The organism is Streptomyces pinistramenti, assembly GCF_020564935.1.
GTDB lineage: Bacteria > Actinomycetota > Actinomycetes > Streptomycetales > Streptomycetaceae > Streptomyces > Streptomyces pinistramenti.
The window spans coordinates 57,672-115,342 of sequence record NZ_JAJCXB010000021.1; the positions used below are offsets into that span (position 1 = coordinate 57,672).

General features: G+C 72.2%; 41 protein-coding genes and 4 pseudogenes (2 of these 45 cut by a window edge). 20 read left to right on the plus strand and 25 right to left on the minus strand.

Annotation, left to right across the window (positions count from 1 at the left end):
- From LIU39_RS16925 to LIU39_RS16980, 11 genes are all read left to right on the plus strand, one after another.
- Positions 1-2,828, plus strand: partial view of a WD40 domain-containing protein gene (locus LIU39_RS16925; RefSeq protein ID WP_264482881.1) — the 3' end only. 3,007 nt of this gene lie to the left of the window's left edge; only the last 2,828 of its 5,835 coding nucleotides appear in the window; the start codon falls outside the window, past its left edge; the stop codon is at positions 2,826-2,828.
- A 185-nt stretch (positions 2,829-3,013) separates the two neighbouring features.
- Positions 3,014-4,870 (plus strand): gamma-glutamyltransferase family protein, encoded by a 1,857-nt coding sequence (locus LIU39_RS16935; protein ID WP_227047556.1) that lies wholly within the window; start codon positions 3,014-3,016, stop codon positions 4,868-4,870.
- A 126-nt stretch (positions 4,871-4,996) separates the two neighbouring features.
- Positions 4,997-5,923: an inositol monophosphatase family protein gene (locus LIU39_RS16940; RefSeq protein WP_227047557.1), complete on the plus strand. Its 927-nt coding sequence runs from the start codon at positions 4,997-4,999 to the stop codon at positions 5,921-5,923.
- Between the two features lie 40 nt (positions 5,924-5,963).
- The gene (locus tag LIU39_RS16945; RefSeq protein ID WP_227047558.1) at positions 5,964-7,385 is read left to right on the plus strand and encodes a phytoene desaturase family protein; all 1,422 of its coding nucleotides are present in this window, start codon (positions 5,964-5,966) and stop codon (positions 7,383-7,385) included.
- A gap of 43 nt (positions 7,386-7,428) precedes the next feature.
- On the plus strand, positions 7,429-7,965 hold the full coding sequence (locus LIU39_RS16950) for an O-acetyl-ADP-ribose deacetylase (RefSeq protein WP_227047559.1): 537 nt from the start codon (positions 7,429-7,431) through the stop codon (positions 7,963-7,965).
- Positions 7,966-8,206: 241 nt separating this feature from the next.
- Positions 8,207-9,271 carry a molecular chaperone DnaJ gene (locus LIU39_RS16955; protein WP_227047560.1) on the plus strand — a complete coding sequence of 355 codons (1,065 nt, stop codon included), beginning with the start codon at positions 8,207-8,209 and terminating at the stop codon, positions 9,269-9,271.
- 91 nt (positions 9,272-9,362) lie between these two features.
- Positions 9,363-9,743 carry a 5-carboxymethyl-2-hydroxymuconate Delta-isomerase gene (locus LIU39_RS16960; RefSeq protein WP_227047561.1) on the plus strand — a complete coding sequence of 127 codons (381 nt, stop codon included), beginning with the start codon at positions 9,363-9,365 and terminating at the stop codon, positions 9,741-9,743.
- Positions 9,744-9,924: 181 nt separating this feature from the next.
- Positions 9,925-10,896: a prolyl aminopeptidase gene (pip, locus tag LIU39_RS16965; protein ID WP_227047562.1), complete on the plus strand. Its 972-nt coding sequence runs from the start codon at positions 9,925-9,927 to the stop codon at positions 10,894-10,896.
- A 134-nt stretch (positions 10,897-11,030) separates the two neighbouring features.
- The gene (locus LIU39_RS16970; RefSeq protein ID WP_227047563.1) at positions 11,031-12,503 is read left to right on the plus strand and encodes a DNA-3-methyladenine glycosylase 2; all 1,473 of its coding nucleotides are present in this window, start codon (positions 11,031-11,033) and stop codon (positions 12,501-12,503) included.
- Between the two features lie 10 nt (positions 12,504-12,513).
- A complete protein-coding gene (locus tag LIU39_RS16975; RefSeq protein ID WP_227047564.1) occupies positions 12,514-13,056 on the plus strand; it encodes a methylated-DNA--[protein]-cysteine S-methyltransferase in 543 nt (180 codons plus the stop codon).
- A gap of 132 nt (positions 13,057-13,188) precedes the next feature.
- Entirely contained in the window at positions 13,189-13,650 is a 462-nt protein-coding gene (locus LIU39_RS16980; protein ID WP_227047565.1) for an NAD(P)H-binding protein, read from the plus strand.
- A gap of 66 nt (positions 13,651-13,716) precedes the next feature.
- On the opposite strand, the gene LIU39_RS16985 is transcribed toward LIU39_RS16980, so the two are convergent.
- From LIU39_RS16985 to LIU39_RS16995, 3 genes are all read right to left on the minus strand, one after another.
- On the minus strand, positions 13,717-14,526 hold the full coding sequence (locus LIU39_RS16985; RefSeq protein ID WP_227047566.1) for a nucleotidyltransferase domain-containing protein: 810 nt from the start codon (positions 14,524-14,526) through the stop codon (positions 13,717-13,719).
- A gap of 49 nt (positions 14,527-14,575) precedes the next feature.
- Positions 14,576-15,058: a GNAT family N-acetyltransferase gene (locus tag LIU39_RS16990; protein WP_227047567.1), complete on the minus strand. Its 483-nt coding sequence runs from the start codon at positions 15,056-15,058 to the stop codon at positions 14,576-14,578.
- Positions 15,059-15,142: 84 nt separating this feature from the next.
- Positions 15,143-15,655 (minus strand): NUDIX domain-containing protein, encoded by a 513-nt coding sequence (locus LIU39_RS16995; protein ID WP_227047568.1) that lies wholly within the window; start codon positions 15,653-15,655, stop codon positions 15,143-15,145.
- A 316-nt stretch (positions 15,656-15,971) separates the two neighbouring features.
- Between LIU39_RS16995 and LIU39_RS17000 the strand changes: the two genes are divergently transcribed.
- Positions 15,972-17,096, plus strand: coding sequence for a glycerate kinase (locus LIU39_RS17000; protein WP_227047596.1), 1,125 nt, complete (start codon positions 15,972-15,974; stop codon positions 17,094-17,096).
- A gap of 100 nt (positions 17,097-17,196) precedes the next feature.
- On the opposite strand, the gene pssA is transcribed toward LIU39_RS17000, so the two are convergent.
- The 9 genes and pseudogenes from pssA to LIU39_RS17045 all read right to left on the minus strand — a co-directional run bounded on the left by pssA (position 17,197) and on the right by LIU39_RS17045 (position 27,880).
- Complete coding sequence (gene pssA / locus LIU39_RS17005) at positions 17,197-18,045, minus strand: CDP-diacylglycerol--serine O-phosphatidyltransferase (RefSeq protein ID WP_227047569.1); 849 nt, start codon at positions 18,043-18,045, stop codon at positions 17,197-17,199.
- Positions 18,032-18,679 (minus strand): phosphatidylserine decarboxylase, encoded by a 648-nt coding sequence (locus LIU39_RS17010; RefSeq protein WP_227047570.1) that lies wholly within the window; start codon positions 18,677-18,679, stop codon positions 18,032-18,034. The genes pssA and LIU39_RS17010 overlap by 14 nt, the downstream gene beginning before the upstream one ends.
- A gap of 170 nt (positions 18,680-18,849) precedes the next feature.
- A complete protein-coding gene (locus LIU39_RS17015) occupies positions 18,850-20,055 on the minus strand; it encodes an acyl-CoA dehydrogenase family protein (protein WP_227047571.1) in 1,206 nt (401 codons plus the stop codon).
- A gap of 4 nt (positions 20,056-20,059) precedes the next feature.
- A complete protein-coding gene (locus LIU39_RS17020; RefSeq protein ID WP_227047597.1) occupies positions 20,060-20,584 on the minus strand; it encodes a MaoC family dehydratase in 525 nt (174 codons plus the stop codon).
- Positions 20,585-20,589: 5 nt separating this feature from the next.
- Positions 20,590-21,282 (minus strand): HpcH/HpaI aldolase/citrate lyase family protein, encoded by a 693-nt coding sequence (locus tag LIU39_RS17025; RefSeq protein ID WP_227047572.1) that lies wholly within the window; start codon positions 21,280-21,282, stop codon positions 20,590-20,592.
- Positions 21,279-23,324, minus strand: a pseudogene (locus tag LIU39_RS17030) (ethylmalonyl-CoA mutase); the annotation flags it as partial. The gene LIU39_RS17025 and the pseudogene LIU39_RS17030, both read right to left, overlap by 4 nt.
- Before the next feature lie 10 nt (positions 23,325-23,334).
- Positions 23,335-24,672 carry a crotonyl-CoA carboxylase/reductase gene (gene ccrA, locus LIU39_RS17035; RefSeq protein WP_227047574.1) on the minus strand — a complete coding sequence of 446 codons (1,338 nt, stop codon included), beginning with the start codon at positions 24,670-24,672 and terminating at the stop codon, positions 23,335-23,337.
- Positions 24,673-25,143: 471 nt separating this feature from the next.
- Positions 25,144-25,944, minus strand: a complete 801-nt coding sequence (locus LIU39_RS17040) for a TetR family transcriptional regulator (RefSeq protein ID WP_227047575.1) — start codon at positions 25,942-25,944, stop codon at positions 25,144-25,146.
- A gap of 115 nt (positions 25,945-26,059) precedes the next feature.
- The gene (locus LIU39_RS17045) at positions 26,060-27,880 is read right to left on the minus strand and encodes a 3-hydroxyacyl-CoA dehydrogenase family protein (protein ID WP_227047576.1); all 1,821 of its coding nucleotides are present in this window, start codon (positions 27,878-27,880) and stop codon (positions 26,060-26,062) included.
- Between the two features lie 388 nt (positions 27,881-28,268).
- Here LIU39_RS17045 and LIU39_RS17050 point away from each other — a divergent pair, with 388 nt between their 5' ends.
- Positions 28,269-28,880, plus strand: coding sequence for a HEAT repeat domain-containing protein (locus LIU39_RS17050; RefSeq protein ID WP_227047577.1), 612 nt, complete (start codon positions 28,269-28,271; stop codon positions 28,878-28,880).
- A 37-nt stretch (positions 28,881-28,917) separates the two neighbouring features.
- Here the strand turns inward: LIU39_RS17050 and LIU39_RS17055 are convergent, their stop codons facing one another.
- On the minus strand, positions 28,918-29,481 hold the full coding sequence (locus tag LIU39_RS17055) for a GNAT family N-acetyltransferase (RefSeq protein ID WP_227047578.1): 564 nt from the start codon (positions 29,479-29,481) through the stop codon (positions 28,918-28,920).
- 159 nt (positions 29,482-29,640) lie between these two features.
- On the minus strand, positions 29,641-29,817 hold the full coding sequence (locus tag LIU39_RS17060; protein ID WP_227047579.1) for a hypothetical protein: 177 nt from the start codon (positions 29,815-29,817) through the stop codon (positions 29,641-29,643).
- Positions 29,818-30,219: 402 nt separating this feature from the next.
- Here LIU39_RS17060 and LIU39_RS17065 point away from each other — a divergent pair, with 402 nt between their 5' ends.
- From LIU39_RS17065 to LIU39_RS34950, 3 genes are all read left to right on the plus strand, one after another.
- Positions 30,220-30,525, plus strand: coding sequence for an ATP-grasp domain-containing protein (locus LIU39_RS17065; RefSeq protein WP_227047580.1), 306 nt, complete (start codon positions 30,220-30,222; stop codon positions 30,523-30,525).
- A 236-nt stretch (positions 30,526-30,761) separates the two neighbouring features.
- Complete coding sequence (locus tag LIU39_RS34945; RefSeq protein ID WP_308409390.1) at positions 30,762-31,034, plus strand: dihydrofolate reductase family protein; 273 nt, start codon at positions 30,762-30,764, stop codon at positions 31,032-31,034.
- A complete protein-coding gene (locus tag LIU39_RS34950; protein ID WP_308409391.1) occupies positions 31,009-31,287 on the plus strand; it encodes a dihydrofolate reductase family protein in 279 nt (92 codons plus the stop codon). The genes LIU39_RS34945 and LIU39_RS34950 overlap by 26 nt, the downstream gene beginning before the upstream one ends.
- A 115-nt stretch (positions 31,288-31,402) precedes the next feature.
- On the opposite strand, the gene LIU39_RS17075 is transcribed toward LIU39_RS34950, so the two are convergent.
- The 5 genes and pseudogenes from LIU39_RS17075 to LIU39_RS17095 all read right to left on the minus strand — a co-directional run bounded on the left by LIU39_RS17075 (position 31,403) and on the right by LIU39_RS17095 (position 35,163).
- Complete coding sequence (locus LIU39_RS17075) at positions 31,403-32,929, minus strand: M1 family metallopeptidase (protein WP_227047581.1); 1,527 nt, start codon at positions 32,927-32,929, stop codon at positions 31,403-31,405.
- 279 nt (positions 32,930-33,208) lie between these two features.
- On the minus strand, positions 33,209-33,976 hold the full coding sequence (locus LIU39_RS17080; RefSeq protein WP_227047582.1) for a S1 family peptidase: 768 nt from the start codon (positions 33,974-33,976) through the stop codon (positions 33,209-33,211).
- 146 nt (positions 33,977-34,122) lie between these two features.
- Positions 34,123-34,242, minus strand: a pseudogene (locus tag LIU39_RS35285) (SDR family oxidoreductase); the annotation flags it as partial.
- Positions 34,243-34,276: 34 nt separating this feature from the next.
- A pseudogene (locus LIU39_RS17090) lies at positions 34,277-34,531 on the minus strand (transposase); the annotation flags it as partial.
- 68 nt (positions 34,532-34,599) lie between these two features.
- Positions 34,600-35,163: a DUF4352 domain-containing protein gene (locus tag LIU39_RS17095; protein ID WP_227047583.1), complete on the minus strand. Its 564-nt coding sequence runs from the start codon at positions 35,161-35,163 to the stop codon at positions 34,600-34,602.
- Positions 35,164-35,442: 279 nt separating this feature from the next.
- Between LIU39_RS17095 and LIU39_RS17100 the strand changes: the two genes are divergently transcribed.
- Complete coding sequence (locus tag LIU39_RS17100; protein WP_227047584.1) at positions 35,443-35,886, plus strand: SRPBCC family protein; 444 nt, start codon at positions 35,443-35,445, stop codon at positions 35,884-35,886.
- A gap of 149 nt (positions 35,887-36,035) precedes the next feature.
- Here LIU39_RS17100 and LIU39_RS17105 read toward each other — a convergent pair.
- From LIU39_RS17105 to LIU39_RS17125, 5 genes and pseudogenes are all read right to left on the minus strand, one after another.
- Positions 36,036-36,695: pseudogene (locus tag LIU39_RS17105) on the minus strand (dioxygenase family protein); the annotation flags it as partial.
- 117 nt (positions 36,696-36,812) lie between these two features.
- Positions 36,813-37,838 (minus strand): helix-turn-helix transcriptional regulator, encoded by a 1,026-nt coding sequence (locus tag LIU39_RS17110; RefSeq protein ID WP_227047586.1) that lies wholly within the window; start codon positions 37,836-37,838, stop codon positions 36,813-36,815.
- Positions 37,839-37,945: 107 nt separating this feature from the next.
- Positions 37,946-38,812, minus strand: a complete 867-nt coding sequence (locus LIU39_RS17115; protein WP_227047587.1) for an RICIN domain-containing protein — start codon at positions 38,810-38,812, stop codon at positions 37,946-37,948.
- A gap of 88 nt (positions 38,813-38,900) precedes the next feature.
- A complete protein-coding gene (locus LIU39_RS17120) occupies positions 38,901-41,585 on the minus strand; it encodes a right-handed parallel beta-helix repeat-containing protein (RefSeq protein WP_227047588.1) in 2,685 nt (894 codons plus the stop codon).
- A complete protein-coding gene (locus LIU39_RS17125; RefSeq protein WP_227047589.1) occupies positions 41,582-52,849 on the minus strand; it encodes a hypothetical protein in 11,268 nt (3,755 codons plus the stop codon). Before LIU39_RS17125 ends, LIU39_RS17120 begins: the two co-directional genes overlap by 4 nt.
- Positions 52,850-53,135: 286 nt before the next feature.
- Between LIU39_RS17125 and LIU39_RS17130 the strand changes: the two genes are divergently transcribed.
- The 3 genes from LIU39_RS17130 (at position 53,136) to LIU39_RS17140 (ending at position 54,823) form a co-directional block, all read left to right on the plus strand.
- Complete coding sequence (locus tag LIU39_RS17130; RefSeq protein WP_227047590.1) at positions 53,136-54,071, plus strand: serine/arginine repetitive matrix protein 2; 936 nt, start codon at positions 53,136-53,138, stop codon at positions 54,069-54,071.
- A gap of 78 nt (positions 54,072-54,149) precedes the next feature.
- Positions 54,150-54,458 carry a hypothetical protein gene (locus tag LIU39_RS17135; protein ID WP_227047591.1) on the plus strand — a complete coding sequence of 103 codons (309 nt, stop codon included), beginning with the start codon at positions 54,150-54,152 and terminating at the stop codon, positions 54,456-54,458.
- A 53-nt stretch (positions 54,459-54,511) separates the two neighbouring features.
- A complete protein-coding gene (locus LIU39_RS17140) occupies positions 54,512-54,823 on the plus strand; it encodes a hypothetical protein (RefSeq protein WP_227047592.1) in 312 nt (103 codons plus the stop codon).
- An 82-nt stretch (positions 54,824-54,905) separates the two neighbouring features.
- Here the strand turns inward: LIU39_RS17140 and LIU39_RS17145 are convergent, their stop codons facing one another.
- Positions 54,906-57,671, minus strand: the 3' portion of a protein-coding gene (locus tag LIU39_RS17145; RefSeq protein ID WP_227047593.1) for an FtsK/SpoIIIE domain-containing protein. The gene runs 1,878 nt beyond the window's last position; the window shows 2,766 of its 4,644 coding nt (coding positions 1,879-4,644); its start codon lies off the right edge, out of view — the gene reads right to left on this strand; it ends in the stop codon at positions 54,906-54,908.

Here is a 57,671-nt window from a genome sequence, read left to right on the forward strand (position 1 = left end):
AACGCGCCCAGGCCGTCGGCGCGGGCAGCCTGCTGGTCCGCACCGACGACGGACTCTTCCAGTTCATCCACGGCTCCGTCATCGAATGGCTCGTCGCCCGCGAGGCCGCGGACCGACTCGCCCACGGGGACGGCACCCTGCTGTCCGCCCGCCCCTTCAGCCCGCTCGCCGTCGAGTTCTTCTGCGACCTCGCCGACCACGGCCTGTGCACCGAATGGGTCCGCACGGTCCTCAACACCCCGGGGCCCGGCACCAGCGACGCGGCCCGCGCCAACGCCGTCCGGATCATCGACCGGCTGCGGGTGCCCGCCAACGCCGACCTGCGCGCCGCCCGGCTCTGTGGCGAGGACCTCTCCGGGCGGGACTTCTCCGGCGTGGACCTCACCGGCGCCGACCTCACCGACACCCGGCTGATCGGCGCCAACCTCTCCGGCGCCGTCCTCAAGGACGCCCGGCTGAACGGCGCCCGGCTCGACCTCGCCGACCTGACCGGCGCCGACTTCACCGGCGCCGACCTGCGCGGCGCCCGCCTCACCCGCGCCGACCTGCGCGGCGCCCGCCTCACCGGCAGCCGCTGGCACCGCGCCGCGCTCATCGACCCGGTCCTCGACGCACAGGTACGCGCCGCCCCCGAACTGGGCACCGCCGCCCTCGCCCCCGGCATGCCCGTGGAGGCCGGCTTCCGCCCGGCGGCCGTCGGCGTCCCGTACGGCTTCGACATGCGCACCAGCCGGCTGCCCGAGCCCATCTCGTACAGCCCCGAGGGCGAACTCCTCGCGGTGGGCAGCGAGGACGGCGGGGTCCTGGTCTGCGCTGCGGACACCGGCCGGGCACTGCGCACCCTCCACGGACACGAAGGGCGGGTCTACGCCGTCAAGTTCCGCTCCCGGGTCCTCGCGACCGGCGGCGCCGACGGCACCGTACGCCTGTGGGATCCGGTGTCCGGCAGCTGTCTGCACCGCATCGACGTCCACCCCGGCGGCGTCTGGCCGGTATCGCTCGACGAGGACGGCACGATCGTCGCCACCGGCGACGCCGACGGCATGGTGACCCTCTGGGACACGGCGAGCGGCGCACCGCTGCACCACCTGCCAGGCCACACCGCCCCCGTCTACACCGCCGTGTTCAGCCCCGACGGCCGCACCCTGGTCACCGGTGACGCGGCCGCCGGTCTGCGCATCTGGGACACCCGCAGCGGAGCGTGCACCGGCCACCTGCCGGGCCACCAAGGGGCCGTCTACCGCGCCCGGTTCAGCCCCGACGGCACGCTGCTCGCCACCGGCGACCAGGGCGCCGAAGGGCACGGCACGGTCCGCGTCTGGCGGCTCTCGGACGCCCGCCTGCTGCACGAGTTCACCGGCCACACCGGACGCGTCTACACCCTCGACTTCCACCCCGACGGCACGCTGCTGGTCAGCGGCGACACCGACGGCCAGGTCCGGCTGTGGGATCCGGTCGTCGGCGCACCGGCCGGGGCCCTGGAGCGCTGCACCGGCGCGGTCTACCAGGTGATGTTCGGCAACGAAGGCAGGCTGCTCGCCGCCTGCGACAGCGACGGCACGGTCCGGCTGTGGCGGGTCGCGTCCGGAACCGGCCACCGCAGCGTGACCCTGTTGCGCCAGCAGCCGGTCGAACACCGCGGCTCCGCCTGGGCCTGCCGCTTCCGCCCGCAGGACAGCCAGCTCGTCACCGTCGGCAACGACGGCGGCGCCCAGATCTGGGATGCCGACACGGGCCAGGGCAAGCGGATCCTGCGCGGCCACGGCCGCCGGGTCAACACCGTCGCCTTCAACTCCGACGGCAGCCGCCTCGCCAGCAGCGGCAACGACGGCATCGTCCGGCTGTGGGACGCCCGCACCGGCCGCCGGACCGCCGAACTCTCCGGCCGCGGCGACCGCCTGATCTCCGCCGTCTTCAGCCCGGCGGGACCGATCCTGGGCACGGCCAGCAACGACGGCGACGTCTACCTCTGGAACGCCGCGAACGGCGAGTACCTCCGCGAGATCGACGTGGAGACCGACCACACCTGGGCCGAGGCGTTCAGCGCGAACGGCGAACTGCTCGCCACCGCCAACGACGACGACTCGGTCCGCCTGTGGTGGCGCAGCACCGGCGCCCATGTCGCCACCCTGAGCGAGCACCGCGGCCGGGTGCGCTCCATCGCCTTCCGCGGCGACGGCGCACTCCTCGCCACCGGCTGCGACGACGGCCGCGTCCGCCTCTGGAACGTCGAGGGCGGCCGCCTGGTCACCGAACTCGAAGGCCACACCGACCGGGTGTACGCGGTCACCGTTGGCGCCGACAGCGACTGGGTCGGCAGTGCTTCCTGGGACGGCACGGCCGTCGTCTGGCAGGACGGTGTGCTCCGGCACGTCCTGCGCGGCCACCACGGCCGGCTGTGGGCGGCCGTCGCCCACCCGCGCCGCCCGCTCCTGGCGACCGCGGGCGACGACCGCACCGTCTGCCTCTGGGACACCGTCACCGGCACCCGCACCGCTCGCCTCACCGGACACACCGGGCGCATCTTCTCCCTCGCCTTCCACCCCGACGGCTCCCGCCTCGCCAGCTGCGGTGAGGACGGCACGATCCGCCTGTGGAACATCCCCGCACCGGACGGCACGGGCCCCGCGCCCGAACCGTCCCTGCGCGCCACGCTGATCGGCGTGCCGGACGGCTGGGCGGCGCTCACCCCCGAGGGCGGCTACAAGTACGAGGGCGCTGTGGCGGGCGAGTTCTGGCACGTCGTCGGCATGGCCCGCTTCGCCCCGGGAGAACTGGACGACTATCTCCCCGGCGTCCACCGGCTGTCCCTGGACGCGGAGTTGTAGCGGCGGGGGAGGCGTCCACCGGGCCGCGCGCCCGTCCCGTGTTCCGGACGGCCCCTTGCCGCCGGGTGTGCCATGAGGTCTGCTGGGTGCCTTGAGAGCCTGTGTCCGAACCCCGGCCGGGCGCCCGCCGTGATTCAGACACAGGCTCTGACCGGTCCTGTCCGCACCGCACAAGGAGCCCGCCCGTGTTCACCACCCGCCCGACCCTCCACGGCACCTTCGGGATGGCCTCCACCACGCACTGGCTGGCGTCCCAGTCCGCGATGGCGGTCCTGGAGGACGGCGGCAACGCCTACGACGCGGCCGTCGCCGCCGGCTTCGTGCTGCATGTCGTCGAGCCGCATCTGAACGGCCCGGCGGGTGAGGTCCCGATCATCCTGGCGCCCGCGGGCGGCCCCGTACGGGTGCTGTGCGGGCAGGGGCCCGCACCGGCCGGGGCGAGCGTGGCGCACTACACCGGGCTCGGCCTCGACCTGGTGCCCGGCACAGGACCGCTGGCCGCCGCCGTGCCCGGCGCCTTCGACGCCTGGATGCTGCTGCTGCGCGACCACGGCACCAGGACTCTGGCCCAGGTGCTGCGGTACGCGATCGGCTATGCGGAACACGGGCATCCGGCCGTCGAGCGGATCGGCGAGACGATCGAGACGGTCCGGGAACTCTTCACGAAGGAATGGACCTCATCGGCCGAGATCTACCTGCCGGGCGGCAGGTCCGTCACCCCGGGCGGGCTGCTCCGCAACCGCCCGCTGGCCGCCACCTGGCGCCGGCTCACCGCCGAGGCACAGGCCGCTTCCGCCTCCCGGGAGGGACAGATCGACGCGGCCCGCAGGATCTGGCGCGAGGGCTTCATCGGCACCGCACTCGCCGACGCCGCCGCCCGCCCGGCCATGGACACCTCGGGCGAGCGGCACGCCGGCACCCTCACAGGCGACGACCTCGCGGGCTACTCGGCGTCGTACGAGGCCCCCGTCACGTACGACTGGAACGGCTGGACCGTCGCCAAGCCCGGCGGCTGGTCCCAGGGCCCGGCCTTTCTCCAGCAACTCGCCCTGCTTCCCGAGGAGTTGCCCGCCTATGGCAGTCCGGAATACGTGCACACCCTCATCGAGGGCTGCAAACTCGCGATGGCCGACCGCGAGGCGTGGTACGGCGACGCGGACGAGGTCCCGCTCGGCACGCTGCTCGGCGAGGCGTACAACACCGAGCGCCGGAAGCTGATCGGCGCGCGCGCTTCATACGCGCTGCGGCCCGGCACTCCCGACGGCCGGACCCCGCGGCTGAGCCGGCACGCGCTGGCCGCCGCCGCGGGGCGGGCGGGGGCCGCGGGCGGCGGGCGGGCCGCGGGCATCGGCGAGCCGACCGTCGCGCCCAGCCCTGCCGATGCGGACGAAGCGCTCGCGCAGAGCGTCGCGCCCGAGGTCGACCGCAGCGGCGCCACCCGAGGCGACACCTGCCACATCGACATCGTGGACCGCTGGGGCAACCTCGTCTCCGCCACCCCGTCCGGCGGCTGGCTCCAGTCCAACCCCGTCGTGCCGGGCCTGGGCTTCCCGCTCGGCAGCCGGCTCCAGATGGCCTGGCTGGAGGAGGGGCTGCCCAACTCGCTGACCCCCGGCCGCCGTCCGCGCACCACCCTGACCCCGTCGCTCGCGCTGCGCGACGGCGTCCCGGTGATGGCGTTCGGCACACCGGGCGGCGACCAGCAGGACCAGTGGCAGCTCCACTTCTTCCTCGCCGTCACGCTGCGCCCCGAGGTCCGCGGCGGCCTCGACCTCCAGGGCGCGATCGACGCACCGAACTGGCACAACGAATCGTTCCCCAGCTCCTTCTTCCCCCGCGCGATGCAGCCGGGCGCCGTCACCGTCGAATCGCGGATCGGCACCGGGACCGTCGTAGAGCTGCGCCGCCGCGGGCACCACGTCACGGTCGGCGGGCCCTGGTCGGAGGGGCGGCTGTGCGCCGTGGCCCGCGACCCGGAGACCGGAGTGCTCTCGTCGGCCGCGAACCCGCGCGGCATGCAGGGCTACGCGGTAGGTCGCTGACCTGCGACGGTGCCGGGCGCGCCGGAGACGTCGGGCGGCGGTCGGCACCCGCGCTTACCCTCCGGGGCGTCCGGAATTCACCTTTGGTCAAGCCGCCGTGTCAGTGGGGCGTGGTTCGATGGATGCATGATCGAAGCACTCAGCACTCATCAGGGAGACCTCGCGAACAGCACCGAAGCCGCGCCGGGCACCCCGCGCGCGGCGAGCGCCGCCGCCCCTGCCATCCCCGCGCCCGACCTGTCCGCGCTGGACCTCGCCGCCGTGGAGGAGGCCGTCCGCCGGGCGGCCGCCGAGGAGATCCTGCCGCGGTTCCGGCAGCTCGCGGCGGAGGACATCGTCGAGAAGAACGGCCCGCACGACCTCGTCACGGTCGCCGACCGGCGCGCCGAGGAACACCTCACCGCCGCGCTCACCGCCCTGCTGCCCGGCTCCGTGGTGGTCGGCGAGGAAGCCGTGCACGCCGACCCCGCGATCCTCGACGCGCTGCGCGGCGACGCCCCGGTCTGGATAGTCGACCCGGTCGACGGCACCCGTCAGTTCGTCCACGGCGACCCCGGCTTCGCGACCCTGGTCACCCTCGCCCACCGCGGCGACCTGCTGGCCTCCTGGACGTACGCGCCCGCGCTCGGCCTGATGGCCGTCGCCCGCCGCGGCGCCGGTGCCACACTGAACGGCGAACCGCTGGCGCCGGGCCCCGCCGCGTCCACCACGGGCATCGACGTCGCCATCTCGCACTTCGACTTCACCACCGACGAGCAGAAGCGGGTGCTCGGCGCCCTGGACACCGACGGCATCGCCCCGCGCCCCTGCGGCTCGGCGGGCCTTGAGTACCTGTACATCGCCCGGGGCGAGATCGACGCCGTCGCCTTCAGCTGGGAGAACGCCTGGGACCACGCGGCCGGGCTGCTGCTGGTGCAGGAGACCGGCGGCGCGAGCGGCACGGTCGCGGGCGAGCCGTTCCGCATAGCGGGTGGCAATGCACTGCCCTTCACCGCGGCGCGGGACGCCGACACCGCGCGGCGTATCCTCGGACTGCTGGCAGCCGCCAACTGATCCTCAGCGACGAGGACCGGACACGAGGGGAGTGGCGCAGGTGCCGAGGATGCTCGATGCCGTGGTGATCGGGGCGGGGCCCAACGGCCTGACGGCCGCCGTCGAACTGGCCCGCCGCGGAATGTCCGTGGAGGTCTTCGAGGCCCGCGGCACCATCGGCGGCGGTGCCCGCACCGAAGAGCTGACCCTCCCCGGCTTCCGGCACGACCCCTGTTCGGCCGTGCACCCCTTCGGCATCGGCTCACCCGCCTTCGCCACGATGCCGCTCGCCCGGCACGGCCTGGAGTGGCTGCACCCCGAGATCCCGATGGCGCACCCCTTCCCCGACGGCACCGCCGCCGTCCTCTCCCGATGCGTCGGCGAGACCGCGATGTCCTTCGGCCCGCGTGACGCGGGGACGTACCGCAGGCTCGTCGCGCCGTTCCTCGGCAAGTGGGACAGCATGGCCCACGACTTCCTGCGTACCCAGTGGCTCGGCCTGCCGCAGGATCCGGTGACGTACGCGCGCTTCGGGCTCTCCGCGATGCAGCCGGTCACCTTCGTCAACCGCCGCTTCCACGGCGAGAAGGCCCGCGGGCTGCTGGCCGGGCTCGCGGCGCACGCCATCGCCCCGCTCGGCGGCTTCGGCACCACCGGGCTTGCCCTGATGTTCGCGCTGGCCGCGCACGAGGTCGGCTGGCCGGTGCCCCGCGGTGGCTCGCAGTCCATCAGCGACGCGCTGGCGGGCCTGCTGCGTGCCCACGGCGGCGCGCTGCACACCGACTTCGAGGTCAAGCGGCTCGACGACCTGCCGCCCGCCCGCGCCTACGTCTTCGACACCTCGCCGACCGCGCTCGCCCGGATCGCGGGCCTGGGCAACGCCTACCGCAACGTCACGTACGGCCCCAGCGTCTTCAAGATCGACTACGCGATGTCGGCCCCGGTGCCGTGGACCGCCCCGGAGGCCCGGCAGGCCGGCACCGTCCACATCGGCCCCACCAGCGGCGAGATCGGCGCCGCGCTGGACGCCGCCGTGCACGGCCAGGACCCGTCCGTACCGTTCCTGATCACCTCCCAGCCCAGTCTGATCGACCCCACCCGCGCCCCCGAAGGCCGGCACACGTTCTGGGCGTACGGCCACGTCCCCAACGGCTGGGAGGGCGACGCGACGGACGTCGTCGAGCGGCAGATCGAGCGCTTCGCCCCCGGCTTCCGCGACCTCGTCCTGGCTCGCGCGGTCGCAGGCCCGCCCGAAATCGCTGCCCGTAACGCCAACTACGTCGGCGGCGACACCGCCACCGGCTCCGTGGCCGGCCTGCGCCTGCTCATCCGCCCCAAGCTCGCCCGCGTCCCCTACACCACCGCCCACCCCGCCGTCTTCCTCTGCTCCCAGGCCACCCCGCCGGGCCCCGGGGTGCACGGCATGTCGGGCCACTACGCCGCGAAGCACGTATGGCGCAGGCTGCGCGCCGGCGCACGCTGACGGCACCCCGACGCACCCGGCGCGCTCCTCTAGGCTCCGGCCCATGAGCCCCACACGCCCCACACCCTCCCCGCCCGGCCCGGCCCTGACGTTCGTCCGCGGCGACATCACCGAGCAGGCCGTGGACGCCGTCGTCAACGCCGCCAACTCCTCGCTGCTCGGCGGCGGGGGCGTGGACGGCGCCATCCACCGCCGCGGCGGCCCGGAGATCCTGGCCGCCTGCCGCGAGCTGCGCGCCTCGCACTACGGCCGTGGCCTGCCCACCGGCAAGGCCGTCGCGACCCCGGCGGGCCGCCTGCCGGCCCGCTGGGTGATCCACACCGTCGGCCCGGTCTTCGCCTCCGGCGACGCGGCCCTCCTCGCCTCCTGCTACCGCGAGTCGCTGCGCGTCGCCGACGAACTCGGGGCGCGGACGGTGGCCTTCCCCGCCCTCTCCACCGGCGCCTACGGCTGGCCCGTGGACGACGCCGCGCGGATCGCCGTCGAGACGGTGCGCGAGACGGAAACGGCAGTCGAAGAGGTGCGGTTCGTCCTCTTCGACGCAGACACGTACGCGGCCTTCGCGGCGCAGGCCCGGTAGCGGACGGCGGTCCGCAGCCCACGCGCCACCGCCGCGGCGATCTCGGCCCCTCCCGCCAAGTCGGCTCTTTCGCAAGGTCCTTGTCCCCCTCCGCGGTGTCCGCCCCGTTCCGCCTCCCCATCGGATGGCCGGAAGCCGTCGGAGTTATCCACCAACGGGCCTATGAGAGCGCAGATTTGAGGTGTGATACTCGGCCGCCGGGGCGGCGGTGCGAGAACGCCGGCGGAGCCAAGGAGCGGGCATGGCAAGTCAGCAGGACCAGGAGAGTCTTCTCGACGCGGTGGCCGGCCGGCTGACCGCGGGCAAGGTGCTGACGGACCTGCGGGCGCCGGGTGCGGTCCGGGTCACGTGGCGGTCCATGCTCGAATGCCAGGTCACCCGGTGCATCGAGACCCGCGGGGAAGACGACAGGCGGCAGCACGGGCAGGTCGACCTGGCCCGGCACGCCACGTACCGGGACCTGTGGACCCACCCGGTTCCCGAACCGTCCGACGCGAAGGCCCAGCAGGAGTGGACGCTGGTGCGGCAGGACTCGGTACGCGAGCACCACTGCGAATGCGGCAACGGCCGCGTGCCCTGCGACCGGTGCACGGGGCGCGGTGACCTGGTCTGCGAGCCGCTGCGGGCCTGCCCGAGCTGCGGCGGCGCCGACTCCTGCGCCACGTGCGGCGGTACCGGAAAACGCGGCCACCGCAGCGCCTCGGCCCCCGCGCACGGCGAGCGGGAGACCTGCGTCAAGTGCGGTGCGGAGGAAGCCGCCTGTCACGCCTGCCGTGGCGCGGGACGCGTCCGGTGCACCGACTGCGGGGGGAGCGGGAAGGTGGACTGCCCGGGATGCGGGGGCGAGGGCAGCGTCGACCACACGGCGTGCGGCGGTGCCGGCCGGACCACCACGTGGACCGAGGGCACCATCAAGCACCGCAGTGTGGCGGACAAGGTGCCGATGCCGACCAAGCCGCCACCCGTCCTCGTCCGGCTGATGGCGCAGGGAGCAGGGGAGTGGCGCACCGCGGACTGCGGCTACGGTGACCCGCTGCCCGATGACCTGTCCGATGCACATCGGGACGCCGTCGAACGGGGGCTCGCCAAGCGGTCGGGGGAACTGAAGAGGCGGGCCGGCCTCCGCTATCTGCCGATAGCGCGCGTGGTCGTCGCCGGAGAAGCGGGGCGGGTGTTCTACGCCTTCCCCGAGGCCGCCGGCACCAAGGTCATGGTGCTGCCTTCGGCACGCCGCGTCGCGCTGATCGCCGCGGCGGCCGTCGGCCTCGCGGCCGCGGTCAAGGCGGTCTTCCTGCTGCTGGGCTGAGCGCTGCCGGACGGCCCGGGGCCCGCGCACTGCGCCCGCGCCATCCGGTGCGAGAGTGTGGGGCGGAGCCCGTCCGGATCAGGAGTACGCCATGCCGCATATCCTCGTTTCCTACGACACGTCCCTGCACGACGTCCTCGACCGCCGCCGCTTCGCCCGCGACCTGCACGCGCTGGCCGCGCAGACGGTCGACGGCGTCACCGTCGAGAGCTGCAAGACCCGCTTCCAGCGCGTCGAGGAGACCGTCATCGCGGACGACGAGCCCGGACAGGCCCTGATCCACCTGGAGTTCGCGCTCCTCCCGGGCCGCACGGCGCAGGTCAAGACCGCACTGAGCCGGGCGACGCTGGAACTCCTCCGGCAGCACACGGCCGCCGCGCCGGACACCCTGGTGGTGCACGCGTCCGTGGACGTGACCGACCTCGACGCGGCCTACACCAAGCACGTGGAGCGGGGCGGCATCGGCACGTGATGCAGCGGTCCTCGCGGGCCGGCAACTGCCGTGACCGGCCGGGTAGTTGACGCGGCGCCAGCGGCATGACCGCCAAGGTGCCGCGGTACGTGCCGGGCCCGGGGCGAAAAGGGCGGGCGGGGGCGCGCGGCCCGGTGCGAGAATGCGCGCTCCGCCGCCGCACGACCCCGAGGAGCCGACGATGACCGGCCTGTACCCGCCCATCGAGCCGTACGACCAGGGGATGCTGGACGTGGGCGAGGGCAACCTCGTGTACTGGGAGGTGTGCGGCAATCCGCGCGGCAAGCCCGCGGTGGTCGTGCACGGCGGCCCGGGGTCGGGGTGCGGCCCCTGGAGGCGGCGGTTCTTCGATCCGGAGCGCTACCGCGTCGTCCTGTTCGACCAGCGCGGATGCGGCCGGAGCACCCCGCACGCCGGCGACCCGGCGACCGACATGCGGCACAACACCACCGACCGTCTGCTCGCCGACATGGAGCAGTTGCGGGAACACCTGGGCATCGACCGCTGGCTGCTGTTCGGCGGTTCCTGGGGCTCGACGCTGATCCTCGCGTACGCCGAGCGCCATCCGCAGCGGGTCTCGGAGATCGTCATCCCGAGCGTCACCACGACCAGGCGCCGCGAGATCGACTGGCTCTACCGCGGCGTCGGCAGGTTCTTCCCCGAGCAGTGGGAACGTTTCCGGGATGGTGCCCGCGCGGCCGAAGGGGACGGCAGCCTCATCGGGGCGTACGCGGAGCTGACCGGGCACCCGGATCCGGCGGTGCGGGAGCGGGCCACGGCGGACTGGTGCGCCTGGGAGGACACCGTGCTGTCCATGGAGCCGAACGGCTCGCCCGATCCGTACGCGGGCCGTCCCTCCGCCGCCCGGCTCGCCCTCGTCCGCATCTGCGCGCACTACTTCGCGCACGGCGGCTGGCTGGAGGAGGGCGCCCTGCTGCGCGACGCGGGCCGGCTGGCCGGGATCCCGGGGGTCCTCATCCACGGCAGGATGGACCTCAGCTCGCCGCTGGAGACCGCCTGGGAACTCTCCCGCGCCTGGCCGGACGCCCGGCTGATCGTCATCGACGACGCCGGGCACAAGGGCAGCGAGGCGATGCGGGAGGCGGAGATCGGCGCCCTGGACCGGTTCGCGGCGGCCGACGGCCGGGCCTGAGCCCGTACCGCTCCCGCACGGGCGTCACCGTCGTCGAAGGCGTGCCGGGGAGGGAATCGCGCCCGCCCCGGCAGGCGCACGTTGATGTCGGATTTCCGCCAGCGGGGGAGTGGTGGCTGCGGAATCCTGGAGGCATGCACACCGACACCGAGCGTTGCCTGCGGGCCGTGCAGTCCAAGGATGCCCGTTTCGACGGCTGGTTCTACACCGCCGTCGTCACCACCCGCATCTACTGCCGTCCCAGCTGCCCCGTGGTGCCGCCCAAGCCCCAGAACATGCGGTTCTACCCCAGTGCGGCCGCCGCCCAGCAGGCCGGGTTCCGCGCCTGCAAACGCTGCCGGCCCGACGCCAGCCCCGGCTCACCGCAGTGGGACGAACGGGCCGACCTCACCGCCCGCGCGATGCGGCTGATCGCCGACGGCGTCGTGGACCGCGACGGCGTCCCCGGACTCGCCCGAAGGCTCGGCTACAGCACCCGGCAGGTCGAACGCCAGCTGCTGGCCGAACTGGGCGCCGGGCCGCTCGCCCTGGCCCGCGCCCAACGCGCCCAGACCGCACGGCTCTTGATCGAGACGACCGCCCTGCCGATGGCCGAAGTCGCCTTCGCCGCCGGGTTCGCCAGCATCCGCACCTTCAACGAAACGGTGCGGGAGGTCTTCGCACTCGCGCCGGGCGAGCTGCGGCAGCGGGCCCGCCCCGGCCCGCGCGCCGCCCTGCCCGGCGCGCTCACCCTGCGCCTCCCGTTCCGCCGCCCGCTGTGCCCCGACAACCTCTTCGGGCATCTCGCCGCCACCGCGGTCCCCGGTGTCGAGGAATGGCGCGACGGCGCCTACCGCCGCACCCTGCGCCTCCCCTACGGGCACGCCATCGTCGCGCTGTCACCCCGCCCCGAGCACATCGAATGCCGGCTTGCGCTGACGGACCTGCGGGACCTCGCGGGCGCCATCGCACGGTGCCGCCGGATGCTCGACCTGGATGCCGACCCGGAGGCGGTGGACGCGCAGCTCCGCACCGACCCGCTGCTGGCCCCGCTGGTCGACAAGGCGCCCGGCCGCCGCGTCCCGCGCACCGCCGACGCCGACGAGTTCGCCGTCCGCGCGGTACTCGGCCAGCAGGTCTCCACCGCCGCCGCCAGGACCCATGCCGGCCGTCTCGTCACCGCGCACGGCGAGCCCGTCGACGACCCGGAGGGCGGCCTCACCCATCTCTTCCCGGCCCCGCAGGCCCTGGCCGGCCTCGACCCCGAGACGCTGGCGATGCCCAGGACCCGGCGCGCCACCCTCACCGGCCTGATCGCCGCGCTCGCGTCCGGCGCGCTTGGGCTGGGGGTCGGCGACGACCGGGACGAGGCCCGCGCCCGCCTCGCCGCGCTGCCCGGCATCGGCCCCTGGACCGTCGAATGCATCGCCATGCGGGCACTCGGCGACCCCGACGCCTTCACCCCCACCGACCTCGGCCTGCGCCGCGCCGCCACCCGGCTCGGCCTGCCCGGCACCCCGGCCGCCCTCATCCGCCACTCCACCGCCTGGCGCCCCTGGCGCGCCTACGCCGTCCAGTACCTCTGGGCGACCGACGACCACCCCATCAACCTCCTTCCCACGAACTGAGCCCGGAGCCATGACCCCGCACGCATCCGCAGCCACCGGCCGCACCCACACCGTCCTCGACGGCACCCCGGTGGGCCCGCTCACCTTCGTCGCCACGGACGGCGCCCTGGCCGGCCTCTACATGACCGACCACCGCCACCGTCCGCCACTGGAGACCTTCGGACGCCCCGTGGGCACCGACGCCGCGCCCTTCGCCACGGCCATCGAGCAGCTGCACGCCTATTTCCGGGGCGAGTTGACCGTCTTCGACGTACCGCTCGACCTGCGCGGCACCCCCTTCCAGTGCCGCGTCTGGGCGGCCCTGCGCACCATCCCGTACGGGCAGACCCTGAGCTACGGACAGCTCGCCGCGCAGCTGGGTGCGCCGTCGGCGGCCCGCGCCGTCGGCCTCGCCAACGGACGCAACCCGGTCAGCATCATCGTGCCGTGCCACCGCGTCGTCGGTGCCGACGGCAGCCTGACGGGGTACGGCGGCGGCCTCGACCGCAAGCGCCGGCTGCTCGCCTTCGAGAGCGTCGACGCGGCCCTCTTCCCGGCGTCCGAAGCCGGCTGACCGCGGCGGGGGAGTCCAGCAGTGCCTGGACGGGTACGGGCGGCGAACTCCTCGTCGCCGTCCGGCAGGCCGCCGTCGGGGGTCTCGTCGCCGAAGAAGAGGCCGAGGAACGCCCGGTGGAAGCAGGCGCCGATGAGCAGCGTGGCGGCCGTGTCCGGGTCGATGCCGGGCGTGATCCGGCCGCGCCGCTGCTCGGCCAGGTACGCGGACAGCCGCCGTGTCGCGTTCTGCGGCCCGTCCGTGCCCGGTTCGCGAAGCGTGCGCCGGTGCGTCGCCAGCGGCTCGGGGCCGGCGAACAGCGACGCGGCCATCGGGAACGCCCGGCGGTGGAAGCGGACGGCGGTGAGCGCCACCTCTTCGAGACGTCCGGCAGACCTGGAGCGGATGGAGGCGGCGCTGCGCGAAAGCGGCCTGGACCGGACGGCCGCCCGCCCGCCGCGGCTTCGCGACAAGCCGGGGGAGGGCCGCTACCGGCACGCCATCGAGGGCGACCCGGCAGGCAGCACGATCGCCCGCGCGGACGTCGCCCGCGCGATGCTGGATTTCGTCACGGACGGCGCGACCTACGGCCATGCGGTGGGGACGAGCCGGTGACGCGGCCTGCGTCCGTGAAGCGGTGACGCGCCGTACGCCCGCGAACCGGTGGGCGGGCGCGGCGTCCTACCCGCCCACCACGGCGCGCACGTCCGCCACGAGCCGCCCCGCCAGCTTCAGGGCGTGCCCCAACTCCGCACCCGTGCGGCCGAGTTCACCCAGCAGGGCGGTGGCGTCCGCGCCGAAACCCGGTGGGGTGTCCGGCAGGGCGGCGGCCGCCGCGAGCGCACCCTTCTCGTTGAGGCACCAGACACGGTGATGTGCGTGCAGCGCCTGCACGAGATCCCCGACGGACCGGGACAGGCACAGGGCCGCGTGCAGCACGTCGCCGGTGGTCCGCGACGCGCCCGCCATCGCCGCCGAGAACTCCGCGTCCCAGACCGCCCGGCCGGTCAGCGCGGTCCGCAGCGCCTCCGGATAGTGCCGGGTCTCGTCCTTGAGGCGGCCCAACTCCCCGCCCGGGTCGGCCATCACCCGCCCCAGCGCCACCTCGCCCGGGTAGGCGGGGGACCAGAAGCCGAGCGGATGGCCGGCCTGGGCGCCGATCTCGAAACGCCCCTCCCGGCACTCCTCCCACACCCGCCGCACCCGGTCGACGTCCCGCAGGATCCAGTCCACACGGCTGCCGTCCGGCATCACCAGCCAGGCACCGCCGTTGACCCACTCGCCCCAGGCACCCGGCACACACACCTCGACCGGACCGCCGGTGACCTCGGCCGCCAGCCGCTCCAGCTCGCGCAGCCCCGGTGTGCCGCGGTAGTACACCCCCAGATCCCAGTCCGAGTCCGGCCGGTGCGTGCCACGCGCCCGGCTCCCGCCGAGCATCACTCCGGTCACACCGGTTACCCGTGCGATCCGTGCGGCGATCTCTTCCATGTTCTGTACTCCGTGGACGTAGCTGCGGGGGCGCTGGCGGGGCGGTCGGTCAGGATCCGGCGGGCGCCAACTCCCGCTCGCCGACGGTCTGATCGCCGCTCAGCTCGCCGGTGGGCCGGAAGCCGAGCCGCAGATAGAACTGCTCGGGGCCGTGCTCCCCCACGCCCCAGGTCACCGTGGCGCGCGTTCCGCCGCGCCGCCGGATCTCCGCGCACACGGACTCCACGGCGAACCGGCCGTAGCCCAGGCCCTGCCGGCCGACGGCGATGTTCAGCCGCCACAGGCCGCTGCGCAGCCGGTCGTCAGGATCGGCGGGGTCGAAGCACACGTCGAAGAAGGCCATCACGAAGCCCACGAGCTGCGTACCGTCGAAGATCAGCCGCGGCCAGGCGGTCGTGGGGTGCACGTATGCCTCGGCCAGCGACCGGGCGACCGGCTCGACGAACTCCTGCTGCTCGGGCCTGACCGTCAGCCGGCACGCGGCCTCCACGGTGTCCGGCGTGATCTCTTCGAGGCGGAGTGACGGCGGCATGGCGGCACCCTACCGGCGGATCCCGGCGAACTCGACGGAATAAAACGGCGGCCCGGCACCGCACGCCGGCCGGCCGCGGCAGTCTCAAGCAGGCGTGCCGCCACGGCTGTTCGGCGGCAGCCCGTCCTCCAGCTCGGCCGGGCCCGTGCCCCGCGCCAGGGCATCCAGCGCGGCCCGCAGCCGCAGCGCCAACCGGCGGTCGACAAGGCGCTCGGCCTCGTCCCACGTCACCAGCCGCCAGGACAGCAGCTCTTCCTCCTGCAACCGGACCGCGCCGAGCTGCGCCGCGTCCAGCACCCCGCCGTCGAAGAGGTACGAGACCAGCGGCGGCCGCTGCTCGCTGCGCACCCAGTCGACGGCGAGCAGCGCGCCCGGCGCGAGGTTCAGGCCGATCTCCTCCGCGGTCTCGCGGCGGGCGGCCTGCCGGGGCGACTCGCCGCGGTCCGACTCGACGGTGCCGCCCGGGAGGAGCCAGGTGTCGCGGTAGTTGGGCTCCACGAGCAGGATCCGTCCGTCCGTGGCACGGAAGACGGTGCCGGCCCCGGCGAGCACGCGGGGCAGGCTCGCGATGTATGCGGCGTAGTCCATGGTCGTCATTGCGGAAGTCTAGGGCGGTTCTGACGGATCTCCGCGGCGTCGCGGCGCCTGGCACGCACGCTCGCGGCGTTGCCGAAATGTCCCCATAGCTCCGCTATGAAGACGTCCCGGCGCCTGGTGATCGCACGCACCAGGTGCCGCTCCCTCCTCCACGGGGATCCGTCAGAACTGTCCAGGGGTCGCGGCCCCGGACGGCCCGCTCCTCGGGGCTCTGTTCGCCGGGCCCCTCGCCGGATAGGGTCACAGCGGCGCGACTGCCAGTTCGAAAGCAAGGGGTAACACGGTGGCGGACGCAGCAAGGACACAGTCGGCACGGGTGCTGATCGCCGCGGACAAGTTCAAGGGTTCGCTCACGGCCGTCGAGGTCGCCGAGCACGTCACGGCCGGTCTGCACCGCGTCGTCCCGGAGCTGGACGTCACGGCCCTCCCGGTCGCGGACGGCGGCGACGGCACGGTCGCCGCGGCGTTGGCGGCCGGATTCACCCGCCACGAGGCCCGCGTCAGCGGACCCACCGGCACGCCCGTGACCGCCACCTTCGCCCTGCGCGGTGACGGCACGGCAGTGGTCGAGATGGCGGAGGCATCGGGACTCCAGCACCTCCCGGACGGCGTTTTCGCACCGCTGACGGCCAGTACGTACGGCACCGGCGAGCTGCTGCTGGCCGCACTGGACGCGGGGGCGACCTCGATCGTCTTCGGCGTCGGCGGCAGCGCCACGACCGACGGCGGCGCCGGGATGCTCGCGGCGCTCGGCGCCCGCTTCCTCGACGCGGACGGCGTGCCGGTGGCGCCGGGCGGCGGACCGCTGCGCGCCCTCGCCACCGCCGACCTGTCGGGCCTCGACCCCCGGCTGGCGCGCACCGGCATCGTGCTGGCAAGCGACGTCGACAATCCGCTGACGGGCCCCAAGGGCGCCCCGGCCGTCTACGGCCCGCAGAAGGGCGCGAGCGAAACGGACGTGGCCGCCCTGGACGCGGCGCTCGCGCACTACGCCGAGGTGCTGGAGCGGGCCGTCGGCACACGGGCCGCCGCGCACGCGTCGGCGCCCGGCGCGGGTGCGGCGGGCGGGATCGGCTACGGCGCGCTGGTCGGCCTGGACGCCGCCTTCCGGCCCGGCATCGACGTGATGCTGGACGTGCTGGGCTTCGCGCCCGCGCTGGCCAGGGCCACCTTCGTCATCACCGGCGAGGGCTCGCTCGACCGGCAGACGCTGCACGGCAAGGCGCCCGCAGGTGTCGCGGCCGCCGCCCGCGCGGCGGGCATCGACGTGGTCGCGGTCTGCGGGCGGCTCCAGCTCACCCCGGAGGCGCTGGGCGCGGCCGGCATCCGGCGGGCGTACGCGCTGACGGACCTGGAGAGCGACCCGGCGCGCTGCATGACCCTGGCGGGTCCGCTGCTGGAACGGGCGGCCGAGCAGCTGGCCCGCGACTTCCTGGCCTGAGCCGGATCCGGGCGGCCCGCACGCCGGGCCGCCCGGCAGCGGAATGCCGAGAGCCCCGGGCGCATCGTGCACCAGGGGCTCTCGGCGGATCGTACGGGCGTTACGGAAGCTGGGCGGCGCGGGCCTCGCGGCGGTTGTCTCGGAAGGTGTTGACCCTCCGGGCCGTCGCGAACAGCGGGATCATCGCGCCGAGCACCACCTGGAGCGCGCAGCCGGTCTGCAGCAGCCGCTGGCCTCCGGGGGCGTCCAGCGCCCAGGCGGCGAGCATGCCCATGCTGAGCACGATCCAGCTGAGCATCGCCACGGCCAGCCGGCCGCGCGGCTTCGGGTACTCGACCCGGCTCACCATCAGCCAGGCGACGCCGATGATCGCCAGCAGCGTCGGCAGGAACGGCAGCTCCAGCAGCACGATGGCGACGACGGTCAGCGCACCGAAGGGGCCCGGCATGCCCTGGAACATGCCGTCGCGCATCGGCACGCACGAGAACCGCGCGAGCCGCAGCACCACGGCCAGCAGCACCACGACCGCGGCCACCACCGACACCCGCTGGTTCGCGTCCTGGGCGACCATGCCCCAGGTCACGACGAAGTAGGCGGGGGCCAGGCCGAAGCTGATCAGGTCCGAGAGGTTGTCCAGCTCGGCGCCCATCGCCGAGGCCCGCAGCTTGCGGGCCACCAGGCCGTCGAAGAGGTCGAAGACCGAGGCGAGCAGCATCAGGATCACGGCCATCGCCGCGCTGTGCCGGGCCATCCCGCCGTCGTCCATGCCCGTCAGGTGCGGGATGAGGACGCCGGTGGTGGTGAAGTACACGGCCATGAAGCCGCAGATCGCGTTACCGAGCGTGAGGGTGTCCGCTATCGACAGCCGCGTGGACAGCGGCATGTCGTCGACGTCCTCGTCGGTCTCGGGCGCCCAGCTCGCCTGGGTCTCGGGATCAATCACGGTCAAGACGAGTCACCCCCGCGGTGGTGGCCTGGCCGACCTCGACCGCTGCCTCGACGCCCTCCGGAAGGTAGACGTCGACGCGCGAGCCGAAGCGGATCAGACCGATGCGTTCGCCCTGCTCGACCTTGGTGCCCTCGGGCACGTAGGGAACGATGCGGCGGGCCACCGCACCGGCGATCTGGATCATCTCGACGTCACCGATCTCGGTGTCGAAATGCCAGACGACCCGCTCGTTGTTCTCGCTCTCCTTGTTGAACGCCGGGACGAATCCGCCGGGGATGTGCTCCACGGACGTCACCGTGCCGGCCAGCGGCGCGCGGTTGACGTGGACGTTCAACGGGCTCATGAAGATCGCGACGCGGGTGCGCCCGTCCTTCCACGGCATGATGCTCTGCACCACACCGTCGGCCGGAGAGATGACGCGGCCCTGGGTGATGTCGCGCTCGGGGTCGCGGAAAAACCACAGCATGCCCGCCGCGAGTGCGGTGGTGGGCACGGCGACGGCAGCCCAGCGTCCCGAGCGACGGGAACGGGCCAGGCTGACCGCTGCCGTTGCCACGGTCGGGAGGAGCCACGGCGACGCTCCGCGCGCGAGGCGGACGCGACCGCGTGGTGCAGAGGATTGGCTGTGGGGCATGGATGACCTTCGTAGCGGAGGATGCCGCGTAGGGATACGGGGGACGGCGGCTTTCCGGGGATGCTATCGGTTGCGAGCGGCAACTGGCCAAGAGCCAGCGCCAATCCATGGCCGAAGAACGATGACGCGGTGTGATCTTCGTCTAGGTGAAATCGGCCTAAAGGGGATTTTCACCCCTGGATTCGGTACTCCTCAAGTAGCCGCCGGCCGATGATCATTTTCTGGATCTCGGCGGTACCTTCACCGATCAGCAGCATCGGGGCCTCACGGTAGAGGCGCTCGATCTCGTACTCCTTGGAGAAGCCGTAGCCGCCGTGGATGCGGAACGCGTCCTCGACCACCTCCTTGCAGTATTCGGAGGCCAGGTACTTCGCCATGCCCGCCTCCAGGTCGTTTCGCTGACCCGAATCCTTTTTGCGAGCGGCGTTCACCATCATTGCATGGGCTGCTTCGACCTTTGTAGCCATTTCGGCCAATTTGAACTGGATGGCCTGGTGCTGGGCGATGGGCTTCCCGAAGGTGTGGCGCTGCTGCGCGTAGTCCACCCCCAGTTCGAACGCGCGCTGGGCGACGCCGCAGCCGCGTGCGGCGACGTTGACGCGGCCCACCTCGACGCCGTCCATCATGTGATAGAAGCCACGTCCGGTCTCGCCGCCGAGCACCCGGTCGGCCGGGATCCGCAGGCCGTCCATGATCAGCTCGGTGGTGTCCACCCCCTTGTAGCCCATCTTGTCGATCTTGCCGGGGATGGTGAGTCCGGGCCGGACCTCGCCGAAGCCGGTCTCCTTCTCCACCAGGAAGGTCGTCATCGACTTGTGCGGCGCGGTGCCCTCGGGGTGGCCCTCGTCGGTCCGGCACAACACCGCGACCAGCGTCGACGAACCGCCGTTGGTCAGCCACATCTTCTGGCCGTTGAGGACGTACGCCTCGCCGTCCCGCACGCCCTTGGAGGAGATGGCCGACACGTCCGAGCCCAGCGCGGGCTCCGACATCGAGAAGGCGCCGCGGATCTCACCGGCCGCCATCTTCGGCAGGAAGTAGTCCTTCTGTTCCTGGGTGCCGTGTTGTTTGAGCATGTACGCCACGATGAAGTGGGTGTTGATGATGCCCGACACGCTCATCCAGCCGCGGGCGATCTCCTCGACGGTCAGCGCGTAGGTGAGAAGGGATTCGCCGAGGCCGCCGTACTCCTCGGGAATCATCAGTCCGAAGACGCCGAGTTCCTTCAGGCCCTCGACGATCTGCGTGGGGTATTCGTCCTTGTGTTCCAGCTCGGTGGCGACCGGGAGGATTTCCTTGTCCACGAATCCGCGGACGGTGGAGAGGATTTCCCGCTGGATGTCGGTCAGGCCCTCGGTCTGCGCAAGACGGGTCATGGGACTACTTCTCCTTCTTGGCCGCGGGGGCCTTCGGCTCCGGGCGGCCCGGCTGTTCGCCGCCGCGTTCCTCGATGTACGTCGCGGTGGGCACCATGACCTTGCGCCGGAAGACGCAGACGAGGGTGCCGTCCTGCTTGTAGCCCTTGGTCTCGACGTGGACGATGCCGCGGTCCGTCTTGGAACGGGACGGCGTCTTGTCGAGCACCGTCGTCTCGCCGTAGAGCGTGTCGCCGTGGAAGGTCGGCGCCACGTGTTTGAGGGATTCCACCTCCAGATTGGCGATGGCCTTTCCGGAGACGTCCGGTACCGACATGCCCAGCAGCAGCGAGTAGATGTAATTTCCGACGACGACGTTCTTTCCGAAGTCGGTGGTCCGCTCCGCGTAGTTGCTGTCCATGTGCAGCGGGTGGTGATTCATCGTGAGCAGGCAGAAGAGGTGGTCGTCGTATTCGGTGACGGTTTTTCCGGGCCAGTGCTTGTAGACGTCGCCGACGGTGAATTGTTCGTAGGTACGGCCGAACTGCATGGTGCTCACGCCTCCGGGGCTTCGAACGTGGACGTACGGGTCAGGCCGGCCGCCCGGCCTTTTCCTGCGATGACCAGCGCCATCTTGCGGCCGGCCGCGTCGATCATCTCCTCGCCGAGCATCGCCGAGCCCTTTGTGCCGCCGGCTTCCGACGTGCACCACTCGTAGGCGTCGAGGATCAGCTCGGCGTGGTCGTAGTCGTCCTGTGAGGGCGAGAAGACCTCGTTGGCGGCCGCCACCCGGCCGGGGTGCAGCCCCCACTTGCCGTCGAAGCCCAAGGTCTTCTCGATCTGCGTCAGCGGCAGGTCCGGCGCGACGACCTGCTGGGCATCCTGGACCTTCGGCAGCATGAGGCGGTCGAGGCGGTGGCCCGCGCCCTCGACGACCGTGCTGACGCCCCGGTAAGTCCACTGCGTGGTCCAGTCGTTGACCCGGACGACGCGGGTCCTGCCTGTCCGGTCGCCCTTGTTGAGCGCGTCCACGACGGTGCGCCGTGCGCCCTCCTCGGCGAGCGGCGCGCAGGCGCCCTCCAGGTCGAGGAAGACCTGGTCCGCCGGCAGGCCCTGGGCCTTCTCCAGGAAGCGCGGGTTGCTGCCGGGGACCGCGGGACGGGAGTGGCGCGGCCGCAGTCGGCGCGTAGCTTCAGGAGCGCAGCGACTTCCACCGGGGGCGGTGGCGGGAGACCGGCGGGCGGTCATGCGGTGACCTCCAGAGGGCCGAGCTTGTTCGCCTTGCGGATCTCGTCGACGATCCGGCCGATGATTTCCGTGATGCCGAAGTCCTTCGGGGTGAACACGGCGGCGACCCCGGCTTCCCGGAGCGCGGCCGCGTCGGCGGAGGGGATGATGCCGCCGACGATGACGGGCAGGTCGTCGACGCCGGTGCGGCGCAGCCGGTCCAGCACGTCAGGGACGAGTTCGGCGTGCGAACCGGACAGGATCGACAGGCCCACGCAGTGCACGTCCTCGGCGACGGCGGCCGAGACGATCTGCTCGGGGGTGAGCCGGATGCCCTGGTAGACCACCTCGAACCCGGCGTCCCTGGCCCGTACGGCGATCTGCTCGGCACCGTTGCTGTGGCCGTCGAGGCCGGGCTTGCCGACCAGCAGCCGCAGTTTGCCGCTGCCGAGGTCGGCCGCGGTCTTGGCGACCTTGTCGCGGACCCGGGCGAGCGGGGTGCCGGCCTCGGCGGTGACGGCCAGCGGCGCGCCGGAAACGCCCGTGGGCGCCCGGAACTCGCCGAAGACGTCGCGCAGCGCCCAGGCCCACTCGCCGGTCGTCACGCCGGCGCGGGCGCACTCCAGGGTGGCGGCGAAGAGGTTGCCGTCCCCTGCCGCGGTCTTCTTCAGGACGGACAGGGCTTCCTGGGCGCGGGTCTCGTCGCGGTTGTCGCGCCACTCGTGCAACGCCCGTACCACGCGCGCCTCGTTGGCCGGGTCGACCGTCATGATCGCGGTGTCGAGATCGGCGGTCAGCGGGTTCGGCTCGGTGCCCTCGAAGCAGTTGACGCCGACGATCTTCTCCTCGCCCGCCTCGATCCTGGCCCGCCGCTCGGCGTGCGAGGACACCAGCTGTGACTTGAGGTAGCCGGACTCGACGGCCGCCATCGCGCCGCCCATCTCCTGGATGCGGTCGATCTCGGCCAGGCACTCCGTGACCAGCGCGTCCACCTTGGCCTCGATGACGTGCGAGCCGGCGAAGATGTCCTCGTACTCCAGCAGGTCCGACTCGTGGGCCAGCACCTGCTGGATGCGCAGCGACCACTGCTGGTCCCAGGGCCTGGGCAGGCCCAGCGCCTCGTTCCAGGCGGGCAGCTGCACGGCCCGCGCGCGGGCGTCCTTGGAGAGCGTCACGGCCAGCATCTCCAGCACGATGCGCTGGACGTTGTTCTCCGGCTGCGCCTCGGTCAGCCCGAGCGAGTTGACCTGGACGCCGTAGCGGAAGCGGCGCTGCTTGGCGTTCTCGATGCCGTAGCGCTCGCGGGTGATCCGGTCCCAGATGCGGGAGAACGCCCGCATCTTGCACATCTCCTCGACGAACCGGACACCGGCGTTCACGAAGAACGAGATGCGGGCGACCACCTCGCCCTTGCGGTCGTCGGGCACCTGGCCGGACGCGAACACCGCGTCGAGCACGGCAATCGCGGTGGACATCGCGTACGAGATCTCCTGGACCGGAGTGGCCCCCGCCTCCTGGAGGTGGTAGCTGCAGATGTTGATCGGGTTCCACTTCGGGATGCGGTTGACCGTGTACGTGATCATGTCGGTGGTCAGGCGCAGGGAAGGGCCGGGCGGGAAGACGTGCGTCCCGCGCGAGAGGTACTCCTTGACGATGTCGTTCTGCGTCGTCCCCGACAACTCGGTGATGTCGGCGCCCTGTTCCTCGGCCACCACCTGGTACATCGCCAGCAGCCACATGGCCGTCGCGTTGATGGTCATCGAGGTGTTCATCCGGTCCAGCGGGATGTCCTGGAACAGCCGCCGCATGTCACCGAGGTGGGAGACCGGCACCCCGACCCGGCCGACCTCGCCGCGGGCGAGGATGTGGTCGGGGTCGTAACCGGTCTGCGTCGGCAGGTCGAACGCGACCGACAGGCCGGTCTGGCCCTTGGCGAGGTTGCGCCGGTACAGCTCGTTGGACGCCTCGGCCGTGGAGTGCCCGGCGTACGTCCGCATCAGCCACGGACGATCCTTCTGACGCTCAGTCATGTATGACCCGTATCCTCGTGATTCAGGTGTCCGACGGGGCTGCTCAGATGTCCCTGAACCGGTTGATGGCGTCGAGGTGCCGCGCGCGCATCTCCTCGTCGCGCACCCCCATCCCCTCCTCGGGCGCCAGCGCCAGCACGCCGACCTTGCCCTGGTGGAGGTTGCGGTGCACGTCGTACGCCGCCTGGCCGGTCTCGTCGAGGGTGTAGGTCTTCGACAGGGTCGGGTGGATCCTGCCCTTGGCGACCAGGCGGTTGGCCTCCCACGCCTCGCGGTAGTTGGCGAAGTGCGAGCCGACGATCCGCTTCAGCGACATCCACAGGTAGCGGTTGTCGTACTCGTGCGTGTAGCCCGAGGTCGAGGCGCAGGTGACGATGGTGCCGCCCTTGCGCGTGACGTACACGGACGCGCCGAAGGTCTCGCGGCCCGGGTGCTCGAAGACGATGTCCACGTCCTCGCCGCCGGTCAGTTCGCGGATCCGCTTGCCGAAGCGCTTCCACTCGCGCGGGTCCTGGTGGTGCTCGTCCTTCCAGAACCTGTAGCCCTCGGCGTTGCGGTCGATGATCGCCTCGGCGCCCATCCTGCGGCAGATCTCCGCCTTCTGGTCGCTGGAGACCACGCAGATCGGGTTGGCGCCGCCGGCCAGCGCGAACTGGGTGGCGTAGCTGCCGAGTCCGCCGCTCGCGCCCCAGATCAGGACGTTGTCGCCCTGCTTCATCCCGGCGCCGTTACGGGAGACGAGCTGGCGGTACGCGGTCGAGTTGACCAGTCCTGGCGCTGCCGCCTCCTCCCAGCTCAGATGCTGCGGCTTGGGCATCAGCTGGTTGGACTTGACCAGGGCGATCTCGGCGAGGCCGCCGAAGTTGGTCTCGAAGCCCCAGATCCGCTGCTCGGGGTCGAGCATCGTGTCGTTGTGTCCGTCGGACGACTCCAGCTCGACGGAGAGGCAGTGCGCGACGACCTCGTCGCCCGGGCCCCAGGCGTTGACGCCGGGGCCGGTGCGCAGCACGACGCCGGAGAGGTCGGAGCCGATGACGTGGTACGGCAGGTCGTGCCGCTTGGCGAGCGGGGAGAGCTTGCCGTAGCGCTCCAGGAAGCCGAAGGTCGGCATCGGCTCGAAGATCGACGTCCACACGGAGTTGTAGTTGACCGAGGAGGCCATGACGGCGACCAGCGCCTCGCCGGGCCCCAGTTCGGGCACCGCCACGTCGTCGACGTGCAGGGACTTGCGGGGGTCCTTGTCCTTGGTGGCGAGCCCCGCGAACATCTCGGCCTCGTCCTTGTGCACGGTGACCGCGCGGTAGGACTCGGGGAGGGGCAGGCCGGCGAAGTCAGCGCTGGTGCTGTCGGGCGCGAGGATCGCGTCCAGGATTTCGTTCATGGTGTGCCTCCGGCGAAGCTCGTCTTCGGGGAACGGCTTGAGGGAACGTCGGGGGTGGTGCGGGTCGGGTGCCGTCGGTTCGGCCGGGGTGGCTCCGTTTCCGGTGCCGCTGCGGTGGTCGCGGCGGCGCAGGGCGCGGGGCCTGGCAGCGCGGGTGGCGCGGGAGGTGCCTGTGACGCAGGCGTCCGGGCGGGACAGCCGTAAAAGGGCTGTTGGGACAGCCGGCCCGCGAGTGGTGCCGCGCGCCGGCCGCCCGGACGACTTCACGTTATGACACCGCGTGCCAGGCGACAAGACACTGAGTGCCATGACTTTCTCTCAAGTGAAAGAAAGTCGTCACATCTGAGCGATGATCGTTCAAAGGGGTCCGGGGCGTGCGGGATGATCGGTCAAATGGCCCTGCGGGGGCGGGAGATGGGGCCGCCGGCGAGGGGGGCGCAGGTCGTCACGGGTGGCCGGGCACCCGTCGGTTCAGCGCTTCTTCAGCGCCTGCTCGATGGTGCGCATGATCTCGTCCAGCGGGGCGTCCGTGCGGGCCACCGCCACCAGGACCTCGCCCTCGCGCGACACGGTCGCGGGCGCCGGCTCCCCGGATGCCGCCCGGCCCGCGCCGATACCGGTGCCGAAGGTCTCCCGGACGATCTCGAAGGCGTGGTCGAGCTGGGTCTCGACGTCGCCCTGGGCGCCGGCCCGCAGCCAGCGTCGCAGCACGTGGTTGTGCGCGGTGACCACCGCCGACGCGGCGACCTCGGCGAGCAGCGGATCGTCGTCGCCCTCGCGGTGCGCGCCCTCGTCGAAGTGGCCCAGGAGATAGCGGGTGAACAGCCGCTCGTATCGGGCCACCGAGGCGATCTCGGCCTCCCGGAGCGTGGGCACCTCGCGGGTGAGGTGGTACCGGGCCACGGACACGGCGGGTGACGCCGCGTACATCCGCATGACTTCCTTGATGCCGCGGCAGACCGTGTCGAGCGGGTTCTCGTGCGGCGGGGCGGCGTCCAGGACGGCCTCGGCGCGGACGAGGGTGTCGTCGTGGTCGGGGAAGATCGCCTCTTCCTTGGAGCGGAAGTGGCGGAAGAACGTGCGCCGGGCGACGCCGGCGGTGGCCGCGATCTCGTCGACCGTGGTCGCTTCGTAGCCCTTGGTGGCGAACAACTCCATAGCCGCAGCCGAGAGTTCGCGGCGCATTTTGAGCCGCTGGGCGGCTGCGCGGCGGGTACCGGGAGTGGTGGTTTCCGGTGCGTCGGATGACTGCGGGCGAGCGGGCTGGGACATGTGGGGACGGTACTGCATATTCATCCGGCCTGCGGCATTCGGTGCCGCCCGCGGCCCCACGGCCGGGGGCGGGCTGCCGGAAGGCTCCAGCAGCCCGCCCCATCCGCCCCACCCGTCAGCGCCGGGCGTACTCACGGAAGCCGCGGCCGGTCTTGCGGCCGAGGCAGCCCGCCGCGACGAGGTGCTCAAGCAGCGGCGCAGGGGCCAGGCCCGGGTCGCGGAACTCGGCGTGCAGCACCTTCTCGATGGCCAGCGAGACGTCCAGGCCGACCACGTCGAGGAGTTCGAAGGGCCCCATCGGGTAGCCGCCGCCGAGCTTCATGGCGGCATCGATGTCGTCCAGCGTCGCGTAGTGCTCCTGCACCATCTTGATCGCGTTGTTGAGGTACGGGAACAGCAGCGCGTTGACGATGAAACCGGCCCGGTCGCCGCAGTCCACCGGGTGCTTGCGGACCGCGGCGCAGACCTCGCGCACGGTGGCGTGCACGTCGTCGGCGGTCAGCACCGTGCGCACCACCTCCACCAGCTTCATGGCGGGCGCGGGGTTGAAGAAGTGCATCCCGATGACGTCCTGCGGCCGGGAGGTGGCGCGTGCGCAGGCGATGACCGGCAGCGAGGAAGTGGTGGTGGCCAGGACGGCGCCGGGCTTGCAGATCCTGTCCAGGGCGCCGAACAGCTCCTGCTTGACCGCCAGATCCTCGGCCACCGCCTCGACGGCCAGATCGACGTCGGCGAACGCGTCGAGCGAACCTGCCGTGGTGACCGCGGCCAGTGCGGCATCGCGTGCTGCGGCGGTCAGCCTGCCCTTGTCCACCGAGCGGTCCAGCGACTTCGCGATCCGGGCCTTGGCCTGCTCCGCCTTCCCCTCGCTCCGGGCGGCCAGCACGACCTCGTAGCCCGCCTTCGCGAAGACCTCGGCGATGCCGCCTGCCATCGTCCCCGAACCGGCCACGCCGACCCGGCGCACCGGACGGCCCGCAGCGCCCGCGCTCGGCCCGGCAGGGCTCAGCGGGTCCGGCACGACCGTGGCGCTGCCCGGCGCCTCGTACGTGTAGAAGCCGCGGCCCGCCTTCCGGCCGGTCAGCCCGGCCTCGGCGAGCTGGCCGAGCACCGGTGCCGGGGCGTGCAGCCGGTCGCGGGACTCGGCGTACATCGCCTCCAGGACCGTGCGCGCGGTGTCCACGCCGATCAGGTCCAGCAGTGCCAGCGGCCCCATCGGCAGCCCGCAGCCGAGCCGCATCGCCGCGTCGATGTCCTCGCGGGTGGCGTACTTGGACTCGTACATCGCCGCGGCCTGATTGAGGTAGCCGAAGAGCAGGCCGTCGGCGACGAAGCCGGGGCGGTCGCCGACCGCGATCGGATCCTTGCCCAGGTCGCGGGCGAGAGCGGTGACCGCGGCGGTGGCGGTCGGCGCGGTGAGCACCGAAGAGACCACCTCGACCAGCTTCATGGCGGGCGCGGGGTTGAAGAAGTGCACGCCGAGCACCCGCTCGGGGCGCAGCGAATCGGCGGCGAGCCGGGTCACCGACAGGGCGTTGGTGCCGGTCGCCAGGATGGTGTCGGGGCGCACGATGCCGTCCAGCGCGGTGACGATCTGCCGCTTCAGCTCGTAGTCCTCGGGCACCACCTCGATGACGAGGTCGGCGTCCGCCGCCGCCTGAAGGTCGTCGAAGGTACGGAACCTGGCCAGGACGGCCTGCCGCTCCCGCTCGGTGATCCGCCCGCGCTGCACGGCGCGGGCGGTCGCGGCGTCGAGGGCTTCGGCGGCGGCACGGGCTGCCGCGTCATCGGTGTCGATGCCGATGACCTTGCGCCCCGCGCGGGTGAGCACTTCGGCGATCTGGCTGCCCATGGTGCCCAGGCCGACGACGGCCACGGTGGCGAGGGACGGGGACGCGGCGTCGGAAGAGTGGTCTGAGGTGGACTGACGGTCCATCGCGAGACTCCAGAGGATGTTCCCCGAGACAGGGGAGAGGTGACGACTGAGGAGTGTCCGCGCGGCGGCGCGAGAAGCGGCGCACGGCGGACGGGCCGCGGCGGACGCCACGGGAGGCCGGAGCACTGCGGGCAGCGCTGCGCGGGGAAGGAGAGGCGGCGGGCCCTGTCCCGGGGCCGTGCCGTGTTCTCCGTACGGGTGTCGTGCTGGGTGTGCCGAACCGACTGCACGCTGTGGCGGCTGCGTCACCAGGCCGCCGGAGCAGGGGTGCTGCTCGTTCCAGCAGGTTAACCGGTGGGTAACCATAGGTCCAGGGGTAGTGCGGGGCATGAAGGCGTGGTGCGGGCCACATCGCGCGAACCGGGGGCGGCGGGAGGGAATGCGACACATGGAAGAGGAATTCCACGAGTTGACCGACCGGGTGCGGACCGAACTCCGCTCCCCACAGGACCTGTTGGCGTACGAGCGGCTGCTCGGGCTGGCCCGCAAGGGAAGCCCGGCGGGGCGCGAGGAGCTGGCCGGCCTGCTGGTCGCCGTCGAGCGCCCGCTGTGGACCCGCGAGATCGCCGCCTTCGTCCTCGGCTGCGCCGGGGACAAGCGGGCCTTCGAGACGCTGGTGCTGCTGCTGAACTACCGCGATCCGGTGCGCTGCGCCACCGCCGCCTACGCCCTGGCCAGACTCGGCGACCCGCGCACCGCCCGCGCCGCCGCGGCACTCGCCACCAATCCGCTGCGCACCGCCTACGCGCTGCACCCCGTACGGCTGCTCGCCGAGCTGCGCGCCCCGCAGTCGGTCCCGGCGCTGATCGCCACCCTGGAGCGGCTGTTGACCCCGTACAACCCGTACTGGCGGGTCGCGCTCGCCTGCGTCGAAGGGCTCGGCGCCCTGGGCGACCGCCGCGCGGTGCCCGCCCTGAGCGCGGCCGCGGCCCATCCCCGGCTGGCCGCGGCGGCGGCCGCCTCGCTCGCCAGGCTCGGGGTCCACGAGGGGGGCGGCTGACGAGGCGGCGGGCTGCTGCGGACCCCACGGGTCCGCTCTACGGCGCCACCACCGGCCTGCGGTAACGCAGTTCGGGGACGCTCACGCCGCCCGCATCGGACGCCTCCTCGGCGCCGTCCGGTGTGAATCCGGCCCGTTCGTAGAACCGGCGGGCACGTGCGTTGCCGCGCACCACCCACAGGCACAGCAGGCCGAAGCCGGCGGCCCGCGCCCGTTCCTCTGCCGCCGCCAGGAGCGTGCGCCCGACACCCGTGCCGATCAGGGCGGGCGCGACGTAGAGGGCCAGCAGCTCACCGGCGACGGGCGCCCCGCCACCGGGTGCGGCCAGATCGGGATCGCGCGCGGGGCCGACGGCGGCCCAGCCGATGACCTGACCGGCGCGCTCCGCGACCAGTTCGGACACCCCGGGCGGCCGGCGCCGGAAGCGCGCCCGGTGCCGCTCGGCGTACTCCGCCGCGCTCATCGAGTCCAGGTACGGCTGCGGCATCAGACCGGTGTACGCCGCCCGCCACCCGTTCACCCGCAGGGCGGCGACCGCGTCGATATCGTCCTCGGTCAACTCGCGTACGCACTGCGGCGCCCGCTCCCGTACTGCGTCCATGTGCGGCAGGCTAGAGGGCGGGCGGAGATACGGCACGTGGATTGTTGACGGGGCGGGGCGGGGCGGCTGCCGGACACGCTCCACGTGCCCACCGTGCCCACCGTACGGACCGGACAGGGCGCAGGCCGGGGAAGGTGTGTCCTGCCGGCGCCGGTTGCCTTACAGAGATGAAGGTGGATACATGGCGGCGTCGTTGAAGCGGTCGGTTCCCGACGTCTGGCTGCTGGTGCGCAGCCGTCCGGCCGTGCCGTTGGCATCGACACGTGTGCTGGCCGACACGCTCACGACGGCGTACGGCTCCCGCTTCGCCGTCCGGCACACGGACGAGCTGCTCATCGGCGTCCAGGACGGGCGGCTGATCCTGCGCACACCGGCCGGCGATGACCTGCCAGCCCCGAAGGCCGTCTGCGTACGACAGGTACCCGGCTCGACGCGCCACGACCACGAAGTGACCCTCCTGCGCCACCTGGAACGCATGGGGAGCACACTCATCAACTCACAGGAATCGTATGTCACTTGCCGGAACACGTGCTGGCAGCTGCAGGAACTGGCCGTGGCCGGCTTACCGGTCCCCGCATCGCTCTCCTACGCCACCACGCCGTTGGACCGCGTCGTCCGCACCCCCGGTCTCGACGTGCCCTGCGTGGTCAAGTCCGTCAACGGTTTCGGGGGCGCGGACGTGTTCCTCGCGCCGGACCTCCCCACGCGCGCGGGACGGCTGACGGTGCCGCCCACGGCATGCCCCTGCTCTTCCAGCAGTACGTGGCTTCCTCCCACGGGCGCGACCTGCGCGTCGTCATCGTGGACGGCGAACCCGTCGCCGCCGCGGTACGCACTTCTCGCGACGGCGCCCTCGCCTCGAACGTCACCAGAGGCGGCTCCGCCGGCCTCTGCGCCGGACGCTACCCGGAGGCCGAAGCCCTCGCGGTCCTGGCCGCGCGGGCGCTGGGCCTCACCATCGCCGGCGCCGACCTCCTCTCACCGCCACCGGCGCCCACACCATCTGCGAGGTCAACGCGGTCCCGGGCTGGCGCCCGCAGATGACGGCGGTCATTCCCGCCATCATCGACTGCATCGACCGCCGGCTGCACGACGGCCCGGACGACGGGAGCCCGGACCTGTCTCCCTGAGCTTCGCGGGCCCGCCCTGCCCGCTCAAGGTCCGCCGGTCGCCAAAGATGTCGGAGACCGAGCATTCCTGCTGGCTTCACCGTGCTCGTGCATCGCAATCACTTGGTCTTCGACGGGGTGCTCATGCGCACACTCTTCTCCTAGGCGGCGATCAGTCTCGACGGCTACTACGAAGGCCCGAACGGCGAGTTCGACTGGCCGTACATCGGCGCCGAGTACTTCGAGTTCGCCAACCAGAGCAACGCCTATATCGACACCCTGCTGTTCGGCCGGGCGGGATACGCGCACATGGCCGCGTTCTGGCCGGACGCGACCGGGCCCGACCCCGAGATCGTCGCGTTCATGAACAGCGTGGAGAAGATCGTGGTCTCCGCCACGCTGGAGAGCGCGGAGTGGAATAAACACGCCCCTCGCCCGCGCTGACGACCTCGCCGGGACCGTCAAGGCCATCAAGCAGCGGCCCGGCAAGGAGATCGGGCTGTCCGGCAGCGTGACACTGACCGCGAGCCTGCTCGAACTCGGCCTGGTCGACGAGTTGCGCGTACTCGTGAACCCGATCACCCTGGGCGCGGGCCGCTCGCTCTTCTCGACGCTGAACCGGCGCGTGCCGTTCGAACTGTGGCGGACCACAACATTCCGTTCCGGCAACGTCCTGCTGACCTACCGCCCGGCCTGAATCACACCGGACACCCGAGGAGCGAGATCACCGACCAGCCGAGCGTGCAGCTCCACGTCGTGGCGCACGCCGTCATGGACGAGTTTCCGGTTGTGCTCCCAGGTGTCGTGGTGGGTCAGGTTCGGGACGGTGGGCCGGCTGCTCGAACCTTGTGTCCCCCGGTCTGCGTTGAAGTGGGTGTCGAGGCGGGGTAGGGCGGTGTTTTCGCGCCGTAGATCCAGCTCTTGATGTAGGCGCTGAAGTCTCGTCCGGAGACTTCGTTGGCGACGTTGATGTAGTCCTGGGTCGAGGCGGTCTTGTTGCGGAAACGCTCGAAGAAGGTCTTCTCGATCTTCTGGAACGTCGCGTCGCCGACCTGGCGGTTGAGGCCGTGGAGCATGAGGACGCCAGGCGCGTTGGTAGCGCCAAGGACCTCACCGGGGTCCTTGAGCCGGCCGGGCGGCCCGGCCACCGGGCGCTTCTCCTGGTCGAACTCGTAGGTGCGGTCCATGCTCTCCTTCAGCGGGGTGTCCTTCGTTTCGTCCATGTAGCGCAACGTGTAGTAGGAGGCGTGGCCTTCGCTGATCCACATGTCGTCCCAACTCTTGAGCGAGACGGCGTTGCCGAAGTACTGGTGGACCAGCTCATGGACCATGGTCGGCGCATCGTTCGGTCCGCCCAGCGCCATGGTCGGCCGTGTCGCTGTTTCCAGGGCTGCTCCCGGGTAGTCCCCCTCGGGAACCAGGACACCGTAGGTCTCGTAGGGGTAGGCACTGCCGATCTTTTTCTGTACCCAGGCGATCTGCTTGCCGATCTGGTCCACGTACGGCCTGGCCTTGTCGATCTTTTCCGCGGGCACGTAGCTGAGCAGCGGGAGACCGCCGGGGCCGGTTGCGGTGATCTTCTTGTAATGGCCGACCGCCACTTGGACGACCTCGGTGGGGATCGGGTCGCGCGTGCCGTAGATGTACGTGGTGCGGTCCCCCTTCGTGGTGGTCCGGCGCAGCGTGCCGTTCGCCACCGCCGTCAGGTTCTTGGGAACGGTGATACGGAAGGTGACACGTGCTTTATCGCTGGGATGGTCGTTCATCGGGAAGAACAGGTGGGCCCGGTCGGGCTGGCCCAGCACCGCGAACCCCTTGCCCTTGTCCGTGGAGTCCCACCAGCCGGAGAGGGGGTGGTGCGACGGCTGCGGGTCGGACGAGGGCGGGGTGGCCGGGGACAGGAGCGTGGAGCGTGTCCGGTCCGGGGTGGCCGGGGACGGGGTGGCTGGGGACGGGGGCTGAGCTGAACGGTCGGCGGTGTAAGCGACCTCGACGCGGAACGTCTGCCCGTTCGGCAGGACGTGTGCGGGGGTGATGATGAGTTTCTCGCCCTTGCTGCGGAAGGCGGCCGCCTTGCCGTCGACCGTGACCGATGCGAACGTCATCCCGGCCGCGTCCAGGCTGAACTCGGAAAGATCCTGCGTGGCCACCGCGTCCACCCGCACGGACGACGCCATCTTCGTGGTGTCCGGCCGGTAGTCGTATGCCACGTCGTAGGACCGCACGTGGTAGCCGCCATTGCCGACATAGGAGAACAGCCGGTCGCCTATGCCCCGCGCACCGGGCTTCGCCGTGTCCTCCGCGGCCGCGGCGCTCCCCGGGCCGGTTACCGTCACCACGACGGCCAAAGCCGCTGCGGCAGCGGTGAACGAGCAGAGGCTGACCCAACACACTCCCGTGCGAGGGGTTGTACGTTTACGTGTTCCGACGTGCATGAGCGTCTTCCTTCGTGGTGAGAGTGATCGCGAAATGCGACTGGACTGTGGTCGCCCGTGGCACCGAGCGCCTCGTCGGAGACGGGTGAAGCGGGCGAGATGAAGGGGCGTGGATGGGCGCCGCGGTCGTCGGGCGTACGGCGCCGACGGCCGCGTGCTCGGTCTCGTTCCCGTTGACGGGGATCAGGAGTTGATGACGGACTTGATCCAGTCGGCCCTGATGGTCACGTTGGTGTAGACGGTGGGGTCGACGGGCTCGACGTTGGGGTCGGCTCCGCTGCCGGAGGTGGCGCCGACCAGGGTCCAGGCGCCCTTGGTCTTGATGAGGGCGGGGCCACCGGAGTCCATGTTGGCCGCGCCGCGGCCGTTGACGGCGGCGATGCATATCTCCTTGCCGTAGACGATCCCCGAGTCGTCACACTTCCCGTCGGGCAGCCGCTCGGTGTCGAGTTGACGCAGATCCTTGGGCCAGTTGGCGGGAATCATCTTCGTTCCGGTCAGCCCCCAGCCGAGGATGCGCACCGGGGCATGGTGTTCGGGAACATCGGTGGCGATGGGCGCCGGCGTGGCCGCGGCGGGCCTCTTGAGCTTGATCAGAGCGATGTCGTCGCCGTGGATGCCGCCGGAAGGCCAGACGGCCTTCTCGACACCGATCACTTCACCACCCCGGTCCACACGCGGAGAACCGATCCGCACCTTCATGGTGTCGAACCCGCCGCGCCCGTCCACACAGTGGCGGGCGGTGACCATCCATTCCTTGTCCACGAGGGTCGCGCCGCAGGCATGTCCGTCGGGGCGGGGTGATTGGGGGTTCTGCAGCGACCCCATGAAGGGGTAGCTCTCCGTGGCCTTTTCGCCATTGATGATGGCCTGGGCCGGAGGGGCCGACACGAGTAATGCCGTCGCGGAGGCCAGAAAGGCGCACAGGGCGCCGCGCTTGAGTCGTGTCATGTGCGCAAGCGTGGGCAAGGGATGTGATGGCCGGACTCGCGCGATGTGAGCGGTACGTAACGGGGGACTCCAGCAGCACCCGCGTCAGAGATCTCCGCCGTCCCCGCCACCGCACGCGGGGACGGCCTCGCGTGCACGAGTGCCCGTCAACGCCAGGCGTATCCCCCATCCGGGATCAGCGTCGAACCCGTCATGTACGTGTCGAGGAAGAGGAAGACCGCCGCCTCGGCGACCTCCTTCTCGGTGCCGACGCGGCGCAGCAGGGTGTCCCGGCTGCTTTCCGGCCGGTCAAGCCCGCAGGGCGGCCTCGTTGATCACGCCTTGGAGGACCGCGGCGAACACACCGGCGTCCCGCCACTGCCGGAACCGGTCATAGACCGTCTTCCACGCACCGAACCGCTCAGGCATCTCACGCCACTGAGCACCGGACCGGAACTTCCAGATCATGCCCTCAAGCTGAGCCCGAAGATTCACCGGATACGGCCCGAACTCACCCACCGGCAGGAAGGGCGAGACGAACTCCCATTCAGCATCCGTCAGTTGCGCTCGCGTCACACCACGTTCCTACCGGGTTCCCGGCCCAGACGGGCCGGGAACCCGAAGATCACAACTCCAGACAGGCCCTAGTCCGCCGGCAGCTCGAAGGTGACCGCCGGGCTCTTCGAGCCGTCGTAGAGGTTCACCTTGCCGCCCGCTCCCGGGATGTCCAGGACGACATCGCCCGTGACGCTCTGGCCCGGCCGGTACGTCGCGTCGAGGTCGTGGCCGGTGTCGGACTTCTGCCGGGTGGAGACGTCCTGCTCGGCTGTCTGGCCGTCCGACCACTTCAGCAGGCCCTGCGGATGGAAACCGCCGTCCTTGCCCCCGACGTTCTTCACGGTGAGGGTGAGGACGACGTACTGGCCCTTGGGCTGCTTCGTGGCGTGGATCTCCGACGGTGTCACGGCCCGCAGGTCCTTGAACGTGACGGACATCTTCTTCTCCGCCCCCGTCGCGCTGTCGACGGCCGTGTACGTGCCGGATTCGCCGACGGTGAGATCGGGTGTCTTCGCGGGCTTGTCCGCGGCCTTGTCCGAGGCCGGGTGGACGGCGTCAGGGGTGTCGTCCGATGACGAACAACCCGTTGCGAGCACGGCAGTTACCAGCGTGCCTGCGGCGAGCGCGGCGACGCGGATGGATGGGCGCATTGGAGTCCCCGAGGTTCATGGCGGGCTCCCCTGCCCACGAGTGAGCGACAGGTTACGGCATGCCGGAGGCGGGCCTTCCGCGCGGGCGCGCAGGGTGCGCGGCCCGGCACAGGACCCGGGCGTATCGTCCTCTGCGCAGGCCACCGGGACGGCGCCTCGCACCCGCGCCCGCGTCCGCGCAAACGAGGGAGCATGCCCCGAATTTGGGCCCGCCGCCCAGTGGTGGTTGGCTTGGCGTCGCATCGCAGGACCGGCGCCGAATACTGGAGGAAGACACACATGGGTCAGGTCGAGGCCACCACGCAGCGCGAGATCGCGGCGGACCCGGAGGACGTGTTCGACGCGCTCGCCGACTACAGCGGCACGCGCAAGCAGCTGCTGCCCGAGCAGTTCAGCGAGTTCGAGGTCCGCGAGGGCGGCGACGGCAAGGGCACGCTCGTCCACTGGAAGCTCCAGGCCACCAGCAAGCGGGTGCGGGACTGCCTGCTGGAGGTCGACGAGCCGACCGACGGCCAGCTCGTCGAGAAGGACCGCAACTCCTCCATGGTCACCACCTGGGTGGTCACCCCGGCGGGCGAGAAGCGCGCCCAGGTCGTCGTCACCACGACCTGGCAGGGCGCGGGCGGCGTCGGCGGATTCTTCGAGCGGACCTTCGCCCCCAAGGGCCTTGGCCGGATCTATGACGCGATTCTCGCCAACCTCGCCGCCCACATGGAGAAGTGACCGGCGACCGTCGGGCGAACCGCTGAAGGGAGTACAACGGGCGCAACGGACACGGCAGTTGATGCCCGGCCCGCGCCCCGTTGGGCTCCCTTCGGCGCGCTCGGCCGGGCTTCCCGCCCACCCGGTCAGTGGCGCCGCGGCGATGCGGCCTCGGCCACCTTCAGGACGAAGTCGAACGTCGCCTCCTTCCCCGGGCCCGCCTGCCGCACGTTCATCAGCAGGGCGGGATCGAAGATCGGATCGGTCTCGTTGCGCGGCTCACCGGGGAAGTACAGCTGGGTGGTGAGGATCGGGTTGCCGGGCGCCTGGACCTTCACGTGCAGGTGCCGGGTACGCCCCGGGTAGAGGCCCGGCACGATCGTGGTGAGGGTGAAGGCGCCGCGCTCGTCGGTGAACTGGTGCCCGCGGAAGCCGAATCCCTCGTTGTCGTACGCGCCGCCGTCGTCCGCCTGCCACCAGTCGAGGAGCACGTCGGGCAGCGGCCGGCAGGTCAGCCCGAAGACGAAGCCGCTGACCGTGAGCGGCGTCCCCACGGTGCCCGGTTCGACGAGCGAGGACCGCAGCGGCGAGTCCGGCTTGAAGTACGGGCCCTCGATCTGCGGCGGGGTCGGGTCGTCACCGTCGTCGCAGTACGGCGTCGGGGTGAGCGGGCGGCCGGCGGGCCGGTTGTCGCGGGCCAGCGCGACCCCGCCGAGCAGCATCGGCAACGGCACGGCCGCGACGGCGGCCCTGAGCACGTTCTTGCGGCTGATCAGACTCTTGGGGCGGTCGGCCCCTGTGTCCTGACCGCGGCGGCTTTCGTCGTCCATCACACGCTCCTGTGGGGCGAGGGGAGGGAGGGCAGGGGCGGCCCATGGGGGCAGGACGCCGGGGACGCCGGACATCCGGCCGCCCCTGCCGATGACGCTTGCTGACGAGGCCACACGCTAGGCGCGGCGCCGGTGGCCGAGCCATGGACTTCCTTCGGGGGTCATGGTGAATTCCGCGGCGGCCGGTGCGGCCCCGCCCGTCGTGCGGCGGAAGTCGCCGGGACTCACGCCGGTTTCCCGCCGGAAGAAGCGGCAGAAGTACGCCGGGTCGGCGAAGCCCACCCGGCGGGCCACCTGGGCCACGCTCAGCCGGGTGCCGGACAGCAGCCGCTTGGCCTCCACCGTCTGCGCGTGCCGGATGATCCGGCCCGGCGTGCGGCCGGTGCTGCGCTTGACCACTTCCGCCAAATGACCTACCGATACGCCCAGTTCATCGGCGTACGACTGCACGGTCCGGCCCGCGGAACCGGGCCGGGCGAGCAGCCGCGTGAACTCCCGGGCCACCAGCGCAGGGCGGCCCGTGACAGGCTCCGGGCGGGCCGCTCCCGGCAGCCGGAGGGCCCGCGCCGCCAGGATGTGCACCTGTGCCTGGAGCACCGAGGTGAACGCGTCGGCCCGCTCCGCGCACTCCTGGACCATCTCCCGTACCAGCGCGGTCAGCCGCAGGGCCGCGGCGGGATCGACCTGGAGCGGGGGCCGTTCACCGAGTCTCGCCAGCGTGTGCCGGTCGCCGGGGTGCGCCAGCAGGAAATCCTCGGTGAACAGGATCACCCAGCCGTGCAGGTCGCGGACCCGGTCCCAGTAGTGGACCTGCCCCGGCACGATGAAGCTCAACTGCGGCGGACGCAGCGGCCACCGGGCCAGGTCGATGACGTGGTGTCCCGAGCCGCCGGTCACGTAGGCGATCTCGTAGAACGTGTGCCGGTGCGGGAAGTCGGCGCGGGAGAGCGGGCCGATGGTGTCGAACGAGCCGACGGCGAACGGGAGGAGGTGCGGGGCGGGCACGTCGAGCCGGTGCAGCGGTACCGGATCGTCCGCCGGGACGTCGTCGTTGGAGGAGCCGCGCGGTACGAAGACGTCCGGAGCGGGGCCCGCCGCGCGTCCGGCGCGCGGGGGCATGGCCTGTTCGCTGCGTCTGGGCACGGGCTCACCCTACGAGCGGGCGCAAGGCCGTCTTCTCGGCCACGGAGGCGGCAGCGGTGGCGCGTGGCGGCCGGGCCGGCCGGTGGGCCGGCCCGGCGCGCGGACGGTCAGGCCGGTCCGTTCCACTTCTGCGCGGGGTTGCCCGAGCAGTTGGCGATCTGGACCCTGGTGCCGTCCGACGTGTTGGCGGCACGGATGTCCAGGCACTTGTCGGCCTGCCTGTTCACCAGGTCGTGGGCCGGGGAGAACACCCACTGCTGCGAGGGGCTGCCGTTGCAGTCCCACAGGTGGATGAGCGAACCGTCGGACGTGGCACCGTTCACGACGTCCATGCACTTGCCGACGGCGCGCACGGTGCCGTCCGACGCCATGGTGAACTTCTGGGCGGGGGCGCCGTTGCAGCCGTGCACCTGGACCTGGGTGCCGTTGGCCGGGTTGCCGTAGGCCACGTCCAGGCAGGTGCCGTTCATGCCGACGATGGCGCCGGACGGGCCGCTGATCGTGGCGGGGCGCGGCGGGCTCTTCTTGGCACCGCCCTTGGGCGCGGAGTCGCCGGGCGCACTCTTCGGGGGCGGGGCGGGGTCCTTGTGCTTCGGCTGCGTCGGCGCGTCCGGCCGCTCGCTCGGCTCCTGGGTGGTCTTCTTCTCCGGCGTCGGGGGCGCCTTGGGGTGCTCGGGCGAGGCGGAGGGGGAGGCGTCGGCCGACTTCGACGCGGCGGCCTCGGGCGACGGGCTCTGCACGTCGGCCGCGGCGACCCGGGTGTCGTCGGCGCTCATCTTCAGGCCCTGCCCGGCCAGCGGGCCGAGCAGGGCGACGGCGGTGACCAGACCGGCGGCCGAGCCGAGCGCGATCCACACCCGCCGCTCGGGGAGCAGGCCGATGCGCGGCCGCCCGGGGTCACGGGCGAAGGTGCGGGAGAAGCCGCCCGGGGTTTTCCCGGGTGGCTGGGGGGAGTTGGGGGTGTCCGGTGGCACGGGGTCCTCCGACGGTCGGGACGGATGGCAGGTGGTGAAGGGATCGGGCAGGTCGGTGGTCGTGGTGGTGCGGTCGGGAAGGAGCGGGTCAGGGGGCGGGCGCGCGGTCCGGCATGTCGAGTTCGGACAGGCGCATCAGGGCATCGGCGTCCGGTGAGGCGAGTTCGGACACCCGCATCGCCTGGCGTTCGGTCATCTCCTGGAACACCTGGCGCGCGGTACGGCCGTTGCCGAACCTGACGTTGCGCGGAATCGACGCGAAGTGCCCGGACAGCGCGCGCCTGGCGTCCTCGCTGAGCCGGTACGCATGGCGCTCGGCGTGGTGCTCCACGATGTGCACCAGCTCGTCGGACGTGTAGTCCTCGAACAGCAGCGTGCGCGAGAAGCGGGAGGACAGGCCGGGGTTGGAGCCGATGAAGCGGTCCATGTCGTCCGGGTAGCCGGCCGCGATGACCACCACCTCGTCGCGCTGGTCCTCCATCAGCTTGACCAGCGTCGCGATGGCCTCGGTGCCGAAGTCGTTGCCGGCCACGGCGGGCGCCAGCGAATATGCCTCGTCGATGAACAGCACGCCGCCGCGGGCCCGGTTGAACGCCTCGATGGTCTTCGGACCGGTGTGCCCGACGTACTCGCCGACCAGGGCGCTGCGGTCCACCTCCACCAGATGTCCGACGGCCAGCAGCCCGAGCGCCTTGAGGAGCCTGCCGTACAGCCGGGCGACGGTCGTCTTGCCGGTGCCGGGGTTGCCCGCGAACACCAGATGGCGGCTCAGCGGCGGCGCGGGCAGCCCGGCCTCGCGCCGCCTGCGGACCGTCTGCATCAGCTTGACCATGCCGCCGACATCGCTCTTGACCCGTTCCAGGCCCACCAGTTCGCCCAGCTCGGTCAGCAGGTCGTCCAGCGACTCCGGCTCCTCCTCCGGGGCGCCCTCATCGGCCAGCTCCCTGTCGGCGGACGCCTCGTCGCCGTCCGCTTCGCCCGTCGCGGCCGCCGGGGCGCCGACGGCACCGGGCCTGCCGGGCGCGCCCGGCCCGGCTCCGGCGGCGGCCGACGACGGCAGCACCGCCGTCTCCACGCGGTGGGCGGCGCAGTCCTCGAAGACCGGGGCCGCGGCCTCGGCGGTCCCCACGTCCTGCGCGCAGTCGAAGACCCGGCAGCCGCGGAAGAGCGGATCGGCCCGCTCGCCGATGTGCAGGGCGGGGAAGGTGCTGCCGCGGACGTCGCAGTATTCGAAGGTGCCGCCCGCGTCGTCGCCGACGAGGATGCCGTTCTTGCCCGTGGTGTCGATCCGTACGCCGCTGACCTGGCAGTCGGTGTCCTTCCACAGCACCAGCGCGGTGCCGCCCGCCCGGAACACGCCGCCGCCGTCCATCCGCAGCCGGGCGCCGGTGGCGACGGTCACCCCGGCGCTGCCGACGTCCGCGACGCGGGTGCCGGTCAGCCGGGCACGGGCGCCAGGACCCAGCTCGACGCCGCTCCTGCGCTGCCCGGTGACGGTGGTCTCGGACAGCTCCGACTCCTCGCCGGACAGCAGGCGTACGCCACTGTCACCGCCGTCCACGCGGCACCCCTTGAGTACCACCGCGCCGCCCATCGCCACCTGGACGCCGCACATCGCGGCGCCGCCGAACGTGGTGTCATCGGCCTGCGCGCGGGCCTCGTCCACCACGGCCAGCGCATGCTCGTCGGTGCCGGCCACCCGGCACCCGGTGAAGGTGCCCTGCGCACGCTCGCCGAGGTGCAGGGCGCTGAACCCGGAGCCCGACACCGAGCAGTCGGCCATCCGCAGTGCGCTGTCGCCCAGCGCCAGCGCGCCGTTGGCGGCGGGCGACACGATGCGGCAGTCGTGCGCGGTCAGCCGGGCCGCGCCGCTTGAGGCCAGCGCGCTGCCGCCGGCCGACACCACCCGGCAGCCCGTGAGACCGACCCGCGCTTCGTGCTCGGCCTGTACGCCGGTGGCCGCCGCGCCCTCGATCCGACAGTCGTCCAGGACGACCTGGGAGCCGTCCTGGGCCAGCAGCCCGTTGCGGCCCGGCCGGATCAGCCGCGCGTCGCGCACCGCGAGCCGGGATGCGCCGCGGGCCCGCAGCGCCGACCCCGAACTCGCGGTGATCCGCAGCCCGTCGGCCACCACCCGGGCGGTGCCCGACAGCACCACGCCGATGCCGTCGACGGCATCGATCGTGCCGTCCTCGATGCGGGCCCTGGCGTCGCCGCTGACGTGCAGCGCCGCGTGCCGCGCACCGTGCAGCCGGGTACGCCGCCACACCAGCACGCCGCCCGTGGTGGGATCCCGCAGGTCCTCCACCAGGTCGGCGGAGAGGTCGCCGCGCAGCGCGTCGAGCGCCCCGGCGTCCGCGTCCGCGGTGTCGGTGGCCGCCGCGCCCGAGCCGTCCTGGCCCGCCCCGTCCGGCCGGCCCAGCACCTCGACCCGGCCGTGGGTCAGCGCACAGTCCTCCAGGACCAGGCCCGCCGCGTCCTCGACGCGCACCAGCGCCTGGGCGGGATCGGCGCCGTGCAGCGTCAGTTGCCGCACCGCGCAGTCCGGCGCCGCGACGCTCAGCGCGGGCCCCTGCGACGGCCGGATGACGACGGTGCCAGGGCCCTGCTCGGGCACCAGCACCACCCGGCGCTCCAGCCGTACGTTCTCCGGGTATTCGCCCGGTGCGACGGTGACCGCGGCGCCCGCGGGGACGGCGGCGACCGCGTCGGAGATCGTCCGGTAGGTCCCCCGTCCCCGGGCGGCGACGCGGTACACGGCGGGGTTCGTCATCCTGTGCTCTCCTGCGGGGGGTGCGGGTCCTGCGGGTCCTGCTTCGCGGCGGCGTCCGGCTGCCGCCAGTCCGGCGGGTTGTCGGCGCGCAGCGTGGGCGTGATGATCAGGCCGCCGAGCATCTTGTCGGCGAACTTGCTGATGCCGCCCACCAGGAAGAGGTCGGTGAATCCCTGCCGGTGGTAGAACCGGCCCGCCATGCTGTGCTGGAGCGCGGTCTTCGCCGCGCCCATGCTGATGCCGCCCACCAGTCCCGACGCCATGCCGATGCCGCCCTCGGTGAGCGCGTCGGTGCCGGACAGGTGGACGACGTTGCCGTCTGCGTCGTACACGCCGAAGATGGCGGATCCCGCGGCTCCGGAGACGAAGCCGGAGACCAGACCCGAGGTGATGCCCACGCTGAAATCGTACGTGCCGGCCCGCCAGCGGGTGACCTTCTCGTTGCCCGCCCACTCCGACGCCCAGGTGTCGTCGCTGTGCGGCGGCCGGGCGAAGGGCCGGCCCGAATCGAGGTTGCCCACGCCGGTCTTGAGGGCGCCGCCGCGGCCCGCCATGCCGTGCAGCCCGGTCACCCCGATCTTGACCGTGGAGCCGACGGCGGCGCCGAACGCGGCCTTGGCGACATCGGTCCAGGTGAAGTCGCGGCCGGAGATCTCCGCGGCGATGGCGTTGACGATCAGGCCGACGACGAAGTCCAGGGTGAACTCCTGGGCGAACTCCACCAGCATCTGGGTGCCGGCCTTCTGCACGAACGGCGTGTACAGCGACTCACCCGCCGTGTGCCCGGACCACTGGGAGCGGTTCGGCTCGCGCAGCATCCGGCTGTTGCCGCGGAACTCCGTGAGCCAGCCGCGGAAGTCGTTCTCCCGGCCGACCAGCGTCATCCTGCCGAAGCTGTCGCGTTCCCACACGTAGCCGGACATGGTCCGCTCGGAGAGCAGCGTGTGGCCGTCGGCGCCGCCGAAGCGCCGCCACTGCTTGTTCCACTCGTCGGACTCCAGGAAGGTGCCGTCGTCCAGCCGCGTCCTGGTGCGGACGGCGCCGCCGGCCTCGAACTCCTTCCACTCGCCTGCGGTGTGCGTCCCGGTGGGGGTCTCCTGGTACTCGCGCACCCGTACCGGGGTGTCGCCGAGCAGGTCCTGGAAGGCGGAGCCGGACTTCGGGGCCGCGGGGATCTCCTGGATCACCTGGCCGTCGGCGCCGCCGACATGGTCGCTCCAGCGCGCGCCCGGCTGCCAGTCGCCGAGACGGTTGCCCGCCGCGTCGGTCCAGGTGCGCACCCGGTCGCCTGGGCCGCCGCCGAACTCCATGAGGTGGCCGTCCTTGTCGACCTTGTTCCAGTGCCAGGCGGTCGGCGCGCCGTCCTCGCCCGCCACCCGCCAGGCGTCGACGTGCGTGCCGTCGCCCAACAGGCGGTGGTCGCGGACCAGTTGGCCCGCCGCGTCGAAGTCCTGGTAGGACGCCGCGTCCCAGTAGCGTCCGGTGCCGCCGCCGGCCGACCGGACGCGTACCCCGCGCTCGCCGGTCGCCGCGTCCACCCACGCCACCTTCGCCGAACCGGCGGGTCCTTCCGCGGTGATGGTCCGGTCGAACGTGCCGTCGGCGCCGCTCGGCCAGCTGTCCTTGCGTCCGACGATCGAGCCCTGGTGGTCAAAGCGGGTCCAGTCGCCCCCGGTCCTGATGTCGGCCCGGCCGATCGCCGCGCCGGCGCCGTCCGTGGCCCCTTCGGGCCGCGGCGGGTGGCGGTACTCGACGACCGTGCCGTCCGCGAACCCCTCCCGGATGACGTGCCATTCCTGCCCGCCGGTGCCGGAGCCCGCGGGGTGCGGGGTGTACCAGTCGCCGCCGGGCGGGTCGACGGTGTGCCGGTCCTGCCAGCGCAGCTCGCCGTGCCCGGTGCCGGCCGGTGATTCCCGGAAGTCCCCGGGGCGGAACGTGCGGTGCCCCTGGAGCCCGCCCTCCCCTTCCGACCAGGGCAGGTAGCCGTCCTGCGCCCGTACGTTGGCGGGCAGCGGCACGTCGCCCACGGTCAGTGTCGCGCCGTGGGACAGCGGGCGGGTGCCGCGGACGATGCTGCCGTCCATGGCGATGTCCAGGGTCGAGGAGTCCCGCCCGACCAGCCGCACGCCGCTGCTCGTCGGCGCGGCGGCGCCGGCCGGGGTGTGCTTCCAGGTGTGCAGCTGGAAGCCGCTGTCGGACGTCAGCCAGTCGGCGTTGCCGAAGGTGTGCCCGTCGACCGTGGACAGCAGCCGCCGCGTCCAGACGGGCGGCCGCTGCTCGGTGACGCGGTGCGTCTCCAGGAACCCGCCGTCCTCGATGACCTTGCCCGAACCGTTCTCCTTGCCGTGCGCCGAGTACGACACCCAGTCGCGCTTGAGCGTCCCGTCGGCGTCCATCGCGAACTGGAGGTAGCGGCGGTTGTCGTCGGGCAGGTGGAAACGGCCGAACTTCTCGTGGACGAGATCCGTCGCGCCGGTACGGGGGTTGGTCATGGTGTCGGTCCAGCCGCGGCCGGGGCTCCAGCTGCGTGAACCCTGCGCCAGGTGCTGGTGGTCCGCGTCGTAGCGGTGCCAGGTGGTGGCGTCGCCGCCGAAGCCCTGGGTGAGCGGGCTGCGGTCCAGATCGGCCAGTACGTGGCCGCCGTCGGGGTTCTCCCGCCAGTGCCGCACCCGCACGCCGTCGGCCATGTCGAACCAGCTCCGGCCGCTCTCGCCGAAGTGCCGGCTGCCGTGGCGGCCCGCGGTGCCGTCGGGCAGCACCTCGTTCCAGTCGGTGCGCTGATGCGTGAAGCGCCCGAACGTGGCCGTGCCGGTGGGGCGGTGGGCGTCGAGGAAGCCGCCGCCCGGCAGCGGCCTGCGCTCGAAGACCTCGGCGCCGCTGTGGCTCAGGAGCTGCACCCGGCCGTTGCCCAGGCCCTTGTCGGCGATGGTGCCGGAGTCGAACCAGGAGGTGGTGGCGCCGGAAGCGCCGGCCGACGTGTCGCTGCGGGCCGGGGTGATCCGGTGCCAGGTCGCCTTGGCGGCGTCGTCGGCCGACGCGGCGGGGAAGTCCAGCTCGAAGGCGTGGCCCTGCTTCACCGTGCCGTTCTCGACGACGTTGATCCGCATCGAGTGCAGGCTGCCGTCGGCCCGGTAGGTGGTGAACTCGCCCTGGTGCAGCGGCCCGGAGCCGTCGACGCGGAAGCCGCCGTCGGCCTGCCGGGTGACGACGGTGCCGGCCTGGGACAGGTTCGCGTCCAGCAATCGGCCGGAGTTGTCCGGCAGGAAGCGGGTGCCCACCGCGTCGGAGAGCTGCACGGCGTCGTACAGCGGGTGGCCGTCGCCGCCGGACACGTGGAAGGTGGTGCCGTCGACGGTGACGTGGTGCGTCAGCCCGCCGTTCTCGTCGAAGAGCCGGAAGCCGCCGTCGGCGCCCTCGACGCGGAAGCCGCCGTCGGGGCGGAGGGTGGCCGTGAGGCCGTCGGCCCGCTGGAGGTCGGTGTCCAGGACGTCCAGGGCGCCGTGCTCGTACACCCGCAGGGACTGGCCGGCCGTGGTGGTGCCCGGTGCGTCCTGGAGGCGCGTGGCCCGGAATTCGAGCGTGCCCGAACCGTCGAAGACCCGCACCGTATGGGAGTCCGTCACGCGGAAGCCGTCGCCGTGCGCGGCCACTTCGGTACCCGGCACGGGGCGGCCGTCCGGCGCGTGCAGCGGCCCGGTGGGGGCGGGGGAGCCGGCCGGAGGCCCGTGGAGGAAGCCGACCGTCTCCGAGCCGTCGGCCAGCCGGAAGGCGTCGGCGGTGTGGCGGCCGGTGGCGTCGAAGACCTGGTGCCCTTCGGCCGTCTCGACGCGGAGGCCGTCGCCGTACGGGGAGACGGATGCGTCCGGCACCGGCGAACCGTCGGTCGAGACGACCCGCGCCCCGTCACCGAAGGTGCCGTCGGGCGCCGTGTGCACGAACCGGAACTGCGTCATGCCGTCAGGGCCGGTCAGCCGCAGGTCCCTCCCGATGGGCCCGCCGCCGGGGACGGTCTCCTGCGGCGGGTGCGGCGTCTCGTGCGTGGTGGGGGCGGGTGTGCTCTGGTGCGGCAGGTCCGGTGTCCGGTGGGGTGCGGGCACGCCGGCCTGCTCCAGCGACTGCATCTCGTACGAGGGGCCGCCGGCAGGCCGGGAGTGGTGCGAGGCGCCGCCGAGGAGGCGGGGGCGTTCCTTGAGTGAGGTGTTGAGGAGGTCGTCGAGTGTGGTGGCGACTTCGTCGGGGTTCATGCCGTGGGCGCGGAAGGCGTTCTTGGCGTCGTTGAGGTGGGCTGTGGCGTTGTCGAGGTCGGTGCGTGTCTGTTCGCCGATGGCGGGTCCGCGGGAGGAGCCGTCGATGCGGGTGCCTTCGGTGTCGAAGCGCAGTTGGGCGTGGTCGAGTTCGGCTTGTGCGTGTTGGATGTCGTTCCAGGCGTCCATGCGGGCGTGGACGATGGCGTCGGTGTCGCCGGGTTTGCGGAAGACGTCGGCTCTGGCGGCGGATTCCCTGGCCCAGATGGCGTCGAGTTCGGCTCCGGTGGGTCGGCTCCCGGTGCCGGGTGTGGGGGTGTCGGGCTTGCCCTTCCAGCTTTCCGGTGTGGGGAGGTTCGCGAACTCCTCGGCGTTGTGCAGGACATGGCCGCGCAGATCGGCGGCGATGTGGGTGAATCCGGTGCCGCTCCAGCTCTTTTCGAGCAGTTTTGTGCCGGCGGGGTCGGTGAATGCCAGGCCGACGGTGTTGCGTTCGGGCTGGTGGGTGACGGTGATGGTGAGGTCGTCGGCGTATCCGGGCTTGCTGACGGTGGTCGTGTGGACCAGCCCGTCCTGGCTGACCGCGGCATGCGCGGTGACGTTCTCGAAGCCGTTCCAGCGGCCCAGTGACTCCGGTGCGAAGGCCCGGCCGAAGTCGTCGAACGCGGTGCCCGACGGCAGACCCGGCCACTCCGCCTTGATCACGGAGGCGAAGTCGTCGGGGGAGATGGCCTCGGCGCGTACCGGAACGACCGTCAGGCCGCTCTCGATCCGGGGTTCGCCGGTGCGGACCAGCGTGGTGGGGGCGAGAGTGATCTCCCACTGGTCGGGGCTGCGCGGGGGCGGGTCGCCCGCGCCCACCTCGTAGTGCGGTGGGTAGGACATGGCCAGCTTGCCGTGGTCGGCGGGCACCTCGATCTCGAAGACGACGCGGTTGCTCAGCACGCCGTTCTTGGCCCACTCGGGCTGGAAGTCGAAGGTGTTGGACGTCGAGATCGGCAGCCGCTCGATGAAGACGTCGGCCTGCTGGCTCGCCGGGTCCATGGAGACGCCGCGGTAGACGGTGAGCTGCTTGTTCGGGCCCGAGAACTGCAGGTCCTGGGTGATGCGGTGGAAATTCTGGACCTTGGTGAGGAGGCTGCCGCCCTCCAGTGCACTGGGGTTGACGAATCCGCCGAAGCCGCGCTTGGAGGTGAAGGCACCCCCGATGACGTCCCGCATCAGGGCGGAGACCTCGGGCTTGGCGACCGCGTGGCCCAGATGGATGCGGGCCACATCGATGAGCGACCCCCAGTTCTCGGCGGCCTTTCCGCTGAGCCCGGCGGCGGGGGGCGGCGGTGTGGTGTGCGGGGCGGGGGCCGTCGGCGCGTCGTGGAAGGCGCCGGACCACGTGTAGTGCTGCGGGCCCGTCGGGGAGGCGATGGTGAGGGTGTCGCCGTCGATCTTGACGGGCCAGTGGTGGCCCGCCGAGTCCAGGGGGGCGGCGGTGGACTTGCCGAGCTTGGACTGGGTGCTGATCGTCGAGCCGTCGAAGGGGCCGCCGCGCAGGACGATGTCCTCGCCGGTGAGGCTGAGCCCGAGGCCGCGGGAGTAGTGCCAGCTGCGGACGGGGCTGCCGCCGGGGGCATCCAGCTGCTGGACGGTGAACTGCCGGTCGGCGGGCCCGCCGTGGACCACGAGGTGGTCCGCGGCGGCGGCGTCCAGGACCTGGGGGGCCTCGCCGCGCGGCGCGTGCACCACCGCACCGTCCAGACCCGGGATCTCCTTGTCGAACCGGCCGAGACTGCGCCCGGCACCTGCGCCGGAGGCGCCGCCGAGGAGGCGGGGGCGTTCCTTGAGTGAGGTGTTGAGGAGGTCGTCGAGTGTGGTGGCGACTTCGTCGGGGTTCATGCCGTGGGCGCGGAAGGCGTTCTTGGCGTCGTTGAGGTGGGCTGTGGCGTTGTCGAGGTCGGTGCGTGTCTGTTCGCCGATGGCGGGTCCGCGGGAGGAGCCGTCGATGCGGGTGCCTTCGGTGTCGAAGCGCAGTTGGGCGTGGTCGAGTTCGGCTTGTGCGTGTTGGATGTCGTTCCAGGCGTCCATGCGGGCGTGGACGATGGCGTCGGTGTCGCCGGGTTTGCGGAAGACGTCGGCTCTGGCGGCGGATTCCCTGGCCCAGATGGCGTCGAGTTCGGCTCCGGTGGGTCGGCTCCCGGTGCCGGGTGTGGGGGTGTCGGGCTTGCCCTTCCAGCTTTCCGGTGTGGGGAGGTTCGCGAACTCCTCGGCGTTGTGCAGGACGTTGCCCTGGAGGTCGGCGGCGATGTAGCGGAACCCGTCGCCGCTCCAGCTCTTGTCGAGCAGCTTGCTGCCACCTGCGTCGGTGAACGTCACCGCGACGGTGTTCTTCTCCGGCTGGTGGGTGACGGTGATGGTGAGGTCGTCGGCGTATCCGGGCTTGCTGACGGTGGTCGTGTGGACCAGCCCGTCCTGGCTGACCGCGGCATGAGCGGTGACGTTCTCGAAGCCGCCGCCCCAGCGGCCCAGTGACTCCGGTGCGAAGGCCCGGCCGAAGTCGTCGAACGCGGTGCCCGACGGCAGACCCGGCCACTTCTCGCCGATCACCGCGGCGAAGCGGTCGGGCGTGATCTGTTCGGCGCGTACCGGAACGACCGTCAGGCCGCCTTCGATGCGGGGTTCGCCGGTGCGGATCAGGGTGGTCGGGGGGAGAGTGACCTCCCACTGCCCGGGGCTCATGATGGGCGGGTCGCCCGCGCCCACCTCGTAGTGCGGCGGGTAGGACATGGCCAGCTTGCCGTGCTCGGCCGGAACATCGATCTCGAAGACGATGCGGTTGCTCAGCACGCCGTTCTTGGCCCACTCGGGCTGGAACTCGAAGGTGTTGGACGTCGAGATCGGCAGCCGCTCGATGAAGACGTCGGCCTGCTGGCTCGCCGGGTCCATGGAGACCCCGCGGTAGACGGTGACCCGCTCGTTGGGGCCCGAGAACAGCAGGTCCTGGGTCACCTGGTGGAACTTCTGCGTCTTGCCCACCAGATCGCTCTTCTCCAGCGCCATCGGGTCGACGAATCCGCCGAAGCCGCGCTTGGAGGTGAAGGAGCCCCCGATGACATCCCGCATCGTGGCGGCGATCTCGCTGTTCTTGACGGCCTGGTCCAGATGGATGCGGGCCAGGTCTACGTGCTTGCCCCAGTTCGCGGCGGCGTCCCCGCTGAGCCCGGCGGCGGGCGGCGGCGGTGTGGTGTGCGGGGCGGGGGCCGTCGGCGCGTCGTGGAAGGCGCCGGACCACGTGTAGTGCTGCGGGCCCGCGGGCGAGGCGACGATCACGTCGTCGCCGTCGATCCTGGCCGGCCAGCTGTGGCCGGTCGAGTCGAGCAGGGAGCCGGCGGACTTGCTCGTCTTGAGCGTCGAGCCGTCGAAGAGGCCGCCGTGCAGGACGAAGTCCTCGCCGGCCGGCCGCAGCCCGCCGAGCCTGACGTAGTGCCAGCTGCGGACCGGGTTGCCGTCCGGCGCATCCAGCTTCTCCACCGTGAACTTCGAGCCCTGGGGGGTGCCGTGCACCTTGAACAGGCTCGCGTCGGCGGCGTTCGTGACCTTCGGGGGATCGGTGCGCGACACCGTCAGCAGCACACCGCCCTGGCCCGGGAGTTCCGTGGTGACCGGGGGCCTGCCCCCGGTGCCGCCGGGCAGCCTCGGGCGGGCCTTCAGCGAGGCGTTGTCCAGCGCCTGGAGCTTCTGCCCGATGTCGTCGGGGTCCAGGCCGTGCGCGCGGAAGCCGTCCTTGGCGTCGGCCAGGCTCTGCTCGGCGGCCTTGAAGTCGTTCAGGGCCTGCTCGCCGACGGACGGGCCGGTGGACGGGCCGTCCACGCGGGCGCCCGCCAGGTCCAGTTCGTTCTGCGCCAGGTGGTAATCGATCCGGGCCTGCTGCACCCGCGTCCAGGCTTCCCGGCGTGCCTGGAACGCCGCGGGCGTGTCGCCCGGCTTGCGGAACACGTCGGCCTTGGCGAGCGCCTCCTCGCGCCACTGCGCGAAGTTGTCCAGCGTGTGGGCCGGCGCCTTGCCCTTGATGTCCCCGCCCGAACCGACGCCGGGGCCGTGCCCGTCGGCGCGCGGAGGAGCGTGCGGCACGGCGGGGGCCGGGGCGTGCGGGGCGCCCGGACGGATGCCGCCGCCGAGCGGGACGTCGGCCTGCGGGGCCCGTACCGGACCGTGCGGGGCGATGGCCCCGGCGCCCGGTGCCTCCACGCTGCCGACGGTGTGCGGCAGGGCCGGGGCCGTCGCACCGTCGAGCGAGGGTGTGCCGTGCCCCGGCACACCCGCTCCGGGCAGGTCCGGCAGCTTCGGCGTTTCCAGGGCGGACGAGCCGGCGCCGACGGCCGGTGCTTCAACGGGGCGGCCGGGCGCGCCCGTTGGCACGTCGAGTGCGCCGTGGCCGGGGGCCGGCGTGGGCACGGCACGCTCGCCGAGCCCGCTCAGCCCGGCCAGATCGGTGCCGCCGGCCGCGGGCTGCGGGACGTGCGGTGTGGTGCCGGCTCCGGGCAGGTCCACCCGGCCGCCGGTTCCGTTGACGGCGGGCGGCGGCGCGAGCCGGTCGCCGGTGGCCGGGGGGGTGATGCCGTGGGTGGCGGGCGGCGGGGCGACGCCGTGCTGGACGGCGGGGGGCGTGATGCCGGTGCTGACGGCCGGGGGCGTGATGCCGTCGGTTGCCGCGGCGGGCGGCGTGATGCCGTGGGTGCCGAAGGCCGGGGGTGTGATGCCGTGGGTGTCAAGGCCCGCGCCGAGGCCGCGGCCGGTGCCCGTGCCCACGTCGGCGATCCGGCCGGCGTCCGCGACCGCGCCGGTGAGGTCGACGCTGCCGAGGCCGTGCACCGGGCCCGGTGTCACCGAACCGTGGGCCGGCAGGTGCAGTTGGCCGGGTGCGGCCACGTCGGATGCGGCCGTGCCGGCGGCGGGCATCTCGATGCGGCCGACGGACGGGGTGGGCACGGACGTGTGCCCGCCGGTGGCCGGCAGGTCGATGCGGCTGACGGTGGGCGGCGGGGCGAGCGATCCGGTGTGCAGGTCGAGGGCGCCGGGTGCGGCGATGCCGTGGGCGGGCGCCTCGACGTGGCCGAGATCGACCAGTCCCGCGGCCGGCGCGTGCGGGACCGCGGTCGTCGGCGAGGGGACGTCCATCCGCATCGCCGGCACGTCCGCGATCCGCGCGCCGGAGCCGATGTTGCCCAGGTCGCCGAGGCCGTGCGTGCCGCCGAAGTGGCCGGCGGACACGGAGCCGAGGCCGTGCGTGCCGAGGCCGGTCACGCCGCCCGGTGCCACCGGCGCCGACACGCCGGACGGCAGCGAGCCGGTCAGCGAGCCGTGCAGGCCGGCCGGCGGCGAAAGGTGCGTGACCGGGCCCGCGGTCGGCAGCTGGCCGAGCCCCGTGGGGTGCCCGAGCGACGTCAGGCCACTGAGGGTGCCGTCCAGGCCGCCGATGTGCACCGCCGGCAGGTCGAGTCCGCCGGGGAGCCCGCCGCCCAGCCCGTGCAGGGACAGGTTGGCGGAGCCGAGGCCCGACAGCGAGCCGTCGAAGTGCATCGAGGGCGGGGTCATCGCGCCGTGCATCGACAGCGACGGCGTGAACGTGCCGGGCCCCGCGAAGCCGCCGGAGCGCACCATCGCCAGGTCCTTCACCGGGTCGATGTGCACCGAGGGCGGGCCGCCGCCGATGTCGGCGAGATGGTGGATCGGCCCGGCGCCGCCCAGCAGCCGCCCGCTCGCGTCGAGTGCTCCGTAGCGGAATTCGCCGAACACACCACGGTCGATGAAGCCGATTTTCAGGGCCTTGCCGATGCCCAGCGCCTGGATCTCGGCGGCGTCCACGGGAAGGACAAGACGCAGGGCCTTGAACCCGGACAGCCCGTTCCACACCCCCCGGCCCGCTGCGGCCAGGCCCGAGCCGATCCACTTGGCGCCGGTGCCGATGCCCTTGACCGCCCCGTACGCCAGCGCCCCCGCGAAGTGCAGGCCGGTCAGGCCCTGGGGGAGGAACATCGGGAGTGCCTTGAACGGCGCGACGATGTGGAACGTGCCGCCCATGCCGGTGAAGATCCGGCCGCCGAATCCCGGGATGTGGGAGAACGGGGTGTGCGTGAAGAGGCCGTTGAGGCCGCGGCTCCAACTCGCCGCGCCGCGCGCGAAGTCCGCCGTGCCGAAGAACAGGCGGATCGACAGGTTGAGCATGTTGCGCCCGGTGAAGACGTTCTTGAACGAGTCGAACGCGGTCTTGATGCCCGTGATGCCCTTGGAGGCCAGGCCGCGCAGCCCCTGGAAGACCTTCGCGAGCTGGATGCCCCGGGTGCTGGGGGCGATCATGCCGAGCCCGGACAGCAGCAGATCGAGCGCGCTGGCGTCGCCGTTGGCGAAGTCCACCGCGGTCTTGATGAAGATGGCGACGTTGAGGGCGATGGCGAACAGCGCGATCGGGCCGCCGAAGATGATGGCCGGGATGATCAGGATGATGGCCAGCCAGCTGAGCGCCTTCATGATCTCGTCGCAGGCGTCGACCGGCGAGGCGATCTTCTGGCCGGCCGCCCGCACCGTACTGGCCGCCGTCTTCGACGCGCTCCGCTGGATCTCCCCGGCGTCCTTGGCGGTCGACTTCAGCGATGCGCGGCCCTCTTCGTCGTCCTCGGCGAGGCCCTTGGCCTGCTGGAGCGCGGTGTCCGCCCGGCCCTGCTGCTCCTCCATGACCGCCTGGTAGGTGCGCAGCGCGCCCTGCACGTCCTGCTGGGCCTCGCGGAACGTCGAGACGAACTTGCGCAGATGACCGTCGATGACCTCGCGCAGGGCGTCGCCGGTCTTGCCGACGAAGGCGCCGCCCGAGGTGTTCTTGACCTCGGTGAGTCCGGAGTCGATGGTGTCGGCCAGCCGCACCAGTTCGTCCTGGGCCGCGATGACCTCCCGGATCCTGGCGGGGTCGCCCGGGGTGGGGTCCGCGTCGAGGTCCAGGGCGCTCCAATCCGCTTCGCGAGGCAACGCCGGCACCGGCCTTCCTTGGTCGACTGCCGGCACGGGCGGTGCGGCAGGGGGTGTACGGGGCGGGGGATGTACGGGGGAGGTGGTGAACAGGGGCCGTGGCGGGATCGTGCGAGGGTGCGGGTGTGCGTGGTAGGTACAGCTGGCTGTAGTTGAATACACGCGCCACAGAGCCGCGAGGTTCAAAGAGATCGACAAGAATTCCGAACAGGTGTGAACCATCCGGCCCGGCCGTGCGTGGACAGAGTGCAAGGTTTTGCCCCACGCCGCCCGGCCGCCGGCCCGAGAGGTGCCCATGCCCGACTTCTCCATCGACTACGAGTTGCTGAACCAGGTGCAGACGCGGATGCGCGAACTCGCCGACACCGCCGACTCCGGAGGTGCCAAGGGCGCGCTGAAGGAACTGTCCTCCTCCACCGACGACGCGAAGAGCGTGATGGGGTTCAGCGACCTCGGCAGTGCCATGTGGAGCTTCTCGCAACGGTCCAGCAGCCGGGCCAAGGACGCGAAGGACGGCCTCAACAAGCTCGCGGACATCTTCAAGTCGGTCTCCGACAACTACTTCCAGGTCGATGCCGGGATGGCGGACAGCGCCGGCGTGATGGGCACCAGCCTCGGCCTGGACAAGTGGAAGAGCGACAAGGCCAAGTGGGACGCCTGGGACCAGGACACGAAGGACTGGAACGCCTACCTGGACAAGATCGGCGCGTCCGGCTACTTCAAGGAACACCCGGACGCGGACATCAACGACGTCTGCTCGGCGGACGGCGCGCCCGGCTGGTGCGAGGCGTACAACAACGACAAGGACGTGCCCTCGCCGCCCGGCCCGCACCCGGAGGGCGACCGGCCCAGCGACACCCCGCCCACGGAGAAGACGATCGACTCGGACTCGGGCAGCACGCACGTCAAGGTGACACTCGACGACGACAACAACGTCATGACCGAGGAGAGCACCGTCACCATCGGCAAGGGCGCGGACGAGCAGAAGTACACGAGCAAGACGACGTACGACACCGCGCCGCGACCCATCACCCCCGAAGACGGCAAGCCGTTCGACGCCCGGGACTACACGACGGTGACGACCGGGCCCGACGGTGCGACGACCACCAGCCGCTACGTCATCGAGGACGACGGCACGGGAACGCAGACCGTCACCGACAGCGACGGCAAGGTGACGACGTACACGCGCTCCGCTCCCGATGCCGACTGGGACGAGAAGGACGACGACTGAGCCGCGTCCGTGCCGGACCCCGGCCGCCGCCCCACCCCCCTACCTGCACGATCCCCCCGCTCACCCGAAGGAGAACCCTTGCCCGCCAACATCAGCCTGGACTTCGCGGAGATCGACCGCGTCTCCAACGTCCTCAACAACAGTGCCGACAACACCCTTGTGCCCCGGATGACGGAGGCCAAGAACGAGGTCGACACGATGCTCAACTCCACGCTGAAGTTCAACAACTCCAGCCCCGCGCTCCAGCAGTCCTACGAGAAGCTGACGAAGTCGCTGACCGATGCGACGCAGAGCATCAAGGACTTCGCCGAGCAGTTCCAGAAGATCGTCCAGTCGATGAAGGACATGGACGACGAGATGGCGAACAAGATCCGCTCCAGCGGCTGACCCCCGCACCGCCACTCCCGCACGCACCGACGACCGCACCACCCGGAGGAACGATGGCGCAGGACGTACTTCTCGATTACGACGACATCAAGCGCGTCGCCACCACGATGGAAAACAAGTTCACCGACATCGCCAGCGAGCTGAAGCAGCTGGAGACCACGGTGAGCGCGCTGCTCAAGGACGGCCTGGTCTTCGAGCAGTCCAGCCCCGCCCTGGAGCAGGCTTACCAGGCGTTCAGCAAGCAGATGAACGAGTCGTCGGCGAACATCAAGGTGTTCGCCCAGTCCTTCACCGACATCGTCAAGACGATGACCGACTCGGACGGCCAGATCGCGGCGGGTGTCCGCAGCAGCTCCAACGGCTGAACCCCGGCGTACGGGAAGGGCCCGGCTCCCTCATGGGTGCCGGGCCCTTCCCTGTTCCGGGAATCCCCGGAACGCGTCCCGCTCAGCTCTCCAGGACCGTCAGCGGCACCTGCACCGGCACCGCCGTCCCCGCAGGGCCCGCCGTCCAGGCGCGGCCGACGGCCAGCCGGGTGCGGATGTGCTCGGCGTTGATGCGCGCACCGATGATGTCGCCGTCGCCGATCGCCCGCGCGCCGAGCAGCAGACCGCGCCGCGACCTGCGGACCATGCCGATCCACCCGATGGCGCTCATCCCCTCGGAAGGACCGCCGATCAGGATGCCCTGGTTGCGGTCCCGGCCCGACGAGGCGATCTGCCGCAGCACCTGGTCCGCGCCGCAGTTGGCGACCAGGTCACTGTCGTCGACCACGACGACCACCGGCCGGTCGCCGACCGCACGGAGCGCCTCGGTGACGGTGTCGGCCGACGGGTCGGAGTCGGTGATGACCTGGGCCAGGCCGTGGTCGGCGAGCTTGCGCAGCGGCGACTCGCGCGGCGCGAGCACCACCAGGGCGGTACCGCCCGTGATCAGCGAAACGGACATCGCGGCGAGCGCGGTGCTGCGACCCGAACCGGGCGGGCCGACGACCGCGAAGCTGCCGCCGCCGGAGAGGAAGTCGAAGCCCAGCGGCCGCACTTCGTCCCCGCCGATGCCGAGCAGCGCCCACATCGGCCGCCTGGACTCCTCGGGTACCCGTTCCATGGCCTCCTGGAAGCCGATCACCTTCGGCATCTCCACGACCCGGAACGGCCTGCGCTCCACCGGGAGATGGGCGTCCCGTTCGGTCGCCAGCCGGCCGATCTCCCGCAGCGCGTCGGCCTGGTCGACGCTCCCCTGGCCGCCGGCGCCGTCCGCCGCCCCGGTGGGCAGCAGCGCGATCTGTGTCTCGACGGACGCCGGGGTGTGCCAGCCACGGCCCGGCGGGATGTGGCTCGGCACCCGGTTCGGGGACATCCCCGCCAGGTAGTAGTCGCCCTTGTCGGACTGGCGCAGCAGCAGCCGGAAATCGTTGTGCGCGGAGAGCCGGCCGCCGAGCAGCCCGCGTTCGGACGAGGCCACGAGGTGGATGCCCGCCGCTGCGCCCTCCCGCAGCAGCCGGGTGATCTCGTCGAACAGCCGCCCACCGTCGTACTCGTCGAGCATCGACGCGATGCCGTCCCAGCCGTCGATCAGCAGCAGCACGTGGGCCGGGCGCTCGGCCGCAGGCAGCGCGGCCCGCAGCTCCGTCAGGCCCGCGCAGTCGTGCGCGGACATCTTCTCCTGACGCTCCGTCAGCTCCCGGGTGAGGCGGCCGATGAGGCGCGCCAGCCGCTCGATGTCGAAGCGGGAGACCACCGCGCCGCAGTGCGGCAGCGCCTCCAGGGACGACAGGCCGCCGCCCGCCGCGTCGATCGCGTACAGGTGCAGTTCGCTGCTGGGCAGGGTGCGGGCGGCCGAGCCCGCGAGGGTGCGCAGCACCTGGGTGCGTCCGGAGCGCGGGGCGCCGATGACGTACAGGTGGCCGAAGGTGGCGAAGTCGATGCTGCACACCCGGCGTTCCTGGAGGCTGGGCAGGTCGAGCAGCGCGTACGGGACGGCGGCGGGGCGGCCGGGCGGGGTGGGGACGGTGGCCGGCAGGTCGTCGAGGGTGACGGTGTCGGGCAGCGCGGGCAGCCAGGGGCTGGCCTGCTCGCTGTGGTCCTCCAGCGCAGCCGTGGCCTCCTTGATCGTCTCGACCAGCGCGAGCAGGTCGGTGACGGCCTCCTCGGCGGCCGGCTCCGGCTCGCCGTCCTCCTCGTCGAACAGGTCCACCGGCCGGCCCAGACGGTTCCAGGACAGTTCGACGCCGCGCACGGGGCGCGCCGCCGGGGTGACGGCACCCGGCCCCACCGGGGCGGTGCCGTCGTCCGTACCGTCCTGGGAGGCGCGGGCGGCGCCCACCCAGGCGGTCTGGAACGGTGTCGGCGCGTGTTCGCCGCGGCGTACCAGGGCGCGTCCGGGGGTCGCGGAGGAAATGCTCACCGCGTCACCGGAGTTGATGATGTCCTGGCTCTCGGTCTTGTCGGTGACCCGCAGCGCGATCCGCAGGTTGGTGTTGGCCTTGATGTCGGTGCTGACCGAGCCACCGGGCCGCTGGGTGGCGAGGATCAGGTGCAGGCCGAGCGAACGGCCGCGCTGCGCCAGGCTGATCAGCCCCGGCACGAAGTCGGGCACCTCGCGCACCAGCGTGGCGAACTCGTCGATGACGATCAGCAGTCGCGGCAGCGCGGGCAGTTCGCCGTTCCTGGCCCGCTTGGCGCGGTAGTCGGCGTGGTCCTTGGCCTCGACGTCCGCGAGCAGCTGCTCGCGGCGCCGCAGCTCCGCGTCCAGCGAGGCGAGCGCACGCTGCACGAGGTGGCCGTCGAGGTCGGTGACCATGCCCAGGGTGTGCGGCAGTTCGGCGCATTCGCGGAACGCGCTGCCGCCCTTGTAGTCGATCAGGACGAACGCCAGCTCGTCGGGCCGGTTGGCGGCGGCGAGCGAGGCGATCATCGTCTGGAGCAGTTCGGACTTGCCGGCGCCCGTGGTGCCTGCCACCAGCCCGTGCGGCCCGTCGCGCACCAGGTCGAGCCGCAGCGGGCCGTCGTACCCGGCACCCAGGACGAACGTCGTCGACGCCGGGCGCTTGGTCCAGGACCGCAGCAGCGCCTCGGCGTTGGGCGGCTCCTGACCGATCAGGCCGAGCAGCCGGACGCCGTCAGGCAGGCCCGAGTCGCCGTCCAGCGTGACGTCGCGCACCGGCGCCAGCGCCCGCGCCACCTCCTCGCACCAGGCGGGCTCCACGAGGTC

Bases quoted from the DNA above. Each gene is read 5' to 3' on its own strand.
- LIU39_RS16940 (WP_227047557.1), top strand. From the start codon at position 4,997: ATGATCGAAGCACTCAGCACTCATCAGGGAGACCTCGCGAACAGCACC.
- LIU39_RS16950 (WP_227047559.1), top strand. From the start codon at position 7,429: ATGAGCCCCACACGCCCCACACCCTCCCCGCCCGGCCCGGCCCTGACG.
- LIU39_RS16955 (WP_227047560.1), top strand. From the start codon at position 8,207: ATGGCAAGTCAGCAGGACCAGGAGAGTCTTCTCGACGCGGTGGCCGGC.
- LIU39_RS16960 (WP_227047561.1), top strand. From the start codon at position 9,363: ATGCCGCATATCCTCGTTTCCTACGACACGTCCCTGCACGACGTCCTC.
- pip (WP_227047562.1), top strand. From the start codon at position 9,925: ATGACCGGCCTGTACCCGCCCATCGAGCCGTACGACCAGGGGATGCTG.
- LIU39_RS16970 (WP_227047563.1), top strand. From the start codon at position 11,031: ATGCACACCGACACCGAGCGTTGCCTGCGGGCCGTGCAGTCCAAGGAT.
- LIU39_RS16975 (WP_227047564.1), top strand. From the start codon at position 12,514: ATGACCCCGCACGCATCCGCAGCCACCGGCCGCACCCACACCGTCCTC.
- LIU39_RS16980 (WP_227047565.1), top strand. From the start codon at position 13,189: ATGAGCAGCGTGGCGGCCGTGTCCGGGTCGATGCCGGGCGTGATCCGG.
- LIU39_RS16985 (WP_227047566.1), bottom strand. From the start codon at position 14,526: ATGGAAGAGATCGCCGCACGGATCGCACGGGTAACCGGTGTGACCGGA.
- LIU39_RS16990 (WP_227047567.1), bottom strand. From the start codon at position 15,058: ATGCCGCCGTCACTCCGCCTCGAAGAGATCACGCCGGACACCGTGGAG.
- LIU39_RS16995 (WP_227047568.1), bottom strand. From the start codon at position 15,655: ATGACGACCATGGACTACGCCGCATACATCGCGAGCCTGCCCCGCGTG.
- LIU39_RS17010 (WP_227047570.1), bottom strand. From the start codon at position 18,679: ATGCCCCACAGCCAATCCTCTGCACCACGCGGTCGCGTCCGCCTCGCG.
- LIU39_RS17015 (WP_227047571.1), bottom strand. From the start codon at position 20,055: ATGACCCGTCTTGCGCAGACCGAGGGCCTGACCGACATCCAGCGGGAA.
- LIU39_RS17020 (WP_227047597.1), bottom strand. From the start codon at position 20,584: ATGCAGTTCGGCCGTACCTACGAACAATTCACCGTCGGCGACGTCTAC.
- LIU39_RS17025 (WP_227047572.1), bottom strand. From the start codon at position 21,282: ATGACCGCCCGCCGGTCTCCCGCCACCGCCCCCGGTGGAAGTCGCTGC.
- ccrA (WP_227047574.1), bottom strand. From the start codon at position 24,672: ATGAACGAAATCCTGGACGCGATCCTCGCGCCCGACAGCACCAGCGCT.
- LIU39_RS17040 (WP_227047575.1), bottom strand. From the start codon at position 25,944: ATGTCCCAGCCCGCTCGCCCGCAGTCATCCGACGCACCGGAAACCACC.
- LIU39_RS17045 (WP_227047576.1), bottom strand. From the start codon at position 27,880: ATGGACCGTCAGTCCACCTCAGACCACTCTTCCGACGCCGCGTCCCCG.
- LIU39_RS17050 (WP_227047577.1), top strand. From the start codon at position 28,269: ATGGAAGAGGAATTCCACGAGTTGACCGACCGGGTGCGGACCGAACTC.
- LIU39_RS17055 (WP_227047578.1), bottom strand. From the start codon at position 29,481: ATGGACGCAGTACGGGAGCGGGCGCCGCAGTGCGTACGCGAGTTGACC.
- LIU39_RS17060 (WP_227047579.1), bottom strand. From the start codon at position 29,817: ATGAGCAGCTCGTCCGTGTGCCGGACGGCGAAGCGGGAGCCGTACGCC.
- LIU39_RS17065 (WP_227047580.1), top strand. From the start codon at position 30,220: ATGCCCCTGCTCTTCCAGCAGTACGTGGCTTCCTCCCACGGGCGCGAC.
- LIU39_RS17080 (WP_227047582.1), bottom strand. From the start codon at position 33,976: ATGACACGACTCAAGCGCGGCGCCCTGTGCGCCTTTCTGGCCTCCGCG.
- LIU39_RS17095 (WP_227047583.1), bottom strand. From the start codon at position 35,163: ATGCGCCCATCCATCCGCGTCGCCGCGCTCGCCGCAGGCACGCTGGTA.
- LIU39_RS17100 (WP_227047584.1), top strand. From the start codon at position 35,443: ATGGGTCAGGTCGAGGCCACCACGCAGCGCGAGATCGCGGCGGACCCG.
- LIU39_RS17120 (WP_227047588.1), bottom strand. From the start codon at position 41,585: ATGACGAACCCCGCCGTGTACCGCGTCGCCGCCCGGGGACGGGGGACC.
- LIU39_RS17130 (WP_227047590.1), top strand. From the start codon at position 53,136: ATGCCCGACTTCTCCATCGACTACGAGTTGCTGAACCAGGTGCAGACG.
- LIU39_RS17140 (WP_227047592.1), top strand. From the start codon at position 54,512: ATGGCGCAGGACGTACTTCTCGATTACGACGACATCAAGCGCGTCGCC.